This is a genomic window from Streptomyces sp. NPDC048291 (assembly GCF_043201715.1).
Lineage (GTDB): Bacteria > Actinomycetota > Actinomycetes > Streptomycetales > Streptomycetaceae > Streptomyces.
Genome location: NZ_JBICZC010000001.1, coordinates 738698 through 796368 on the forward strand (window position 1 = coordinate 738698; position 57671 = coordinate 796368).

The following is a 57671-nucleotide window of genomic DNA, read 5'->3' on the forward strand; positions in this document are numbered from 1 at the left end:
GGCTCCAGCTTGGCCAGCGCCTCGTTCCGGGGCACGTTCGCCATCGCGGTCAGCCCGAACGAACCGAACAGGTACAGCCCGCTGCCCAGCAGCAGCTCCACCTTCCCCTCGTCCGGCCACACCACGAACGTCACCACCGCGATCATCGCGCACACCACCGCCGACCCCGCGAACACCAGCATGAACGCCGGGGTCAGGGCCGCCCGGTTGATCGCCTTCATCGCGGCGACCCCCTGCGCCGACGGCAACGAGGCCAGCCCGCGCATCACGAAGGTCGAGAACCCGCAGAACACCCCCGCCGCCAGTCCGGCCCCCAGCACCCCCAGCAGGACCAGCACGTAATACGGCCCGTCGATCACGACCACCACACCCACTCTCGCCCCTGGACGCCTCGGCCTCTCAGATCCATGCCCACGGCCCACCCCTCCCCATGACTGTGAAGTCCGTCCACATACACATCCGGCCAGAATCAGCCCCGCCGTCACCCGGTCAGGCGGATCTCCACCCCGGCCTCCCACTCCCGCAGCACCGCCTCCACCGTCCGCGCGATCCGCCGCCGCGCCTCGTACCGCGGCACCCCGCTCATCAGCAGCTGGTCGTACGGCGTGTCGACGTGCCGTACCCCCGCCACCACCGCCGAGACCACCGCCCCCGCCGTCAGCGCCCGCCCGGCCGCGGTCCGCCCGACCCGCCCGCTGTCCCGCACCGACGCGTGCGCCGCGATCGCCGTTGCCCGCCCCACCGGGCAGCCCGGGAACAGGCGCAGGATCTCCGCCGCGAACGCCTCCGTGAACCGCACGTCCTCGGCCGCCCGCCGCTTCGCGTCCCGCGCCCGGCGCCGCCGCCGCGCCTCGGCGTCGGCCAGACACCGCACCTCGGCCCGGGCCAGCGCGGCCTCCTCGACCAGGACGCCCTGCCGCTCGTACCGGCTCTTGCGCCGGTTGAACCGGACCACCACCGCCGACAGCGTGCTCTCCTCGCGCGACCGCCGGGTCAGCGCCGTGTCGCCACGGGGCAGGAACACCAGATGCCCGAGATCGGCGCACGTGAGGCACCGCGGCACCCCGTCCTCCACCACCAGCAGCGACAACGGCCCCCGCAGGCATGCCGCACACCGCTTGTGCCGCAGCGGCTGCACGACCAGAAGCCCACCGTGGTGAGGGGGAGTTGCGAGGCGTGTCATATGCGGTACTTCCCCTCCCCGGAGACTGATCTCACGTCGTTCGCACCCTCCCTGCCGGCCGGGCGACGGCGTCCTCCCACCCGGCTCGCGGCCTGTCCCGTCGGCCGCCCCCGGTGCCCGGCCCCGGAACCACCCCCGGCGTGCCCGAACGGCCGACCCGGCATCATGATCCTGTGCGACTCGAAGCGATCACCTGGGACCGGCTCGCCGAGCGTCTCGCCGAGCGGCTGGCCGAACTGAAGCCCGCCGATGGGAGCGCCTGGCCACGCGTCGCCTTCGACGGCGCCCCGGCCGCCCGGCCCGGCGACCTCGCGGAGCGCGTCGGCGAGGCGCTGCGGGTGAGAGGCCGGCCGTCGCTCGTCGTGGGCACCGAGGGCTTCCTGCGCCCCGCCTCGCTGCGGCTGGAGCACGGCCGGCGAGACGCGGAGTCGTACTACGGCGGCTGGTTCGACACCAACGCCCTGTGGCGGGAGGTCTTCGGCCCCCTCGATCCCGGCGGGACCGGCCGCGTCCTGCCCGACCTGTGGGACCCGGCCACCGACCGCGCCACCCGCAGCCCCTATGTCCGACTCCCGCCCGGCGGACTCCTGTTGCTGCACGGACCGCTCCTGCTGCGGCACTGGTTCCCGTTCGACCTGACCGTCCACCTCCTCCTTACTCCCGGAGCCCTGCGCCGCCGTACCCCCGAGGCCGACCACTGGACCCTCCCCGCCTTCGAGCGCTACACCGCCGAGACCGACCCCGCCGGCACGGCCGACGTCCTGATCCGCGCCGACGACCCGCGGCATCCGGCGTGGAGCGGCTGAGCGCCCGCGGCCGGGCGGCTCAGAGCCAGCCGTTGCGCCGGAAGCCGCGGTACAGCACCAGGCACGCCACGGATATGACGCCGATGACGAGCGGATAGCCGAACCGCCAGTGCAGCTCCGGCATGTGATCGAAGTTCATGCCGTACACACCGCACACCATCGTCGGCACGGCGATCACCGCTGCCCAGGCCGTGATCTTCCGCATGTCCTCGTTCTGCGCGACCGTCACCTGCGCCAGATGAGCCTGGAGGATGGAGTTGAGCAACTCGTCGAAGGCCGCGATCTGTTCCTTCGCCCGCATCAGGTGGTCGAACACATCCCTGAAGTAGGCCTGTATCTCCGGTGAGATCACCCGGATCGGCCGGGTGGTCAGCTCCTCCATCGGCCGGCCGAGCGGCACCACCGCGCGCTTCAGCTCCAGGAGTTCACGCTTCATCTGGTAGATCCGTTCCGGGTCGGCGCGCGCGCCGTTCTCCGCGAAGACGGCCGCCTCGACCTGGTCGATGTCGCCCTGCACGGCGTCCGTGACGCTCAGATAGTCGTCGACCACATGGTCCGCGATGGCGTGCAGCACCGCCGCCGGCCCCTTGGCGAGCTGGCTCGGCGCGGCCTCCAACTCCTCCCGCAGCGGCCCCAGCGAGCCGTGCCGGCCGTGCCGTACCGTGATCACGAAGTCCTCGCCGACGAACACCATGATCTCGCCGGTGTCGACCACCTCACTGGTCGCCGTCAGCTTCTCGTGCTCGACGTAGCAGACCGTCTTGAACACCGCGAACAGCGTCTCGCCGTACCGCTCCACCTTCGGGCGCTGATGGGCCTCGACCGCGTCCTCCACGGCCAGCGGGTGCAGGTCGAACAACTCGGCGATGCCCGCGAACTCGCTGTCCGTCGGCTCGTGCAGCCCCAGCCAGACGAACCCGTCCCCCCTCTTGCGCACCCGTTCCACCGCGGAGAACAGATCGCTGCACTCCGGAACCCGCGCCCCGTCCTCGTACGTCACGCAGTTGACCACCGAGGAACCCAGCGGGGACCGTGCGTGATGGTTCAGGTCGACACGGGGCCGCCGCCGGGCCAGCCGCGCCACCCTGCGCAGGCCGCCGGCCCTGCCCAGCCCTGTGACCTTCCGCAGATTCCCTGCCATCGTCATTCCGGATCTCCTTGCATGGATCCACTCGCGCAACGCTTCCCGCCCTGCCCGGCAAGTCTGCCAGCCCGGTGTGAGACACGGGTAAGCCTGTGGGAACGGCGAGTTCCGGTTGGTTCCCGCCTGTGGACAACCGGACTCCCGATCCCTGTTCCCGACCCGGGTGCCCCGCGCCCGCCGACAGCACGCTCGCCGCGGCGGACACACCGGGCGACTGAAATCATCGCCGCATGACACAGGACGACGGATATCTCCTCGACAACCGCCAGAGCGAGGCCGGACAGCGTTTCGACGCCTTCGCCGACCTCTTCGACCCGACCACCTTCCGTCACCTCGAGGCATGCGGTCTCGGACCGGGCGGGCGCTGCTGGGAGGTCGGGGCCGGCGGCACCTCCGTGGTGTCCTGGCTGGCCGGGAAGGTCGGGCCGACCGGCCGCGTCGTCGCCACCGACATCGACACCTCGCTGCTCGCCGCGGCCGCCCACGGGCCCGTCGAGGTCCGCACCCACGACGTCGGCGCCGAGGAGCCGCCGGGGGAGGGCTTCGACCTGGTGCACGCCCGGCTCGTCCTGGTCCATGTGCCGGACCGGGAACGGGCGTTGCGTTCCATGATCAAGGCCCTGCGCCCCGGTGGACGCCTGCTGATCGAGGACGCCGACCCCGCCCTCCAGCCCCTCACCTGCCCCTACGAGTACGGCCCCGAGCAGCAGCTCGCCAACCGCCTGCGGCAGGGCTTCCGCAAGCTCCTCGCCGAACGCGGCGCCGACCTGTCGTACGGCCGCAAGCTTCCGCGACTGCTCCGCGAGGCCGGGCTGCAAGACGTGGAGGCCGACGCCTGCTTCCCCGTCGCCTCCCCCGCCTGCACCGCCCTGGAGATCGCCACCGTCCGGCAGATCCGGGGCCGGCTCGTCGGGGCAGGCCTCGCCACCGACGAGGACATCGACCAGCACCTGGCCAACGTCGCGACGGGCGGCATGGACCTGGCCACGGCCCCGATGATCTCGGCGTGGGGCCGCAAGGCGTAGACCGGTCGCCCCGGGGCGGGGCGGCGTGCCCGGGTCAGCCGTGGGCAGGCGGTCTCGCACCCACGCGCTCCACCGCCCGCGCGCCCGCCCGGCAGCCCAGGACCGCCGCCTCCCGGGCATCCGCGCCGGCGACCAGCGCGGCGAGGAACGCCCCGGTGAAGGCGTCACCGGCGCCGGTGGTGTCCCGGGGCGTCGCCGGTGCGGCCGGGACGCGGGCGAGGACGCCGCCCGACCGGGCCACCAGCGCGCCGTCCGCCCCCGCCTTGGCCACCACCAGCGGCACCTGGCGGCTCAGCTTGGCCGCGGCGTCCGCCGGATCGGGCAGCCCCGTCAGCAGACAGGCCTCGTCCCGGCTCGGCAGCAGGACGTCCACCCCCTCGACGAGCGTCAGGAAGCGGTCCACGCCCAGCGCCACCAGGAACCCGGCCGACGCCGGGTCCAGGCTCACCGGTACGCCACGCGCGCGTGCCGCCGCCAGGGCCGTCGCCACCAGCGCCCGGCTCGGTTCGGAGAACAGCAGGTAGCCGGAGAGATGCAGCCGGGCCACCCCGTCGAGCAGCGCGTCCGACCAGTCGGCGGGCTCCAGCCGCAGGGACGCCCCGCTGTCCGTGAGGAAGGTCCGCTCGGCCGAGGCACCGTTGTCGACCAGGCAGATCACCGTCCCCGTCGCGGCCTCGGGGTCCACCACGAGCCGGGGCCGCACCCCGGCGGCGACCAGCTCCCGCTCGTGCCACCGGGCCGCGTCCGCGCCCACCCGCCCGAGCAGCCGTACGTCCGCACAGCCCGTGTGCGCCGCCCAGCACGCCACGTTGGCGCCCGCCCCGCCGGGCAGGGTCCGGATCACGGCGCCCGTGTCGGTGCCGGCCGCCAGCGGCCCCCGGTACCGCGCGACGACGTCGGTGACGACGTCCCCGACGACCAGCAGCGCCCCGCCCTCGCCGGGCGCCCCGCTCCCGCCCGGCGCCGCCGCCCGCTCGGTCGTCACCCCCTGGCCCACGCCGAGGCGATCCGCGCCGCCAGCCCGACATTGCCGCGCACGGCCGCCAGATTGGCCTCCAGCGAGGCGCCGTCCGTGTGCCGGACCAGATAGTCGAGCAGGAACGGCGTCACCGCCTGACCGGCGATCCCTTCCGCCTCGCACGCGTGCAGCGCGTCGGCGAGCACGCGCGCGTGCAGCGCGGGGTCGAGCTGCTCCGCCTCCGGGACGGGGTTGGCGACGATCAGCGCCGAGTCCGCCGCGTCCAGCGCGTCCTGCGCCCGCATGACCTCCGCGACCTGGTCCGGGCTTTCCAGCGTCCAGTCGACCGGATGCCCCGAGTCGGACAGGTAGAAGCCGGGGAAGCGGTCCGTGCCGTAACCGGCGACGGCCACGCCCAGGGTCTCCAGGCGCTGCAGGGTCGCCGGCACGTCCAGGATCGACTTCACGCCCGCGCACACCACCGTGATCCGGGTGCGTGCCAGCAGCCCCAGGTCGGCGGACTCGTCCTGGGTCGCCGTCCACTCCCGGTGCACCCCGCCGAGCCCGCCCGTCGCGAACACCCGGAGGCCGGCCAGCGCAGCCAGCTGCGCCGTCGCCGACACGGTGGTCGCCCCGCTCGCCCCCGCCGCCACGGCGAGCGGCAGGTCGCGGTGGCCCAGCTTGCGGATCCCGTCCTCGTTGGCGATCCGCTCCAACTGGTCCTTGCCCAGCCCGACATGGGGCCGCCCGTCCAGCACGGCGATGGTCGCGGGCACCGCTCCCGCGCGCCGTACCGTGTCCTCCAGCTCCAGTGCCACCTGGAGGTTGCGCGGGCGTGGCAGCCCGTGCGCGATGATCGTGGACTCCAGGGCGACCACCGCGCGACCCGCGCCGAGCGCCTCCCCGACCTCTTCCGACACCACCAGCACCACGACTGTCTCCTGTCCGTCGGTCTTCCCTCATCTCTGGCGGGGGCCGTACCCGGATAAACGCTTGCGGCCTGTGGGGGACGCCACCAGCCTGGGCGGCATGACGAATCACCCGGTACGTCTGGACCACGTCGTCCTCTGGGTCGCCGACCCGGCCGCCGCGGCCGGCTTCTACGAGCGGATGCTCGGCCTGGAGCCGCTGCGGATCGCCGAGTTCACCGCGGGAGAGGTGCCCTTCCCCTCCGTACGCGTCAACGAGGAGACCATCATCGACCTCGCGCCCTTCACCCTCGCCGAGCGCATGCCCGCGCTTCCCGGCGCCGCCGACAGCGCGGGCCACCCCGTGAACCACGTCTGTCTGTCCCTGCCGTCCGACGCCTTCGACGCCCTGCGCGCCCGCCTCGCCGAGCACGCCGTCCCCATGACCGACATCGGCCACGACTCCTTCGGCGCCCGCGGCAAGGCCCCGCGCAACTTCTACTTCAGGGACCCCGACGGCAACGTCGTCGAGGCACGGCACTACGGCTGACCGCACCGGCGGGGCGTACCGGACCGGCGGGGCGTACCGGACCGGCGGGGCGCCGCGCGGCCAGGGTTCGGGGAGTGCGGCTCAGAACAGCGGCTCGGGCAGCACGCCCTCCAGGGCGAGCAGCTTCCGCTTGGTCTCCAGACCGCCCCCGAACCCGCCGATCCCGCCGTCGCGCTCCACCACCCGGTGACAGGGCACGACGACCGGCAGCGGATTGGCGCCCATCGCCGCGCCCACCGCCTGTGCCCCGCCGGGCTGCCCGACCCGCCCCGCCAGGTCGCCGTACCCGACCACCGTGCCGTACGGGACACCGGCGGCCAGTTCGCGCAGCACCTGCCGGTTGAAGCCGGAGATCAGCGACCAGTCCAGCGGCAGGTCGAAGTCCTGCCGCCGGCCCGCGAAGTACGCCCGCAGCTGGGATATCGCCTCGGCCAGCACCGGCTCCGTCGGATCCTCGACGGGCTCGGTGCCGAGCCGGGCCGCCAGCCGCTCCACCGCCCGCTCCCGCACCGCGTCGGTGGCGTGGAACACCACGTTGACCAGGCCGCTGCCGGTCGCCGCGAGCAGCAGCGGACCGATGTCGGTGGCCACGACGGCCCACACCACCCGCTGCCCGTACTGCCCTTCACCGTCCATGTGCCCCACCGTACGGCCCGCCACTGACAATGCCCGCCGCGGTCCGGGTCAGCCCGCGCACAGCGCGGCCCGCACCACGTCCGGCTTGTTGGTGATGATCCCGTCCACGCCGTAGCCGACCGCTTTCCAGGTGGTGACGGCGTCGTTCACCGTCCAGGTGAAGACGCGCAGCGATCCGCCGTGCGGCCCCTCGACCGAGTGCACCTTCCGTACATAGCCGGCGGAGATCGAGTCCACCGAGGGGTTGATCAGGTCCACGAAGCCCGCGTACTGCTGCAGGGACCCCGTGGACGGCGTGCCGAGATAGCCGGTCGTCAGGGCGGGCCGGAGACCGTGCACGATGCGCAGGCTGTCCGCGCTGAAGCTCTGCACGACGAGCCGGTCCAGGTGCGGGCGGTCCAGCCAGCCCTCGTCACCGAGCAGTTCGAGGGTCTGCCGCTCGATGCCGGGGTACAGCTCAGGGTTCTTGATCTCCAGGAGCAGCTTCTCGTGGTTGTGCCCGATCCGGCGCATGTACTGCGCCAGCGTCGGTACACGCGTGCCCCGGTACGACGGCGAGAACCAGCCGCCGGCGTCCAGCCGTGCGATCTCGGCCGCGGTGAAGTCCTTCACCTTCCACGGGGCCCGGCCGGGAAAGACCTGTTCGACGTCGGTGGTGCGCGCAAGGCTGTCGTCATGGATGACGACGAGCCGGCCGTCCTTGGTGCGCTGGACGTCGTTCTCGACCCAGGTGAAGCCCAGCGAGGCCGCCTTGTCGATGGCGGCCAGGGTGTTCTCGGGGGCGTAGGCGGAGGCACCCCGGTGCGCGAGCACCGTGGGCTCGGCGGTGTCACCGGCCCGGGCGGCGGGGACGGGGCTCAGCAGGGCGGCCGTTCCCAGCAGCGCGGTGGCCGTGGCGGCGACTGCGCGCGCGTGCATGCGCACTCCTCACGTCGAGAGAATACGGACAGCACAAGAGTGACAGCAGGGAGTGAACAGCGGCTCGGGGTGGGACGGCCACAGATTGAATGGATTGACCCAAGCCCGCTCACCGTTGCCGCACAACTGAGGCAAGGGCGTGTTTCTTTGCCGGAAAATCGTTCGACCATTCCGGTGCGGGTCATACTCTCTGCGTCAACCCTGACCGCTCGGGCGGTCCTGGGACGGGGGCGCATTGCACATATTCCGGGACGCAAAGGGTGAAGGGCAGCCGCGCATGCAGGGCACGGTCGACGGATTCAGCTACGGGGTCGTCACCCCGCTGGTGGCCTATCTGATGGCCTGCCTCGGTGGCGCCCTCGGGCTGCGCTGCACGACCCGGGCGATGCTGGTGGCCCACTCCTGGCGGCCCGCCTGGCTCGCCCTGGGCTCGGCTGCGATCGGCTCCGGCATATGGACCATGCACTTCGTCGCCATGATGGGGTTCAGCGTCAAGGAGACGCCGATCCACTACGACAAGCCCCTCACCTACGCGAGCCTCGGCCTCGCCATCGTCATGGTGGGCGTCGGGATCTTCATAGTCGGCTACCGGGGCGCCACCGGAACCGCGCTCTTCACGGGCGGCACGATCACCGGCCTCGGCATCGCCTCGATGCACTACCTGGGCATGGCCGGGCTGCGCCTCAACGGGACTCTGGAGTACAACACGCTCACGGTGGCCGCGTCGGTCGTGATAGGGGTCGTCGCCGCCACCTCGGCCCTGTGGGCGGCCGGCCAGGTCCGCGGTTTCCTGTGGAGCGTCGGCGCGAGCCTCGTCATGGGGCTCGCCGTGAGCGGCATGCACTACACCGGCATGGCCGCCCTCACCGTCCACCTGCACAGCGCCGGCGTCACCTCGCCGGGCGACTCGCCCGCCTCCCTGCTCGCCCCCATGCTGATCGGCCCGCTGGCCTTCCTCTGCCTGGCCGCCGTCGTCGTGATCTTCGACCCGCTGATGGTCACGGGCAAGCCCGACCGGCTCCGCGTGGAGCACAAGCCGGGTGTCCCGGCCGACGAGGTCACCCACCATCCGGGCCGCCGCCTGCAGGTCCGCGTCGGCCGCCAGCAGAGCCACCACAGCGCGCGCACACCGCAGAACCGCTGATCAGAACCGGTTGTCAGTGCGGGGTCGTACGGTGGATCCCATGCGGCCCGTTTCCCACATCGAACGCACGGTGGCGCCCTTCGAGGTCGTCAGCCCGTACCAGCCCAGCGGCGACCAGCCGGCGGCCATCGCCGACCTGGCCAGGCGCATCGAGGCCGGCGAGAAGGACGTCGTCCTCCTCGGCGCGACCGGCACCGGCAAGTCCGCCACCACCGCGTGGATGATCGAGAAGCTCCAGCGCCCCACCCTGGTGATGGCGCCGAACAAGACGCTGGCCGCCCAGCTGGCCAACGAGTTCCGCGAGCTTCTTCCGAACAACGCGGTCGAATACTTCGTCTCGTACTACGACTACTACCAGCCCGAGGCGTACGTCCCGCAGTCGGACACCTACATCGAGAAGGACTCCTCGATCAACGAGGAGGTCGAGCGGCTGCGCCACTCCGCCACCAACTCGCTGCTCACCCGCCGCGACGTGATCGTGGTCGCCTCGGTCTCCTGCATCTACGGCCTCGGTACCCCGCAGGAGTACGTCGACCGCATGGTCCCGCTGCGGGTCGGCGACGAGATCGACCGCGACGACCTGCTGCGCCGCTTCGTGGACATCCAGTACACGCGCAACGACCTCGCGTTCACCCGCGGCACCTTCCGCGTCCGCGGCGACACCATCGAGATCTTCCCGGTCTACGAGGAGCTCGCCGTCCGCATCGAGATGTTCGGCGACGAGATCGAGGCGCTGTCCACCCTGCACCCGCTCACCGGCGAGATCATCAGCGACGACCGGCAGCTGTACGTCTTCCCGGCCTCCCACTACGTCGCGGGCCCCGAGCGCATGGAGCGGGCCGTCAACGACATCGAGAAGGAGCTGGGCGGGCGCCTGGCCGAGCTGGAGAAGCAGGGCAAGCTCCTGGAGGCCCAGCGGCTGCGGATGCGCACCACGTACGACATCGAGATGCTCCGCCAGATCGGCTCCTGCTCCGGCGTGGAGAACTACTCGATGCACTTCGACGGCCGCCTGCCCGGCTCCCCGCCGAACACCCTGCTCGACTACTTCCCGGACGACTTCCTCCTCGTCATCGACGAGTCGCATGTCACCGTGCCGCAGATCGGCGCCATGTACGAGGGCGACGCCTCCCGCAAGCGCACCCTCGTGGACCACGGCTTCCGCCTGCCCTCCGCCCTGGACAACCGCCCCCTGAAGTGGGAGGAGTTCCAGGAGCGGATCGGCCAGGCCGTGTACCTGTCGGCGACCCCCGGAGCCTACGAGCTCTCCCGCGGGGACGGCGTCGTCGAGCAGATCATCCGCCCCACCGGCCTCGTCGACCCCGAGGTCGTCGTCAAGCCCACCGAGGGCCAGATCGACGACCTGGTGCACGAGATCCGCAAGCGCACCGAGAAGGACGAGCGGGTCCTGGTCACCACCCTCACCAAGAAGATGGCCGAGGACCTCACCGACTACTTCCTGGAGCTCGGCATCCAGGTGCGCTACCTGCACAGCGACGTCGACACCCTGCGCCGCGTCGAGCTGCTGCGCGAGCTGCGCTCCGGCGAGTACGACGTCCTGGTCGGCATCAACCTCCTCAGGGAGGGCCTCGACCTGCCCGAGGTGTCCCTGGTGGCGATCCTCGACGCCGACAAGGAGGGCTTCCTGCGCTCGGGCACCTCGCTGATCCAGACCATCGGCCGTGCGGCGCGCAATGTCTCCGGCGAGGTCCACATGTACGCCGACAAGATCACCCCGGCGATGGAGAAGGCCATCGACGAGACCAACCGGCGCCGGGAGAAGCAGGTCGCCTACAACAAGGCCAACGGCATCGACCCGCAGCCGCTCCGGAAGAAGATCAACGACATCGTCGCGCAGATCGCCCGCGAAGAGGTCGACACCGAACAGCTGCTCGGCTCGGGTTATCGCAAGCTGAAGGAAGGCAAGGGGGCCAAGGCTCCCGTGCCCTCCCTGGGCGACAAGGCGGCCAAGGGCGCGAAGGCCGGCAAGGCCGCGAAGGGCAAGGCCGGGGAGACGGTGCCCACCGACCGCCCGGCCGCCGAACTCGCCGAGCAGATCGAGGAGATGACGGAGCGCATGCGTGCCGCCGCCGCGGATCTGCAGTTCGAGATCGCGGCCCGGCTGCGCGACGAGGTCTCCGAGATGAAGAAGGAACTGCGCCAGATGAGGGAGGCGGGCCTGGCCTGACCCCTGGGCCGCGGCCGAATCCCGGCAACGGCGCGAAGTGTTGCAAGACCGACACAAAGCGCGGGCCGGGGTTCGGCACTGTCAGTGGCGCTGCATAGGGTTTCGGGCAACCGCGCACTTCGCGGCCACCGGCGACATCGACGAGGGGAAGCAGCCGTGACCGTCAACATGACCAAGGGTCAGGCCATCAGCCTGGAGAAGAAGGACGGCGGCTCCCTGAGTGCGGTCCGTATGGGTCTTGGTTGGAAGGCGGCGCCGCGGCGCGGGCTGTTCGGCTCGCGCACCCGTGAGATCGACCTGGACGCCTCGGCGGTGCTGTTCGCCGACAAGCAGCCCGTCGACGTCGTGTTCTTCCGGCACCTGGTCAGCGACGACGGCTCGGTCCGCCACACGGGCGACAACCTCGTCGGCGGCGCGGGTCAGGGCGGCGACGACGAGTCCATCCTCGTCGACCTCGCGCGCGTGCCGGTCCACGTCGACCAGATCATCTTCACCGTCAACTCCTTCACCGGCCAGACCTTCCAGGAAGTGCAGAACGCCTTCTGCCGGCTGGTCGACGAGAGCACCGGTCAGGAGCTCGCCCGCTACACGCTCGACGGCGGCGGCGAGTACACCGCCCAGATCATGGCGAAGGTGCACCGGTCGGGATCCGGCTGGACGATGACGGCCCTGGGCGTCCCTGCCAAGGGCCGGACCTTCCAGGACCTGGTGCCGGCGATCCTGCCGATCCTCTAGGCGGCCGGCCGCCGCGGCGCCGCGGACTCCGGACGACAGCCCGGACGACCGGATGCGGCACTTCCGGCGGAGCGTTCCGCGACGGCACACGAGGACACGACATACAGGGGGACGTGGGCAATGGCGGCCGAGCTGGTGCGCGGGCAGAACCATCCGCTCTCACGGAACCGGATCGAGATCCGGATCTCGGCCGACGCACCGGTCGTGGCCGGGGCCACCCTCGCCGACGAGAGCGGCAGGGTCCGGGGCACCGACGCGGTGGCCCATCCCGGCGCGCCCACGCTGCCCGGGATCGAGGTCTCCCGGCAGGCGGCCGCCGAACACCGGCTCGCCGTCGACCTCGATGCCATGCCCGAGACCGTGCACCGCATCAGCGTCCTGATCGCGCTGCCCGCCGCGCCCGGCGGCCCGCCCCGCTTCGGCGCCCTCGCCGCACCGCGCGCCGCGGTCACCGGACTCGACGGCACCGAGGTCGCCGGCTACACCCTCACCGGCCTGGACGCCGAGTCGGCGGTCGTCGCCCTGGAGCTCTACCGCCGCCAGGGCGCCTGGAAGATCCGCGCGGTGGGCCAGGGCTACGCGGAGGGCCTGACGGGGCTTCTCACCGATCAGGGCCTGCCCCGGGCCGCCGAACTCGCCCGCGGGATCGAGGAAGCGGTGGCGCGCGGCCTGGCCCGCTCGGTCCCGGTCCGCACCAGGGACACCGACCGCTCCCGGCGTACGGCCGCCCCCGTCACCGGCCCCGACCTGCCGGGCACCACCCCGGCGGCCGGGTCTCCGTACGACGTCCAGGCGCCGGGCGACGGTGACAGCACCGTCCGGCCCGCCCTCTCCGACGGACCCGGCGAGACGGCGCCGACGCCCGGTGGCGGTGCCGGGCCCTCGGCTTCCGGCGGGCCGGGCGTCCCGGCGGACGCGACGTCCACCGGCGGCCCCGTCGACTACACGCATCCGAAGCGCCGCCAGGCGTCCCGGCCGCCGGCCCCCGGGGCCGCGGCGGCTGCCGCGGCCCCGCCGGACGGACCCGTGCCGCCCGTGGCGGGTGACGCCGCTGGCTGGTCCATGGACGAGCGGCTCTACAACCAGGTCTGGGGCATGTTCGAGGACCTGGCCCGCTCCGCCGCCGCCTGTCGCAGCGCTGTCGACTTCGCTGAGTCGCGCATGGAGAAGGAGCTCGACCAGGTCCTCTCCGACCCGCGCAGCCGCCTCGGCTCGGTGGGAGACGCCGCACGCGAGGCGGCCCAGGCCCGGCAGGCCCAACTGGTCGACCAGGCGCGAGCGGCGCTCGACCGGGACCTCGCCCAGCTCACCGCCGAGTCCGAGGTCGTCGAGCCCGCGCTGCCACCCGCGTACGCCCGCTGGGACAACCCGGTCTGGCACGGCTACCGGGTGCCCACGGAGTCGCCGATGGCCATCCGGCTGGGCGACCTCCACCTCCCGGAGAGCGCCCCGCTGCGCATCCCGATGCTGGTCCGGCTGCCCCTTGAGCGGGGCCTGTGGATCGACAGCGGCGTGCCCGACGCGTCCCCGTTCGAGGAGACGGGCGAGCTGCGGCACCTCGCCCTGCAGACGGCGGTGGCGCTCGCCGCCCGGTTGCTCGCCGTCCATCCGGCGGGGGAGTTCGGCGTGCAGGTCGTCGATCCGGCGGGGGCCGGCGCGTCCGCGTTCGCACCGCTGACGGGGGCCGGCGTGCTGGACGCGCCGCCCGCGACCGGTGCCGCCGGTGTGGCGGGTGTGCTGGGGCGGCTCACGGAGCGCGTCGACCTGGTACAGATGGCGGTACGCGGCGGTGCGCCCGACGCGCTGCCGCCCGGCCTGGACACCTCGCGGCAGCTGCTGATCGTGAACGACTTCCCGCACGGCTTCGACGACCGGGCCGTCACCCAGCTGCGCTATCTCGCGGACGAGGGCCCTGACGTCGGCGTTCATCTCCTGCTGGTCGCCGATCGCGAGGACGCCGCCGCCTACGGCCCGTTGCTCGATCCGCTCTGGCGTTCACTGATGCGACTCACGCCGGTACCGGACGATCACCTGGCCGATCCGTGGGTGGGGCACGCCTGGACGTACGAGCCCTGCCTCGTGCCGCCCGGCAGCCAGGTGCTCCAGCAGGTGCTCACCCAGGTCGCGACGGCTCGCACCAAGCGTATGTAAAGTGCCCCTGACCAGCTAACTTGGTCTTTCTTTTGCCAAACACTTTACCTTTCCTTGGTGATTGGGGTAGTGTTTTCCGTACGGAGGGGAGTACTCCCTGTCTGCTGCGGCGTACCCGTCAATACGGATCCGGTCGGATCCCGGGGCGTCGGCCCGTCCCGGGTGGAAGAGACCTCCGGTAGCGCAACGCCGAATCTTTGCCGTTCACTAACCGGAGGCAACAGTGGATGTATCCGCGACCCTATGGGTCCTCACCATCCTGGGGCTGGCCGCCCTGATCGGGGTCGACTTCTTCATCGGCCGCAAACCGCACGACGTGTCCGTCAAGGAAGCCGGAATCTGGACCGTCGTCTGGATCGCCCTGGCCGGACTCTTCGGCCTCGGCCTGCTCGTCTTCGGCGGCGGCCAGCCCGCCGGCGAGTTCTTCGCGGGCTTCATCACCGAGAAGTCGCTGAGCGTCGACAACCTCTTCGTCTTCGTCCTGATCATGGCGAAGTTCGCGGTGCCCTCGCAGTACCAGCAGCGGGTGCTGCTCGTCGGTGTCCTCATAGCCCTGGTGCTGCGGGCCGTCTTCATCGCCGCGGGCGCCGCGATCCTCGCCAACTTCTCGTGGGTCTTCTACCTCTTCGGCGCCTTCCTGATCTGGACCGCCTGGAAGCTGATCCAGGAGGCCCGGGCCGACCAGGAGGAAGAGGAGTTCGAGGAGAACAAGCTGCTCAAGGCCGCCGAGCGCAGGTTCGGCGTGGCCGACCGCTACCACGGCACCAAGCTGTGGATCCAGCAGAACGGCAAGCGGGTCATGACCCCGATGCTGGTCGTGATGCTCGCGATCGGCACGACCGACGTCCTGTTCGCGCTGGACTCCATCCCCGCGATCTTCGGTCTGACGCAGGACCCGTACATCGTCTTCACGGCCAACGCCTTCGCGCTGATGGGTCTGCGGCAGCTGTACTTCCTCATCGGCGGACTGCTGAAGAAGCTGGTCCACCTCTCCTACGGTCTGTCGATCATCCTCGGCTTCATCGGCGTCAAGCTGGTGCTGCACGCGCTGCACGAGTCCGGCGTCCATGTCCCGGAGATCAGCATCCCGGTCTCCCTCGGCGTGATCTGCGCGGTCCTGATCGTCACCACGATCACCAGCCTGCGGGCCTCCAGGAAGCAGGCGGCGGCCGAGGCGGCGCAGAGTCCGAGCGAAGGCGCTCCGAAGGACAGCATCGACGTCTGACCACGTCGGACGTAGGAACAACCACCCCGCGCAGCGGTGCGAAGCGCATTGCCGACCCACCGCTCCGGATGCTTCGTTGGGTGGCGGAACGTCCCCGGTCCGGGGACGCCGCCGCCCGGTGGAGGCAACCGTGACATTCGTCCAGATCATCGACTTCGAGACCGACCGCATCGACGAGCTGAAGGCCCTCGCCGACGAGATGGGCAGCCGGCCCGCCGGCCGAGAGAACAGCCCCACGCGCCGCCTGATCCTCAGGGACCGCAGCCGGCCCGGCCACTACCTCGGCGTGATCGAGTTCAACTCCTATGAGGAGGCCATGCAGAACAGCAGCGACCCGGAGACAGGCAAGTTCGCCGAGCAGATGGCCGCCCTGTGCACCCGGCCGCCGTCCTTCACCGACTGTGACGTCGTGGACCAGACCGACTTCACGTAATCGCTCCACCAGCCGCACCCGTACACCCCGGGGGCCGTGCCGCTCCGGCGGCAGGCCCCCGGAGCCCGAAAGGACCGGAATGCGAAGCCCGTACGCCTCTGCCACCATCGCTGCATGATCACTCGGCTCAGGTCGCTCACCATCCAGTGGACGTTCCTCGTGCCGGTGCTCGCGGTCGTCCTGCTCGTCTTCACCTGGGGTCGCAGTCTGCCCGGCGCCGTCGTCGCCTTGGTGACCGTGGTCCTCGCCGGATCGGTCCTCGCCGCGGTCCATCACGCCGAGGTCGTGGCCCACCGGGTCGGCGAACCCTTCGGCTCCCTCGTCCTCGCCATCGCCGTCACGATCATCGAGGTCGCCCTGATCGTCACCCTCATGGTCGACGGCGGCGACAAGAGCGCCACCCTGGCCCGGGACACCGTCTTCGCGGCCGTGATGATCACCTGCAACGGCATCGTCGGCGTCTGCCTCCTCGTCGCCTCACTGCGCCACGGCACCGCGGTCTTCAACCCCGAGGGCACCGGCGCCGCGCTGGCGACCGTGGCCACCCTGGCCACGCTCAGCCTCGTACTGCCGACCTTCACCACCAGCAGACCGGGCCCGGAGTTCTCCGGCGTCCAGCTGACCTTCGCGGCCCTGTCGTCACTGATCCTGTACGGCCTCTTCGTGGCCACCCAGACCGTGCGGCACCGCGACTACTTCCTGCCGATCACCCGGCAGGGCGAGGTGATCACCGCCGACGACCACGCCGCGGCCCCGTCCGCGCGTGCCGCCTGGATCAGCCTCGGCCTGCTCGGCCTCGCGCTCGTCGGGGTCGTCGGACTGGCCAAGGGCGTGTCGCCGACGATCGAGTCGGGCGTGGCGGCGGCCGGCCTGCACCAGGCCGTGGTCGGCGTGGTCATCGCCCTGCTGGTCCTGCTTCCCGAGACCATCGCCGCCCTGCGCTCGGCCCGTCGCGACCGCGTCCAGACCAGTCTCAACCTGGCCCTCGGTTCGGCCATGGCCAGCATCGGCCTGACCATCCCCGCCGTGGCCCTCGCCTCCGTCTGGCTCTCCGGGCCTCTGGTCCTCGGCCTCGGCGCCACCCACATGCTGCTGCTCGCGCTGACCGTGGTGGTCAGCTCCCTGACCGTGGTGCCGGGCCGGGCCACACCGCTGCAGGGCGGCGTCCACCTGGTGCTGTTCGCCGCCTACCTGGAGCTGGCGATCAACCCGTAGCGGGTCCGGCGCGGCCTCACCCGGCGACCGGCTCGACCTCCGCCACCGGCATCGGCACCGGACGCGTCTCCGGCAGCAGCGCGAAGCACCCCAGGCTCAGCAGCGCGATCGCCGTGAGATACGCCCCCACGGCCCACGGCACGCGCCCGCTGTGCTCCGCCAGCGCCGTCGCCACGATCGGCGTCAGCGCGCCCCCGAGGACCCCGCCCAGGTTGTAGCCCACAGCGGCGCCGGTGCAGCGCAGGCGGGGCTCGTACAGCTCCGGCAGATAGGCGGCGACCACGGCGAACATGGTGATGAACGCGATCAGGGAACCGGTGAACCCGAGGAACATCAGCAGCGGTTGTCCGGTCGCGAGCAGCGCGACCATCGGGAACATCCACAGCGCCGAGGCCGTGCACCCCACCAGGCACAGCGCCCGCCGCCCGTAGCGGTCGCCCAGCAGGGCCATCACCGGAGTGAGCGCCCCCTTCACCACGACGGCGGCCATGACGCACGTCAGCATGACGGTACGGCTCACCCCGAGCCGCTCCGTCCCGTACGCCAGCGACCAGGTCGTCACCGCGTAGAACACCGCGTACCCGACCGCGAGCGCCCCCGCCGTCAGCAGCACCAGCCGCCAGTGCTGCCGTACGACCTCCGCGAACGGCATGCGCGCCGGCTCCTCGATCTCCAGGAACTGCGGACTCTCGGGGAGCGACGAACGCAGCCACAGCCCGCCCAGCGCCAGCGCCCCGGCCGCCCAGAACGGCACCCGCCAACCCCACTGCGCGAACTGGGCGTCCGTGAGGGACGCCGACAGGGCCAGGATCACGCCGTTGGCGAGGAGGAAGCCGATGGCCGGACCGATCTGCGGAAAGCTCGACCACAGGGCGCGCCGTCCCGCGGGCGCGTGCTCCGCGGTCAGCAGCACCGCCCCGCCCCATTCCCCGCCGAGCCCCAGCCCCTGCAGAAAGCGCAGCACCAGCAGCAGTACGGGAGCGGCCATGCCGATGCTGTCGTACGACGGCACGAACCCGACCGAGACCGTCGACGCGCCCGTCAACAGCAGCGACGCGACCAGCACCGGACGCCGGCCGCGCCGGTCCCCGATGTGCCCGAACAGCACCGAGCCCAGCGGCCGGGCCACGAACCCCACGCCGAACGTCCCGAACGCCGCCAGCGTCCCCGCGAGCGGTGAGAACGTCGGGAAGAACAGCGGCCCCAGGACGAGCGCCGCGGCCGTCCCGTAGACGAAGAAGTCGTAGAACTCGATCGCGGTCCCGGTGAGCGAGGCGGCCGCCAGCCGCAGCATCGAGGGGGCCCTTACGGTGCGTGCATCATGCATGCTCCGTCAACTACCCAGGGTGATCGCGGGTTACGGGGGCGCGCGGTGGTGAGATACCCCGCGCAGGAGCCGCCGCGCACCGTGATAGACCGGACCGGGCAGCGGCCGTTCCCGGGCCGTTCGCCTTTCGCGGATCTCCGCGGATCTCCCACGGACCGGAGGAATCGTGCCCCGCACCCTGGCCAACGCCCCGATCATGATCCTCAACGGGCCCAACCTGAACCTGCTCGGCCAGCGCCAGCCCGAGATCTACGGCTCCGACACGCTCGCCGACGTCGAGGCCCTGTGCGCCAAGGCGGCGGCCGCGCACGGCGGCACCGTGGACTTCCGGCAGTCCAACCACGAGGGCGAACTGGTCGACTGGATCCACGAGGCCCGCCTCGGCCACTGCGGGATCGTCATCAATCCGGGCGCCTACTCGCACACCTCGGTCGCCATCCTGGACGCCCTCAACACCTGCGACGGCATGCCGGTGCTGGAGGTCCACATCTCCAACATCCACAAGCGCGAGTCGTTCCGGCACCACTCCTACGTCTCCCTGCGCGCCGACGGAGTGATCGCCGGATGCGGTGTGCAGGGCTATGTGTTCGGCGTGGAGCGGGTGGCGGCGCTGGTCGGCGCCGCGACCGCGGACGCGTAGCGCCTCAGAGCCGACCGGCCTCCACGATCCGCCGCAGGAACCGCTGAGTGCGCTCCTGCTGCGGATCGCCGAACACCTGCTCGGCGGTGCCGCGTTCGAGTACGACGCCGCCGTCGAGGAAGCAGACCTGGTCGGCGACGTCCCGGGCGAAGCCCATCTCGTGCGTCGCCAGCACCATCGTCATGCCCTCGCCCTTCAGGTCACGGACCACGGCGAGCACCTCGCCCACCAGCTCCGGATCGAGGGCCGCGGTGATCTCGTCGAGCAGCAGCAGCCGGGGCCGCACGGCCAGGGCGCGCACGATCGCCACCCGCTGTTGCTGGCCGCCGCTCAGCCGGTCGGGGTAGGCGCCCGCCTTGCCGCCCAGTCCGAGGCGCTCAAGGAGCTCCCCGGCCCGCTCCTCGGCCTCCGCGCGGGAGACGCCGTGCACCCGCCGCGGCGCCAGGGTGACGTTGTCCAGCACGGTCATGTGCGGAAAGAGGTTGTACGCCTGGAAGACGACGCCGATCCGGCGGCGCACCGCGTCCTGGTCGGCGCGCGGGTCGGTGATCTCCTCGTCGTCCAGCCAGATCGCGCCGTCGTCGATCTCCTCCAGGAGGTTGGCGCAGCGCAGCAGCGTCGACTTGCCGGAACCGGAGGCGCCGATCAGCGCCGTCACCGTGTGCGGGGCGACCTCCAGGTCCACGTCCCGCAGCACGACCGCATCCCCGAACGTCTTGCGAACCGACTCCATGCGCAGGACAGGCGCGTCGCTCATATGGATCCTCCCTGGGCCCGCTGCCGGTCCATCCGGGCCGTCACCCAGTCCGTGAAGCGGGTCATTGGGATGGTCAGGGCCACGAAGACCAGCCCGGCGACGATGTACGGCGTGTAGTTGAGGCTGCGCTGGGCGATGATGTCGGCCGCCCGCACGGCGTCGATGGCGCCGCCGATCGAGACGAGTCCGGTGTCCTTCTGCAGCGACACCAGGTCGTTCAGCAGTGGCGGCACCTGGCGGCGCACGGCCTGGGGGAGCACCACGTACCGCAGCGCCTGCCGGTTGGTCAGCCCCAGCGAGCGGGCCGCGGCACGCTGCGAGGGGTGCACGGACTCGATGCCCGCACGGAACACCTCGGCGACGTACGCCGAGTACGTCAGCGTCAGCGCCGTACCGCCCAGCAGCACGGGATCGACGGTCACGCCCTGGAGGCGCAGCGCGGGAACCCCGAAGACCACGATCATCAGGTTGATGAGCAGCGGCAGACCGCGGAAGAAGTCCGTGTACGCCGCCGCCAGCGCCCGCAGCGGGAAGAAGACGGGCCCCGGCAGCGTGCGGGCGATGGCGATCAGCATGCCCAGGACGAGCACCAGCACACCGCAGATCAGCAGCAGCCGGACGTTGAGCCACAGGCCTTCGAGGACCTTGGGGAACGCCTCGCGCGCGTACTGGCCGTCGAAGAAGGTCTCCTTGGTGCGCTCCCAGCCCGGCGCGCTGACCACGACCAGGTACAGGACGAGGGCCGTGACCAGGGTCGACAGCGCGGCGATCGCGGTCGCGCGGCGGGCACGGGTGCGCCGGTAGCGCTCCCGCTCCAGCCGCCGCTCGGAGGGGGTGTACCCGTCGGCGCCCGCGGGGGCACCGGTCGACATGTCGCCCTTGTCGTCCGCACCCTCCCGGCCGGACTCGTCCTTGGTGACCGTCACTTGAGCACCGGGGCGTCGACGGCGTCCGACAGCCACTGCTTCTCCAGCTTGGCCAGGGTGCCGTCCTTGCGCAGGGCGTCCACGGCCGACGACACGCAGGACGTGAGGCCGCTGCCCTTGTCCAGGACGAGGCCGAACTGCTCGGGCGTGTCGCCCTGGTTCTCGAACTGGCCGACGATCTCGGCGTTCGTCACCTGGGCGGCGGTGATGTAGAAGGCGGTCGGCAGGTCGACGACGATCGCGTCCACCTGGCCGTTCTTGAGCGCCGACACGGCCTGGTCGTTCTTGGAGAACACGGCCGCCTCCTGCGACGGCTTCACCACGTCGCTGATGTAGTTGAGGCTGGTCGTGCCGACCTGGGCGCCCAGCTTGAGCCCCTTGAGACCTGCGATGCCCGTCGCCTTCGCGGCCTTGCCGCCCTTGAGCGCGACGACCGCCTGGCGCACGTCGTAGTAGCCCGACGAGAAGTCCACGGCCTTCTTGCGCTCGGCGCTGATGGACACCTGGTTGATGTCGAAGTCGAAGGTCTTCACACCGGGGGCGAACGCCTTGTTGAACGGAACGCTCTGCCAGACGACCGCGTTCTTGTCGTACCCCAGCTGCTTCGCCACGGCGTACGCGACCGCCGACTCGAAGCCCTCGCCGTTGGCCGGCTTGTCGTCCTTGAACCACGGCTCGTAGGCCGGTTCGTCCGTCGCGATGGTCAGGCTGCCGGAGGTCTGGGTGGCCAACTTGCCCTTGGCGCAGGTGGTTCCGGCCGACGAGGAGGACCCACCGGACGCCTTGTCGTCCGGTTGCGGAGCGCAGCCGACGGCAGTGGCGAGCAGGGCTATGGTGGCGGCGGCGACAGCGCTGCGCAGTGCGCGCGGGGCAGGGTGCATGGCGGGAGAGTGACAGTGAACTCCGCGTTTGTCCACGTCAAGCGGGTATTTGTCCGCATACTGGGAACGGGTGTTGCGGTCTTGTGAACGCCGCGCGTGGGGGAGTGGATGCGCCGGGGCCGCCGGCCGAGGGCGGGGAATGCTGACCGGCGGCCCGTACCGCGCAGGAGCCGTCATCCTGTGCGGGGCTGCCACCAGTTGACTGCGCCAGAGCGCACGCGGGGAGCGTGCGCCGGGCGCCGACGCGTGCGAACTGTTCACACGGGGCGCGCGATGAGCCTGCGCGCCCCGCTCTCACCACCGGCGCGCCCTACTCCAGCCTCGGGCGCCCCCGGCACTCACCACCCGCGCGCGTGCCACTCCGGCAGGTGCGGGCGTTCCGTGCCCAGCGTGGTGTCGTTGCCGTGCCCCGGGTACACCCAGGTCTCGTCCGGCAGCACGTCGAAGATCTTCGTCTCGACGTCGTGGATCAGGCTCGCGAAGGCCTTCGGGTCCTTGCGCGTGTTGCCGACGCCGCCGGGGAAGAGGCAGTCCCCGGTGAAGACGTGCGGATGGCCGTGCGGGTCGTCGTAGACCAGGGCGATGGAGCCCGGGGTGTGGCCGACCAGGTGGCGGGCGGTCAGCTCGACGCGGCCGACCCGGATCACGTCGCCGTCGCCGACGAGGACGTCGGTGGTGACCGGGATGCCGGACGCGTCCTCGCGGCCCGCGTACGTCCGCGCGCCGGTCGCGGCGACGACCTCGGCCAGTGCCTGCCAGTGGTCGCCGTGCTGGTGCGTGGTGACGACGGACGCGATGCCGTCGTCACCGATCGTGCCGAGGAGCGTCTCCGCGTCGTTGGCCGCGTCGATCAGCAGCTGCTCGTCGGTGGCGCGGCAGCGCAGCAGATAGGCGTTGTTGTCCATCGGCCCGACCGCGATCTTGGTGATCATCAGGTCCTTGAGCTCGTGCACGTCCGCCGGTCCGCCGACCGTCACCGCTCCGCTGTACGTCATGGCGGTCAGCCTATAGCGGCGGCAGCGCGGGCAGGGTGCCGCCCTTCACCAGCAGGGCCGAGCCGTCGCGGCGGCCGGCGAGCCAGCCCAGCAGATCGGCGGTGGATCCCTCGACGGCGATCGGGCCTCCGGGCGCGCCGCCGCCCGTCGTCCAGACCTGGCCGCCGTCGCCGCGCAGACCGGTCGGCGGGACCTCCCCGTGCCCGCTGAAGCGGTCCGCCAGGAACTCGATCTCCCGTTCGCTGAACTCCGCCGGGAGGTCCTCCAGCTCGTAGCCGATCCCGAGATCGACATGGTGCAGCTCGACCTCGGCCCAGCGGCGGAAAGGCACCCGGGAGGCGATGTCGGTGACCCCGTTGCGCAGCTCCACCGAGCGCGTCCAGTCCGCGGGCTCGGCCGCCCGGGCCCGGAATCCGGCATGGCTCGCGCGCAGGTCGTCGAGCTGGGCGTCGAGCGCACGCGGGGCGTCCCGCTCGATGTCGGCGTCCCGGGCCTCGGCGGAGACGTACATGGGACGTCCGTCCAGGACGTTGGCGAGCGCGTCCGCGTTGCGGGCGAGGTGGGCCAGAACGTGGCCGACCGTCCAGCCGGGCAGCCGTGACGGTCGCGCGCCGGCCGCGTTGTCCAGTGCGGCGGCAGCGGTGAGGAGCCGGTCGGTCGCTTCCTGTACAGACGCCAGGTCATGAGCGTGATCAATCATGGGGCTGACAGTAGCCCCGCCACACCTTCGGGTGAAGGTTTCGCACGGGCTCCGTAAATCGAATGCGCGTGCTATATCGTCGGTGGCGGCGTCGGGCATGCTGGATGGTCCGGGATTGTTCACCCATCCAGGAATCCGACCGGCGTTGTCAGTGGCTCCCCCTAGTCTGAAGAAGCACGGGGCCCTGCCCCTGTCACTTCTCTCAAGAAAGGTGCGGACCGGCTGTGGCCGACCGTCTCATCGTCCGTGGCGCGCGCGAGCACAACCTGAAGAACGTCTCGCTCGACCTGCCTCGTGACTCGCTCATCGTCTTCACGGGTCTGTCCGGTTCGGGCAAGTCCTCCCTGGCCTTCGACACGATCTTCGCCGAGGGCCAGCGCCGCTACGTGGAGTCGCTCTCCTCGTACGCCCGCCAGTTCCTCGGCCAGATGGACAAGCCGGACGTGGACTTCATCGAGGGCCTGTCCCCGGCGGTGTCCATCGACCAGAAGTCGACCTCGCGCAACCCGCGCTCGACGGTCGGCACCATCACCGAGGTCTACGACTACCTGCGCCTGCTCTTCGCGCGCATCGGCAAGCCGCACTGCCCCGAGTGCGGCCGCCCGATCTCCCGCCAGTCGCCGCAGGCCATCGTGGACAAGGTCCTGGAGCTCCCGGAGGGCAGCCGCTTCCAGGTGCTCTCACCGCTGGTGCGCGAGCGCAAGGGCGAGTTCGTCGACCTCTTCGCCGACCTCCAGACCAAGGGCTACTCCCGCGCGCGCGTGGACGGCGAGACGATCCAGCTCTCCGAGCCGCCGACCCTGAAGAAGCAGGAGAAGCACACCATCGAGGTGGTCGTCGACCGCCTCACGGTGAAGGACACCGCCAAGCGCCGTCTCACCGACTCCGTGGAGACCGCGCTCGGCCTGTCCGGCGGCATGGTCGTGCTCGACTTCGTCGACCTCCCCGAGGACGACCCGGAGCGCGAGCGCATGTTCTCGGAGCACCTGTACTGCCCGTACGACGACCTGTCCTTCGAGGAGCTGGAGCCCCGCTCCTTCTCCTTCAACTCGCCCTTCGGCGCCTGCCCCGAGTGCACCGGCATCGGCACCCGCATGGAGGTCGACCCGGAGCTGATCGTCCCGGACGAGGACAAGTCGCTCGACGAGGGTGCCATCCACCCCTGGTCGCACGGCCACACCAAGGACTACTTCGGCCGCCTGATCGGCGCCCTCGCGGACGCGCTGGGATTCCGTACGGACATCCCCTTCGCCGGCCTGCCGCAGCGCGCCAGGAAGGCCCTGCTCTACGGCCACAAGACGCAGATCGAGGTCCGCTACCGCAACCGGTACGGCCGCGAGCGCGTGTACACCACGCCCTTCGAGGGCGCCGTGCCGTTCGTGAAGCGCCGGCACAGCGAGGCAGAGAGCGACGCCAGCCGCGAGCGCTTCGAGGGCTACATGCGCGAGGTGCCCTGCCCGACCTGCCAGGGCACGCGTCTGAAGCCGATCGTCCTCGCGGTCACGATCATGGACAAGTCGATCGCCGAGGTCTCGGCGATGTCCATCAGCGACTGCGCCGACTTCCTGGGCGAGCTCAAGCTCAACGCGCGCGACAAGAAGATCGCCGAGCGCGTGCTCAAGGAGGTCAACGAGCGGCTGAAGTTCCTGGTCGACGTCGGCCTGGACTACCTCTCGCTCAACCGCGCGGCCGGCACCCTCTCCGGCGGCGAGGCCCAGCGCATCCGGCTGGCCACCCAGATCGGCTCCGGCCTCGTCGGCGTCCTCTACGTCCTCGACGAGCCGTCGATCGGCCTCCACCAGCGCGACAACCACCGGCTGATCGAGACCCTGGTCCGGCTCCGCGACATGGGCAACACGCTCATCGTCGTCGAGCACGACGAGGACACCATCAAGGTCGCCGACTGGGTCGTCGACATCGGCCCCGGCGCCGGCGAGCACGGCGGCAAGGTCGTGCACAGCGGCTCCCTGAAGGAACTGCTCGTCAACGAGGAGTCGCAGACCGGCCAGTACCTGTCGGGCAGGAAGGCGATCCCGCTGCCCGACATCCGCCGCCCGCAGGACCCGTCCCGCCGGCTCACCGTGCACGGCGCCCGCGAGAACAACCTCCAGGACATCGACGTGTCCTTCCCGCTGGGCGTCTTCACGGCCGTCACGGGTGTGTCGGGCTCCGGCAAGTCGACGCTGGTCAACGACATCCTGTACACGCACCTGGCCCGCGAGCTGAACGGCGCGCGGAACGTCCCCGGCCGGCACACGCGCGTGGACGGCGACGACCTCGTCGACAAGGTCGTGCACGTCGACCAGTCGCCCATCGGCCGCACCCCGCGGTCGAACCCGGCCACCTACACCGGCGTCTTCGACCACATCCGCAAGCTGTTCGCCGAGACCACCGAGGCGAAGGTCCGCGGCTACCTGCCGGGCCGCTTCTCCTTCAACGTCAAGGGCGGCCGCTGCGAGAACTGCGCGGGCGACGGCACCATCAAGATCGAGATGAACTTCCTGCCGGACGTCTACGTCCCGTGCGAGGTCTGCCACGGTGCCCGGTACAACCGGGAGACCCTGGAGGTCCACTACAAGGGCAAGTCCATCTCCGAGGTCCTGAACATGCCGATCGAGGAGGCCACGGGGTTCTTCGAGGCCGTCCCGTCGATCGCCCGGCACCTCAACACGCTGAAGGACGTCGGCCTCGGCTACGTCCGCCTCGGCCAGTCCGCGACCACCCTGTCCGGCGGCGAGGCGCAGCGCGTGAAGCTCGCCAGCGAACTGCAGAAGCGCTCCACCGGGCGCACGGTCTACGTCCTGGACGAGCCGACCACCGGTCTGCACTTCGAGGACATCAGCAAGCTGCTGAAGGTCCTCGGGGGCCTCGTCGACAAGGGCAACACGGTCATCGTCATCGAGCACAACCTCGACGTGATCAAGACCGCAGACTGGGTGGTCGACATGGGTCCGGAGGGCGGCGCCGGCGGCGGACTCGTCGTCGCGGAGGGCACGCCCGAGGAGGTCGCCGGAGTCCCTGCCAGCCACACCGGCAAGTTCCTTCGCGAGATCCTCGGCGCCGACCGCATCAGCGACGCCAGTTCGGTGAAGGCGCCGCGCCGGACGGCGGCGAAGAAGACGGTCGCGGCGAAGAAGACCGTCGCGGCCAAGTCGACGGCGAGGAAGACGGCGACCGCCACGGCCTCCGACGGCACGACCGCCGACAACACGGCCGTGAAGAAGGCGGCCGGGGCCACGAAGAAGGCGGCGCCCGCGAAGAAGACGACGCGGGCCCGCAAGGCCTGAGGCTTCCGGGCGGCGGGTTCGGACAAATCCAGAAAAGTGCGGTGCCCCGCGGGAACTTCCCGCGGGGCACCGCTCGTTCCACGATCAGCCGCCCGATTTCCGCGGCCACGACGGACCTTGACCCCTCAACAGCGAGTCAGAGCGAGAAGCCTTCGAGTTCGGAGGCGTACGGCGGTTCCGCACCCGCCCGGGAGCATGTGATCGCGGCCGCCCGCGCCGCGAATCGCAGCAGTCTCGTCCAGCCGTCGGCGCCCAGTCCCAGGAGCGCCTCGGCGGACAGTGCGTCCTGTTCTGCCAGACCGTGCAGCAGGGCCGCGTTCACCGTGTCACCGGCGCCGATCGTGTCCACGACGGCGACCTCCTCGCCGGGGACGGCGTACACGGTGCCGTCGCGGGTGAAGGCACTGAGACCGTCACCGCCGTGGGTGATCACCACGGCCGAGGGACCCGCCGCCAGCCATTCGTGCGGGGTGCCGCCCAGCCACAGGGCATCCTCCTCCGAGAGCTTGAGGAGCGTCACCGAGGGCAGCCAGCTCTTGAAACGAGCCCGGTAGGCGTCCGGATCCGCGATCAGACCCGCCCGGATGTTCGGGTCGAGTGCGGTGAACAGACCCCGCCCGGCCGCGTCGTGCATCAGCTCCTCATAGGCGCTCGCCCCCGGTTCCAGGACGAGCGAGAGCGTGCCGAAGGAGACGGCCCGGGTCGTGGCGGGGAGGTGGGCGGGGGCGGTGAACAGGCGGTCGGCCGTGCCCTCGACGTAGAAGGAGTAGGAGGCGGAGCCTCGCGGGTCGATCGTGGCGGCCGCGAGGGTGGTCGGTTCCGGGCCGCGCTCCACCAGGGACACGTCCACCCCCGCCCGACGCAGTCCGTCCAGCAGGGCCTCGCCGAAGGCGTCACGGGAGGCCCGGGAACAGAACACGGTGGGGGAGCCCAGGCGGCCGAGGGCCACGGCCGTGTTGTACGGGCCGCCGCCGAGCGCCGGCTGCAGGGCCGCGAGGGCGCCCGTGCCCTGCGGTACCAGGTCGATCAGTGCCTCACCGGCGACGACGATCACGAGAGGGTTCCTTTCCCGGGGTGCTGGGGGTTAGGGATGCGAAAGGGTGGTGCCGGGGGTGCCCGCGGCGCTGTCCTCCTCCCGGCACCCGCACGACGTCCGGTGCACGAAGGCGCAGGGGAGCCGTACGGTCCGGGCGGGCCGGTCGGGTGAGGCCAGCCGTTCCAGGAGCACCCGGACCGCCTCGGCGCCGAGTTCCCTGCTGGGCTGGGCGATGGCGGTGAGCCGGGGCGAGAAGAGATCGGCCCAGGCGAAGTCGTCGAAGCAGCACAGGACGATGTCGTCCGGTACGGAGAGGCCCCGCGCGCGCAGAACGCGCAGGGCGCCGATGGTCATCGCGTTGTTGGCGGTGACGAGTGCCGTGGGCGGGGCGGCGAGGGACAGCAGGGCGGCGGTGGCCCGCTCGGCGCCCGCGGATTCCGAGTTGCCGGGGACGATCAGGTCGTCCTCGAAGGGCAGCCCGGCCGTGGCCAGCCCCTGCCAGTAGCCGGCGACCCGCTCGCCGGTGGTGCTCAGCCCGGGCAGCCCCGCGACCAGGCCGATCCGGCGGTGCCCGAGACCGGTGAGGTGGGTGACGAGCCGGGCCGTCGGCTCGGTGTTCTCGGCGCAGACCTGGTCGAAGGGCGAAGCGATGTCCGTGCGGCCGTCGATGACCCGGTCGAGGAGCACGGTCGGTACGGCATGACGGCCGAGGTAGGCGAGGAGTGCGCGCGGGTCGGCGGAGGGGGCGACGATCAGGCCGTCGACGCGGCGTTCGTGGAGGAGCTGGACGACCTTGCGTTCGTGCTCGGGGTCGTCGTGCGGGTCGGCGATGAGCAGGCTGTAGCCGTGCTCCAGGGCAGCCGCCTCGACGCCCTGGAGGATCTCCGTGAAGTAGGGGTTGCTGATCGCCGACACCGCGAGCCCGATGGAACGGGTGCGGGACGTGACCAGGGAGCGGGCGAGGGTGTTGGGCGTGTAGCCCAGCTCCTCGATGGCGTCGAGCACGGCCTGACGGGTGTGGGGCAGCACCGGGCGGGTCTCGTTCAGCACATGGGAGACGGTCGCCACGGAGACACCGGCGCTCCGGGCGACGTCGGCCATGGTGGGCATGAGACTCCCCTCGCCACCTCCCGCCTGGGGCGAGGGCGCTGTGGTTCCGGCTCGGGCTGCCAGGGCAGGCCGGTACGTCGGTTCCCGCTCGGGCGCCCGCGGGACGTCCGCGGGGCCCTCGGCCGGAAGCTACCCCATCGGAGACGGCCGCGTAAACGCTTGCGTAAGCGTTTACGCGCTCTCGGGCGAGCCTCTCGCCCGCACTAGGCCCCCACCCCGAAGCGGGACGATCCGCCCAGGTAGTGTCGTCTCGCACGGTCCCGGGCGGCTGTCTCCCGGAGTCCCGCACCGCCCGATCCACCTGGAGCCCATCGTGCCCGCCCGCCCCTTCGCGAGTCGCCGTACCGTCCTGCGCGGAGCGGCCGTCACCTCGGTCGCCGGACTGGGGGCGACCGCCTGCAAGGCGCCCGGCGGTGCGGACACGGCGGCGGCCACGCCGACCGCGCCGGTCGACCTCGGCGCCGAGAGCGAGGTCGCCGAGGGCGGCGCCCGGCTCTACCGCGAGCACAACGTCGTCGTCAGCCGGTCCGCCGACGGCGCGCTGAAGGCGTACAGCGCGATCTGCACGCACGCGGGGTGCCCGATCAACAAGCTCCAGGGCACGACCCTGGTCTGCCCCTGTCACGGCAGTGAGTTCGACGCCGTGACCGGGAAGGTGGTGCGGTCGCCGGCCACCGAGCCGCTGAACGAGCTGCCGGTCAAGGCGGCGAACGGCCGGATCGTGGCGGGCCCCGGCGCCTGACCCGGGGCTGGGGCTCAGCGCCGGTTCACTCCCAGTCCCAGCCGATCCCCAGCAGACCCGGCCGCACCCGGGGCTCGACCAGATGGACGGAGCGGTGCAGTCCGCTCAGCGGCAGGGTCTGCCGCCCGCTGCGGGGGGCCGCCGCCGAGTGCTGGGCGAAGCGGTGGCAGCGGGTCGGCAGTGCGTCGGGGGCGAAACCCACCTGAAGGGTGTACTGACCGCCCGGAAAGCCGAAACCCCTGACGTACTCGCGTGAGACACCGGCCGTGCCGTCCTCGACGGCGTAGCGGAAGAGGAAGGTGTCGCCGGAGCGCAGACGCGTGCCGAAGAGGAGTTCGGCGACGAGGAGGCCGGTCTCCGGGTCCGAACGGACGCGTCCCGCACGGCAGTTCTCCAGCGCGCGCACGGTCATGTGCTGCGGGGCGCAGCCGGGGTCGCCGTGGTGGACGGCCACGAAGCGGTCGACGCCGTCCCGGTGGGCGCGGACGATGTGCTGCGACTCGCGGGCGGCCAGTTCACGGTGGGCGCCGATCCGCACCCGCTCGTGGTGTCCCAGGGTGTGCAGGCCGCCGTCGAGGGACCAGCCGAGCTCGGCCTGCATCCGGTCGAGGACGTCGCAGGCCTCGAGCAGGGAGCGGTAGGAGCGGGCGGCGGGGCGGCGCACGGCAGGCTCCTGGTCGCTGGTCTCGGCGAGCAGCCGGATCAGGGACTCGTCCGGTAGCTGGAGTATCTCCTCCAGTGCGCGGACGGCCCGCAGCGACTCCGGGCGCTGGGGCCGGCGGGCGCCCTGCTGCCAGTAACTCAGGCTGGTGACGCCCACTTTGACGCCGTAGCGGGACAGGTGGTGCTGCACGCGCTGGAGCGGCAGTCCCCGGGCGGCGATCGCGGCGCGCAGGGCCACGTGGAAGGGGCCTCCGCGCAGGGCCGAGTCCAGTTCCGCGGTCGCGACGTCCGCGTGCTGTGTGCCGTGCCGCATGCAGGGGGCCTTTCTGTCGGGGGGATCAACGGCTGGTCAGGCCGTTGGCGCGACTCGGGGCCACCCCGTCGGCGCCCGGGGCGGCCGCACCTGGGCATGCCGCGTCCGCAGGCCGTCGCTCACGGCCCCGAGTTCCACCGCATTGAAGCGTGTTGACCAATCCCCGACAACACCTGCGGCCGGTCGGGGGCGCCCACCTGGCCGGGGTACGACCCCGTCACCGGCCCGACCGCGCGGGCGCGGCCGGGCCGCTTCGGGCCGGCAGGCCGGAGATCGTGCGTGGGCGGGGGGTCGATTTGCGGAGGAAGCAGAGCGAGATCCGCCACGATCCGCGAAAGCCGCGCCGAGCCGAGTCGAACCGGCCGCGGACCGGGCCCGCGCCCGCACCATCCCGGAAGGGCTCGCGATCTCGCGGAGGTGTCCGGTTTCGCGATCCGCTCTCCAGGCGGGCAGGGGCAGGAGCGGCAGGCGCCGGTCACCGGCTTCGACTCCCCGGAGCCCACACGGCGCAGCGCCCCGAACACCCTCGCAACCCTGACGCCCCAGCCACCGAGCCCCGCCGCTCCCTCCCCGCCGGCCTGCCGGTCCTTCCCGCCGGCCTGCCGCCCCCGCTGTCCCGCCGGCTCTGCCCCGCGGCGCCCCCTGGCCCCCCCGCCGTCCCGCTTGCCCCGCCCTCCCCGCCCGCGGTTGTCCACAGGCTCGTCGCGGTGTCGGTGCTCGCCAGTAGGGTGTGAGACATGGCCGACCCCTCCAGCTACCGCCCCAAGCCGGGACAGATCCCGGACAGCCCCGGGGTGTACAGGTTCCGTGACGAGCACCGCCGGGTGATCTACGTCGGAAAGGCGAAGAGCCTGCGCCAGCGCCTGGCGAACTACTTCCAGGACCTGGCGAGCCTGCACCCCCGCACCCGGACGATGGTCACCACCGCCGCGTCCGTGGAGTGGACCGTGGTGTCCACGGAGGTCGAGGCGCTCCAGCTGGAGTACTCCTGGATCAAGGAGTACGACCCCCGCTTCAACGTGAAGTACCGCGACGACAAGAGCTACCCGTACCTCGCGGTGACCATGAACGAGGAGTTCCCGCGGGTCCAGGTGATGCGCGGTCACAAGAAGAAGGGCGTGCGCTACTTCGGGCCGTACGGCCACGCGTGGGCGATCCGGGACACCGTCGACCTGCTGCTCCGCGTCTTCCCGGTGCGCACCTGCTCCGCCGGCGTGTTCAAGAACGCCGCCCGCACCGGTCGCCCCTGCCTGCTCGGCTACATCGGCAAGTGCTCGGCCCCCTGCGTCGGCCGGGTCGAGCCGGACGAGCACCGCGAACTGGCCGAGGAGTTCTGCGACTTCATGGCCGGCCGCACCGGCACCTACCTCCGCCGTCTGGAGCAGCGGATGACGGAGGCCGCCGAGGAGATGGAGTACGAGCGGGCCGCCCGGCTGCGCGACGACATCGAGGCCCTGAAGAAGGCCATGGAGAAGAACGCGGTCGTGCTCGCGGACGCGACCGACGCCGACCTCATCGCCGTCGCGGAGGACGAGCTGGAGGCGGCCGTCCAGATCTTCCACGTGCGCGGCGGACGCGTGCGCGGCCAGCGCGGCTGGGTGACGGACAAGGTGGAGGACGTCACCACCGGGGCTCTCGTCGAGCACGCTCTCCAGCAGCTCTACGGCGAGGAGACCGGGGACGCCGTCCCCAAGGAGGTGCTGGTCCCGGCGCTGCCCGAGCCGGTCGAGCCGGTCCAGGAGTGGCTCACCGGCCGCCGCGGGTCGAACGTCTCGCTGCGCATCCCGCAGCGCGGCGACAAGAAGGCCCTGATGGAGACCGTGGAGCGCAACGCCCAGCAGGCGCTCGCCCTGCACAAGACCAAGCGTGCCTCCGACCTCACCACCCGTTCGCGCGCGCTGGAGGAGATCGCCGACGCCCTGGACCTGGACAGCGCCCCGCTGCGCATCGAGTGCTACGACATCTCCCACCTCCAGGGCGACGACGTGGTGGCCTCCATGGTCGTCTTCGAGGACGGCCTGCAGCGCAAGAGCGAGTACCGGCGCTTCCAGATCAAGGGCTTCGCCGGCCAGGACGACGTGCGCTCGATGCACGAGGTGATCACCCGCCGCTTCCGCCGCTACCTCGCCGAGAAGGAGCGGACCGGCGAGTGGGCGGAGGACGGCGCCGAGAACGCCAGCACGGAGTCCGGCCCCACCGCGCAATCCGACCCCACCGCGCAATCCGACCTCACCACGGGGAACGGCAGCCCCTCACCCGCCGTCGACGCCGACCCCGCCCCCGACGCCGCGCCCGTCAACGGTTTCAAGGACGAGGACGGCCGTCCCAAGAAGTTCGCCTACCCGCCCCAGCTGGTGGTCGTCGACGGCGGGCAGCCGCAGGTCGCCGCCGCCCGGCGGGCGCTCGACGAGCTCGGTATCGACGACATCGCCGTCTGCGGCCTCGCCAAGCGCCTCGAAGAGGTGTGGCTGCCCGAGGACGACGACCCGGTGGTCCTCCCGCGCACCAGCGAGGGCCTCTACCTGCTCCAGCGCATCCGGGACGAGGCGCACCGCTTCGCCATCACCTACCAGCGCACCAAACGGGCCAAACGCTTCCGCTCCAGCCCCCTGGACGACGTACCGGGGCTGGGCGAGACCCGCAAACAGGCGTTGATCAAGCATTTCGGCTCGGTGAAGAAGCTGCGATCCGCCACAATCGAGCAGATCCAGGAAGTGCCCGGGATAGGCCGCAAGACGGCCGAGACCATCGCCGTGGCCCTCGCCCAGGCGGCCCCGGCCGCACCCGCCGTGAACACGGCGACCGGAGAGATCATGGATGACAGGGAAGACGAGGCGCCCGAGACGACGGCGGACGCCTCGGGGGAGCCCGTACCCGCGGGCGCCCCGGACGATCGACGGGGCCAGGAGAGATGACCGAGCGCGACGCACAACCCACAGCACAGCGAGATCCGGCGTTCAGTGAAACGCAGGGCGAGCCCAAGGAAACGCACAACGAGGCGCGCCAGGATCAGCCGCAGGAGGCGCAAGCCGAAGCGGTCCAGGAAAACGGAGCAGAAGTGAGCACGGACGCCACCGCTGCCGGGGTGCCCGAGGCGGCCATCCCCGAGCTGGTGATCATCTCCGGCATGTCGGGAGCCGGCCGTTCCACGGCGGCGAAGTGTCTGGAGGACCTCGGCTGGTTCGTCGTGGACAACCTCCCGCCGGCCCTCATCCCCACCATGGTCGAGCTGGGCGCCCGCTCCCAGGGCAACGTGGCGCGGATCGCGGTCGTCGTCGACGTGCGCGGCCGGCGCTTCTTCGACAACCTGCGGGAGTCCCTCGCCGACCTCGACAGCCGGGGCGTCACCCGCAGGATCGTCTTCCTGGAGTCGTCCGACGACGCTCTGGTCCGCCGCTTCGAGTCGGTGCGCCGCCCGCACCCCCTCCAGGGCGACGGCCGGATCGTGGACGGGATCGCCGCCGAGCGGGAGCTGCTGCGCGAGCTGCGCGGCGACGCCGACCTGGTGATCGACACCTCCAGCCTCAACGTGCACGAGCTGCGCGCCAAGATGGACGCCCAGTTCGCCGGCGAGGAGGAGCCCGAGCTGCGGGCGACGGTGATGTCGTTCGGCTTCAAGTACGGCCTGCCGGTCGACGCCGACCTGGTCGCGGACATGCGGTTCCTGCCGAACCCGCACTGGGTGCCGGAGCTGCGCCCGTACACCGGCCTCAACGAGGAGGTGTCGGCGTACGTCTTCAACCAGCCGGGCGCCAAGGAGTTCCTCGACCGGTACGCCGAGCTGCTGCGGCTGATCGCGACCGGGTACCGGCGTGAGGGCAAGCGTTACGTGACGATCGCCATCGGCTGCACGGGCGGCAAGCACCGCTCGGTCGCCGTGTCCGAGAAGCTCGCCGCTCGCCTGGCCGCCGAGGGAGTGGAGACCGTAGTCGTGCACCGGGACATGGGGCGCGAGTGACCGAGCGCAGTCCACGGCTGAGCAGGCTGCGCCGGATGGTGCCCGAGTCCCGCACGGGCCGTCCCGTCGAGGCCCGCGGCGCCCGGCCGCGCCGCCGCGGTGCCCAGCCCAAGGTGGTAGCCCTGGGCGGTGGCATGGGCCTGTCCGCCTCGCTCGCCGCCCTGCGGCGGATCACCGGCGACCTCACCGCCGTCGTCACCGTGGCCGACGACGGCGGCTCCAGCGGGCGCCTCCGCGACGAGCTGGGTGTCCTCCCGCCGGGTGATCTTCGCAAGGCCCTCGCCGCCCTGTGCGGTGACGACGACTGGGGGCAGACCTGGGCCCGGGTCATCCAGCACCGCTTCCAGTCCAAGGGCGACCTGCACGAGCACGCGGTCGGCAATCTGCTGATCGTCGCCCTGTGGGAGCAGCTCGGCGACCACGTCCAGGCCCTGGACCTGGTCGGCAGGCTGCTCGGCGCGCACGGACGCGTGCTGCCGATGTCCGCCGTGCCGCTGGAGCTGCAGGCCCTGGTCAAGGGGCACGACCCGGAGCGGCCCGAGGAGGTGGACCTGGTCCGGGGGCAGGCCACCGTGGCGCTCACGCCCGGTGAGGTGCAGTCGGTGCATCTGGTGCCGCACGATCCGCCGGCCGTGCCGGAGGCGGTGGCGGCCGTCCTGGACGCGGACTGGGTGGTGCTCGGCCCGGGCTCCTGGTTCTCGTCGGTGATCCCGCACCTGCTCGTCCCCGATCTGCTGGACGCGCTCACCGAGACCAGGGCCCGTAAGGTCCTCTCCCTGAACCTGGCACCGCAGCCGGGAGAAACCGAAGGCTTCTCACCGCAGCGTCATTTGGAGGTTTTGGGGCGACACGCCCCTAAACTCGCCCTGGACGTGGTGCTGGCCGACGAGGCCGCCGTGCCCGACCGCGACTCGCTCACCGAGGCCGCCAAGCGGCTGGGAGCCGCGGTCGAGCTGAGCCCCGTGGCCCGGACCGACGGTTCACCCCGGCACGACCCGGAGCTGTTGGCCGCCGCGTACGACCGTATTTTTCGGATGCATGGAAGGATCGGCCCATGGCGATGACGGCAGCGGTGAAGGACGAGATCTCCCGGCTACCCGTCACCCGGACCTGCTGCCGGAAGGCGGAGGTCTCCGCCATTCTGCGGTTCGCGGGCGGCCTCCACCTGGTGAGCGGGCGCATCGTGATCGAGGCGGAGCTGGACACCGCGATGGCGGCCCGTCGCCTCAAGCGGGACATCCTGGAGATCTTCGGCCACAGCTCCGAGCTGATCGTGATGGCGCCCGGCGGGCTGCGCCGCGGCTCCCGGTACGTCGTGCGGGTGGTGGCGGGCGGCGACCAGCTGGCCCGTCAGACCGGTCTGGTGGACGGCCGGGGCCGGCCGATCCGGGGCCTGCCCCCGCAGGTCGTCTCCGGGGCCACCTGTGACGCCGAGGCGGCCTGGCGGGGCGCCTTCCTGGCGCACGGCTCGCTGACCGAGCCCGGCCGCTCCTCCTCCCTGGAGGTGACCTGCCCGGGCCCGGAGGCCGCGCTTGCGCTGGTCGGCGCCGCCCGCCGGCTGTCCATCGCCGCGAAGGCCCGCGAGGTGCGCGGGGTGGACCGGGTGGTCGTCCGTGACGGTGACGCGATCGGCGCGCTGCTGACCCGGCTCGGCGCGCACGAGTCGGTGCTGGCCTGGGAGGAGCGCCGGATGCGGCGCGAGGTCCGCGCCACCGCGAACCGCCTCGCCAACTTCGACGACGCCAACCTGCGCCGCTCCGCCCGCGCCGCCGTCGCGGCCGGGGCCAGGGTCCAGCGTGCCCTGGAGATCCTCGGCGACGAGGTGCCCGAGCACCTCGCGGCGGCCGGCCGGCTGCGCATGGAGCACAAGCAGGCCTCCCTGGAGGAGCTGGGCGCGCTCGCCGACCCGCCGCTCACCAAGGACGCCGTCGCGGGCCGGATCCGCCGGCTGCTCGCGATGGCCGACAAGCGTGCGTCCGATCTGGGGATCCCGGGCACCGAGGCCAACCTCTCCGAGGAGCTGGCCGACAACCTGGTCGGCTGACCCCACGTCAGTTCTGGGGTGCGGGCGGCGCGTTGGGCCGTCCGCACCTGATCTTTACACGTGGGTGCATTTCCCATGGGTCGGCCGTGAGTCGCCCTTGACTGGATCATCAAGTGTCATGAGCCTGGCATGGTTCGCCGCGGTGGCGGACCACTGCTAGGGGGGTTCATGAGACACAGAGCGAGATCGATCCTCGCTGTCGGCGCGCTCCTGATCGGCGGAGCCGCACTCGCACCCATGGCTCAGGCGCAGACCGGTAGTCCGGGGAGGCCCGACCCCGACCAGGTCAAGGTCTTCCGCGCCGACGTCACCAAGAAGCAGATTCCGCTCCTGCTCGAAGCCGGGCAGGACGGCCATGAACTCGGCGACCAGGTCACCGGATCCGGCAAGACGGAAGTCGAGCTGTACCTCACCGACCAGCAGGCGAAGAAGCTGGAGAAGCAGGGCGTCGACCTCACCGAGCACACGGTGTCGGCCAAGGCCGAGGCGCGCGTCCAGGACGCCTCCCAGGGCGTGTTCCGCCCGTACAGCGGCACCGGCGGGCTCGAACAGGAGATCCTCGCGACCGCGCAGGCCAACCCCGGCCTCACCAAGGTCGAGTCCATCGGCAGGACGGTGAACGGGCAGGACATCCTCGCGCTCAAACTGACCAAGGGCGCGAAGAGCTCGAAGGACGGCTCCAAGCCCTCCGTGCTGTACGTGTCCAACCAGCACGCGCGCGAGTGGATCACGCCGGAGATGACCCGCCGGCTGATGCACTACTACCTGGACAACTACAGCACCGACAAGCGCGTCAAGAAGATCGTCGACTCGACCGAGCTGTGGTTCGTGCTGTCCGCCAACCCCGACGGCTACGACTACACCTTCCAGAACTCCGACACCCGCCTGTGGCGCAAGAACCTGCGGGACGTCAACGGGGACGGGGTCATCAGCACGGGTGACGGCGTAGACCTCAACCGCAACTTCGGCTACAAGTGGGGCTACGACGACGAGGGTTCGTCACCCAACCCCACCAGTGAGACCTACCGCGGCGCGAGCCCCGAGTCCGAGCCCGAGACCAGGGCGCTGGACGACTTCGAGAAGCGGATCGGGTTCACGTACGGCATCAACTACCACTCCGCCGCCGAGCTCCTCCTCTACGGCGTCGGCTGGCAGGTGGCCACCCCGACCCCGGACGACGTCCTCTACAAGGCGCTCGCCGGCACCCCGGACAACCCGGCGATCCCCGGCTACCACTCGCAGGTCTCCTCGGAGCTGTACACCACCAACGGCGAGGCGGACGGCCACGCGTCGAACGTCAACGGCATGGCGATGTTCACCCCGGAGATGTCGACCTGCCAGACGGCCTCGGACATCGACCCGAACGACGCCTGGAAGGCCGCCGACTGCCAGTCGGTCTTCAACTACCCGGACGACGAGAAGCTGATCCAGGACGAGTTCGCGAAGAACGTCCCCTTCGCGCTCTCCGTCGCCGAGACCGCCGCCCACCCGGACCAGCCGGTCTCCTCGGTCGGCCTGAGCGCGGCCGACTTCACCCCGGCGGCCTTCTCCACGTCGTACTCGCGCGGCGCCGACCAGCAGGTCTCCGTCGTCGTCCGCAAGGCGGTCCGCGACAAGGAGCTCAAGTACCGCGTCAACGGCGGCCGTACCCGCGACCGGGCGCTGAAGCCCTGGAAGGGCGGCGAGACCTACGGCGGCGGCGACAACCTCTACTTCGACGAGTACCGGGCCAAGGTGAAGGACGGCGACCCGGGCGACAGGGTCGAGGTGTGGTTCACCGGCGAGACGAAGAGCGGCAAGAAGGTCTCCAGCGCGCACTTCACGTACACCGTCGCCGAGCGGCCCAAGGCGGACACCCTGGTGGTCGCCGAGGAGGGCGCGAAGGCCACCCAGGCGCAGACCTACGTCGACGCGCTGAAGGCCGCAGGGCACAAGGCGGTCGTCTGGGACGTCGCCACCCAGGGCGCGCCCGACGCGCTCGGCGTGCTCGGGCACTTCAGGACCGTCGTGCACTACTCGGGCACGAGCGGTCCGGGCAACGACACCCAGATCCAGCTGCGCGCCTACCTCAACGAGGGCGGCAGGCTGGTCGAGGCCGGCGAGCTGGCCGGCGGCAGCGTGAACCTCGCCGACGGCACCCCGTCGAACGACTTCAGCCAGTACTACCTGGGCGCCTACTCCCGTACCTCGACGCCCGGAGCCACCGGCTTCACCGGCTCCGGCGCCCTGGACGGCTTCACCGGGCCCCTGAGCGGCACGTCCGCCAACCCGCTCGACAAGGCCGGGACCTACGCCGTCACCTCCGACGAGCTCTCGCCCGACACCTACCCCCAGTTCGCGAGCGCGGGCGCGGGCCAGTTCGCCGGGACCCTCAACCCGTACGGGCCGTACTCCGGGTCGTACATGGCCGCGGCCGTGCACACCGACGACGCCTACAAGCGCCTCACCCGCACCGTCGACCTCACCGGTGTCACCGCCTCCCAGCAGCCGACCCTCGGTGCCAGGATGCTGTGGGACACCGAGCCCGGCTACGACCACGCGGTCGTCGAGGCGCACGTCGTCGGCAGCGACGACTGGACGACCCTGCCCGACAGGAACGGGGGCACCAGCAGCGCCGTACCGAGCGAGTGCGGGGCGGGCTTCCTGATCGCCGAGCACCCGTGGCTCAAGCACTACCTGACCATCGGGGACAACCAGTGCACCGCGGGCGGCAGCAGCGGCTCGTGGAACAGCTTCACCGGCAGCTCGGCGGGCTGGCAGCCGGTGAGCTTCGACCTGAGCGCCTACGCCGGGAAGACCGTCGAGATCTCCATCGGCTACATCACCGATCCGAGCACCGGCGGACACGGCGTCCTCGTCGACGACACCTCGCTCGGTCTCGGCGGCACGGCCACCGAGACCGAGGGCTTCGAGACCTCCCTCGGTCCGTGGAGCGTGACCGGCCCGCCCGCGGGCAGCCCGGCCGTCCTCAAGGACTGGGAGCGCACCGGCGCCCTGTTCAAGACGTACGGAGCGGTCACCACCGACCGCACCGTGCTGCTCGGTTTCGGCCTGGAACAGGTCACTTCCGCGGCCGATCGTGCCGCTCTGGTGAAGAAGGCGTTGACATCACTCGACAACTGACGCCGACGGCACTCGACAAGTGAGCCGACCCGCTCACGAACGAGTGAAAGCGCGGTAAAAACTGGTCGACATTCCCCTTCAAACCAGGGCAATACGACCACCGATCCGAGGCGGTCCGTACCCCTACTGGCGGGTACGGACCGCCTCGCCGTGTATGGGGCATCTGGATGTCACCAGGGAAGCCTCAGGGAGGTAGGGTCATGGGTGGTCGGGGACATCCCAAACACAGCTCGCCGGCACCGCATGGCCGGCGTACCAACGAGGAGATCGGTTCGTGACGATCCGCGTAGGCATCAACGGCTTCGGTCGTATCGGTCGCAACTACTTCCGCGCGCTGCTGGAGCAGGGCGCTGACATCGAGATCGTGGCTGTCAACGACCTGGGTGACACCGCGACCACCGCGCACCTGCTGAAGTACGACACGATCCTGGGCCGCCTCAAGGCCGAGGTGTCGCACACCGCCGACACGATCACCGTCGACGGCCACACCATCAAGGTGCTGTCCGAGCGCAACCCCGCCGACATCCCGTGGGGCGACCTGGGCGTCGACATCGTCATCGAGTCGACCGGCATCTTCACCAACAAGGAGGACGCCGCCAAGCACATCGCGGGCGGCGCCAAGAAGGTCCTCATCTCGGCTCCGGCCAAGAACGAGGACATCACCATCGTGATGGGCGTCAACCAGGACAAGTACGACGCGGCCAACCACCACGTCATCTCCAACGCCTCCTGCACCACCAACTGCGTGGCGCCGATGGCCAAGGTCCTCGACGAGAACTTCGGCATCGTCAAGGGTCTGATGACGACGGTGCACGCGTACACCAACGACCAGCGCATCCTGGACTTCCCGCACAAGGACCTGCGTCGCGCGCGGGCCGCCGCGGAGAACATCATCCCGACCACCACCGGTGCCGCCAAGGCCACCGCGCTGGTGCTCCCGCAGCTCAAGGGCAAGCTGGACGGCATCGCCATGCGCGTCCCGGTCCCGACCGGCTCCGCCACCGACCTGGTCGTGACGCTGCAGCGCGAAGTCACCAAGGACGAGGTCAACGCCGCGTTCAAGAAGGCCTCCGAGGACGGCGACCTGAAGGGCTACCTGGCGTACACCGAGGACGAGATCGTCTCCTCGGACATCGTCGGCGACCCGGCCTCCTGCACCTTCGACTCCTCCCTGACCATGGTCCAGGAGGGCAACACGGTGAAGATCCTCGGCTGGTACGACAACGAGTGGGGCTACTCCAACCGCCTCGTCGACCTCACGGTCTTCGTCGGCGACCAGCTCTGATCGGCCGAACAGGCACCACGATGCGGTAGCAGGGCTCGGGCAGCGCACGGTTGCGCCGCCCGGGCCCTGACGCACGTAAGGATCGACCCGACGACATACGGTTCGATCAGTCCTCGTACGATCAAGAGCCCTCCTGTAGGAGTCCCCAACCATGAAGACGATCGACGAACTCCTCGCCGAAGGGGTCGACGGCAAGCGGGTCTTCGTCCGTGCCGACCTCAACGTGCCGATGGCCGACGGTCTCATCACCGACGACGGCCGCATCCGTGCCGTCCTGCCCACCGTCAAGGCCCTCGCCGACGCGGGCGCCAAGGTGGTCGTCGCCTCCCACCTGGGCCGTCCCAAGGGCGCCCCGGACCTGAAGTTCTCCCTGCTCCAGGCCGCCGAGCGGCTCGCCGAACTGCTCGGCGCCCCGGTCGCGTTCGCCCAGGACACCGTCGGCCCCGCCGCCCACGACGCGGTCAACGGCCTGGAGCCCGGCCAGGTCGCGGTCATCGAGAACCTGCGCTTCAACGCCGGCGAGACCTCCAAGGACGACACCGAGCGCGGCGAGTTCGCCGACCAGCTCGCCGCCCTCGCGGACGTCTACGTCGGCGACGGCTTCGGCGCTGTGCACCGCAAGCACGCCTCCGTCTACGACCTCCCGGCCCGGCTGCCGCACTACGCCGGCTACCTCATCGCCACCGAGGTCGGCGTCCTGAAGAAGCTCACCGAGGACGTCCAGCGGCCGTACGTCGTCGTGCTCGGCGGCGCCAAGGTCTCCGACAAGCTCGCCGTGATCGACCAGCTGCTCGGCAAGGCCGACCGCATCCTCGTCGGCGGCGGCATGGTCTATACCTTCCTGAAGGCCAAGGGGTACGAGGTCGGTAGCTCCCTCCTCCAGGAGGACCAGCTCGCGACCGTCACCGAGTACCTGGAGCGCGCCGAGAAGACCGGCGTCGAGATCGTGCTGCCCGTCGACACCCTGGTCGCCGCCGGCTTCCCGGACCTGTCGGCCAAGGCCGCCACCGACCCCAGCACGGTCCCCGCGGACGCCATGCCGGCCGGCCAGATGGGCCTGGACATCGGCCCGGAGACCGGCAAGCTGTACGCCTCGAAGCTCGCCGACGCCGCCACCGTCTTCTGGAACGGCCCCATGGGCGTCTTCGAGCACCCCGACTACGCCGCGGGCACCCGGGCGGTCGCCCAGGCCCTCGTCGAGTCCAAGGGCTTCACCGTCGTCGGCGGCGGGGACTCCGCAGCCGCCGTGCGCATCCTCGGCTTCGACGAGAACGCGTTCGGACACATCTCGACCGGTGGCGGCGCCTCCCTCGAATACCTCGAGGGCAAGACGCTCCCCGGCCTCGCCGCACTGGAGGACTGACCCAATGAGCACGCGCACGCCGATCATGGCGGGCAACTGGAAGATGAACCTCAACCACCTCGAGGCCATCGCGCACGTCCAGAAGCTCGCCTTCGCCCTGGCCGACAAGGACTACGAGGCCGTCGAGGTCGCCGTCCTGCCGCCCTTCACCGACCTGCGTTCCGTGCAGACCCTGGTCGACGGCGACAAGCTCAAGATCAAGTACGGTGCCCAGGACATCTCGGCACACGACTCCGGCGCCTACACCGGCGAGATCTCCGGCCCCATGCTGGCCAAGCTGAAGTGCACGTACGCGGTCATCGGCCACTCCGAGCGCCGCCAGTACCACGCCGAGACCGACGAGATCGTGAACGCCAAGGTCAAGGCCGCCTACAAGCACGGTCTGACCCCGATCCTGTGCGTCGGCGAGGAGCTGGACGTCCGCGAGGCCGGCAACCACGTCTCCCACACCCTCGCCCAGGTCGAGGGCGGTCTCAAGGACCTCCCGGCCGAGCAGGCCGAGACCGTCGTGATCGCCTACGAGCCCGTGTGGGCCATCGGCACCGGCAAGGTCTGCGGCGCCGCGGACGCCCAGGAGGTCTGCGCCGCGATCCGCGCCAAGCTCGCCGAGCTGTACAGCCAGGAGCTGGCCGACCAGGTCCGCATCCAGTACGGCGGCTCCGTCAAGGCCGGCAACGTGGCCGAGATCATGGCGCAGGCCGACATCGACGGTGCCCTCGTCGGCGGTGCCTCGCTGGACGCGGACGAATTCGTCAAGATCGTGCGCTTCCGCGATCAGTGACCGGGCCGAGCGAGTAGGCCCCGGGGGCGATCCGTCGTACTCTTGCGGGGACAAGGCGGTCAGCTGCCTTGTCCCCGTCGTTCATCCGAATCCGAGAGAGTTGGTCCAGCCGTGGTTTTGGGGTTCTCGATCGCCCTGATCGTCTTCAGCCTGCTGCTGATGCTGCTGGTGCTGATGCACAAGGGCAAGGGCGGCGGCCTCTCCGACATGTTCGGTGGCGGTATGCAGTCCTCCGTCGGCGGCTCCTCGGTCGCCGAACGGAATCTGGACCGGATCACCCTGGTGATCGGTCTGCTGTGGCTCGCGTGCATCATCGTCCTCGGCATCGTGATGAAGACGAACAGCTGATCCGCGACGCGCCACACACGCACAATCTGTACGTAACGCCCCATGTTCGGTACGCGCACCTGAGCGCGGCCTATCATGGGGCTTGCGTCTAGGTGCTGGGGCGGTAACTCCCACCACTGGACGCGCGTTGGGCCTTACGTAGACTGAGGCGCTCGCAACGAAGCGACACGCCGACTCGCTTCGCGGCACCATCACGCAGGGAGTTACGACCGTGGCAAGTGGCAACGCGATCCGAGGTAGCCGGGTCGGGGCGGGGCCGATGGGCGAGGCCGAGCGCGGCGAGTCCGCGCCGCGTCTGCGCATCTCCTTCTGGTGCTCCAACGGGCACGAGACGCAGCCCAGCTTCGCCAGCGACGCGCAGGTGCCCGAGACCTGGGACTGCCCGCGCTGCGGCTTCCCGGCCGGTCAGGACCGGGACAACCCGCCGGACCCGCCGCGCACCGAACCGTACAAGACGCACCTCGCGTACGTACGGGAGCGGCGCAGCGACGCGGACGGCGAGGCGATCCTCGCCGAGGCGCTCGCCAAACTGCGGGGCGAGATCTAGAAGTTGGGACCGGCCGGGAGCCTGCGGGCGCCTGGCCGGAGCTGTCTCCGCGGCCGGCCCAGGCCCGTTGTCAGTGGTGCCCTCTACGGTTTGTGCATCGGCGAATCGTGAGGGGGCGGCGGTGACGGTGAGCGAGGCGGCACCCGCGTGGCGCGGGGGATTCGGGCGGCTGTGGACGGCCGCCGTGGTCTCCCGGTTCGGAGACGCGTTACGGACGTCCGCGCTGCCCCTGCTGGCCGCCCGGCTGACCGACGACCCGCTCGCCATCGCCTCGGTGACCGCCTGCGGCTATGTGCCGTGGCTGCTGTTCGGCCTGCTCGGCGGTGCCGTCGCGGACCGGGTGGACCAGCGGCGCGCCATGTGGGCGGCGGACACGGTACGAGGGCTGCTCGTCGCCGCCTTCGCACTCGCCGTGGCGCTCGGTCACGCCTCGATCCCGTTGCTGCTCCTGCTCGCCTTCGCGCTCACCACCCTGCAGACACTCTTCGACAACGCGTCCACGGCCCTGCTGCCCTCCCTGGTCGACCGGCACGCCCTCGGCGGGGCCAACGCCCGGCTGATGACCGGCCAGCAGATCGCCGGCGGCCTGCTCGGCGCCCCGCTCGTGCCGCTGCTCCTGACGGCCGGCGCGGCCATGCCCTTCGCGGCCGACGCGAGCACCTACCTGGCCGCCGCCGCCCTGGTCGCCTCCCTCCGGACCAGGCCGCCGGAGCGGGCGCCACGCCCGGCCGGCAGCACCCTGCGCACGGAGATCGGCGAGGGCCTGCGCGCCCTGTGGCAGGACCGCGCCCTGCGGGCCATCTGCGTGGCCACCCTGCTCTGCAACATCGGCATGGGCGCGCTGATCGCCACCCTCGTGCTGCACGTCACGCGCTGGCTGGACGCGGGCACCGCCGGATACGCCGCGGCCATGACCGCGTACTCGGCCGGCAGCATCACCGGCGGCTTCCTCGCCCAGCGCATCGCCCGCCGCATGGGCCGGGTGCGCGCCCTGCTGGTCGCCGGCACCGTCCAGACGTCGTCCCTGCTGCTCATAGGCACCGTCCGGCACCTCGGCGCGCTCGTCGCCGGCATGCTGCTGCTCGGCGCCATGAACATGGTGTGGAACGTCAACCAGGTCACGCTGATGCAGCAACGCGCCCCCGAGTCGATGACCGGCCGGATCGCCGCCGCCTTCCGCACCTCCTCCACCTCCGGCGCGCCGCTCGGCGCCCTCCTCGGCGGAGCCGTCGCGGGAACCTACGGGCTGAACGGGCCCGCGCTGCTGGCCGCCGTCCTCTTCGGCCTGGCCGTCACCTCGTTGATACCGGTGCGCCGGCCGGACGTACCTGTTGTTGCGCCGCGGGACAGCGCGACGGCAGGCCGTGCCCCGAGCTGATCAACTAGGTTGGAACGGCGGCGGCACAGGCACGCAACAGGACAGGTGCAAGGAAGAAGGCTGAAGTCGGAATGAACGCAGACGGCCGTACCAGGCTCAACCAGACGCCCGAGTGGACCGCGCTCGCCAAGCACCGGGAGGAGCTCGCCGAGACCCATCTGCGGGACCTGTTCGCGGCCGACCCGGGACGCGGCACGGGCTACACCCTCCAGGTCGGCGACCTCCACATCGACTACTCGAAGCACCTGGTCAACGACGAGACGCTGCGGCTGCTGCGCGAGCTGGCCGCCGCCACCGACGTCTTCGGCCTGCGGGACGCCATGTTCCGCGGCGAGAAGATCAACGTCACAGAGAACCGCGCGGTGCTGCACACCGCGCTGCGCGCCCCGCGCGACGCGGTGGTCGAGGTCGACGGCGAGAACGTGGTGCCGCAGGTGCACGCGGTCCTGGACAAGATGAGCGACTTCGCCGACCGGGTCCGCTCCGGCGCCTGGACCGGCCACACCGGCAGGCGGATCAGGAACGTCGTCAACATCGGTATCGGCGGCTCCGACCTCGGTCCGGCGATGGCCTACGAGGTGCTGCGCAGCTTCACCGACCGCGACCTCACGGTCCGCTTCGTCTCCAACGTCGACGGCGCCGACCTGCACGAGGCCACCCGCGACCTGGACCCGGCGGAGACCCTCTTCATCATCGCCTCCAAGACGTTCACCACGATCGAGACGATCACCAACGCCACCTCCGCCCGCAACTGGCTCCTCACCGAGCTGAAGGCCGGTCAGGAAGCGGTCGCCAAGCACTTCGTGGCCCTCTCCACGAACGCCGAGAAGGTGTCGGACTTCGGCATCGACACGGCCAACATGTTCGAGTTCTGGGACTGGGTCGGCGGCCGGTACTCCTACGACTCCGCCATCGGCCTCTCCCTGATGATCGCCATCGGCCCGGACCGCTTCCGCGAGATGCTGGACGGCTTCCACCTGGTCGACGAGCACTTCCGCACCGCCCCCGCCGAGTCCAACGTCCCCCTCCTGCTCGGCCAGCTGGGCGTCTGGTACGGCAACTTCCACGACGCCCAGTCGCACGCGGTCCTGCCGTACAGCCACTACCTCTCCAAGTTCACCGCGTACCTGCAGCAGCTGGACATGGAGTCCAACGGCAAGTCGGTGGACCGGGAGGGCCGGCCGGTGCAGTGGCAGACCGGCCCGGTGGTGTGGGGCACGCCGGGCACCAACGGCCAGCACGCGTACTACCAGTTGATCCACCAGGGCACCAGGCTGATCCCGGCGGACTTCATCGGCTTCGCCGAGCCGGTCGCCGAGCTGAGCGGTGAACTCAAGGCCCAGCACGACCTGCTGATGGCGAACTTCTTCGCCCAGACCCAGGCGCTGGCCTTCGGCAAGACCGCCGAGGAGGTCCGCGCGGAGGGCGTGGCCGAGGAGCAGGTGGCCCACCGCACCTTCAAGGGCAACCACCCCACCACGACCATCCTCGCCAGGGAACTGACCCCGTCCGTCCTCGGCCAGCTCGTCGCCCTCTACGAGCACAAGGTCTTCGTGCAGGGCGCGATCTGGAACATCGACTCCTTCGACCAGTGGGGCGTGGAGCTGGGCAAGGTGCTCGCCAAGCGCATCGAGCCCGCGCTGACCGAGGGCACCGAGGTACCCGGCCTGGACGCGTCGACGACGGCACTGGTGGCCAAGTACCGGGAGCTGCGCGGGCGTTAGGCCCGGGCGGGCCTTGGTCATGAGAGAACCCGTACGGCCGCGGTGGCCGTACGGGTTCTCTTTCAGTGCTTCGTCACGCCGAAGCCGGCGGATACAGCGACCGCGGCAGCTGGGAGGCCGCCGTCGAGTCCAGGAGCCACAGGGTGCGTTGGCGGCCCTGGGCGCCTGCTGCCGGGGCCTGGATCTCGCCCGCGCCGGAGAGGGCGATGGCGACGGCCTCGGCCTTGTCCTCGCCCGCCGCCAGCAGCCAGACCTCGCGGGCCGAGCGGATGGCGGGGAGGGTGAGGGAGACGCGGGTCGGAGGCGGCTTGGGGGCGCCGTGGACGCCGACCACCGTGCGTTCCGTCTCGCGGACCGCGGGGAGCTCCGGGAAGAGCGAGGCCACGTGGGTGTCCGGGCCGACGCCCAGCATCAGGACGTCGAAGGTGGGCACCGGACCGTGGTTCTCGGGGTCGGCCGCGGCGGCCAGCTCCGCCGCGTAGGACTCGGCCGCCGCGTCCACGTCCGTGCCCCAGGGGCCGTCCGACGCGGGCATGGCGTGCACGCGCTTCGGGTCCACCGGGACCTGGTCGAGCAGGGCGTCGCGGGCCTGGGTGACGTTGCGCTCCGGGTCGCCCTCGGGCAGGAACCGCTCGTCGCCCCACCAGAGGTCGAGCCGGCCCCAGTCGATGGCGTCCCGGGCCGGGGCCGCCGCCAGGGCGGCCAGCAGGCCGTTGCCGTTGCGACCGCCCGTGAGGACCACGGACGCCTCGCCCCGGGAGGCCTGGGCGTCCACGATCTTCGTGATCAGACGGGCCGCGGCGGCCTGCGCCATCAGTTCCTTGTCGCGGTGCACGACCAGCTGGGGAGTGCTCATGTCGTCTTCGCCCTCTTCTTCAGCGGCGGCGGTTCCTGCGGTGCCGCTTCTGTCGTGGGAGCCTCGGCAGCGGCTGCGGGGGCTGCTGCTGCGTAGGTGACCGGTTCTCCTTTGGGCAACGGGTCCGGCGTCGAGGCGGTGTCCTGGGCCGCCGGAGCCGACGACGCGTTCAGGCGCTCCACGCCGAACCGCAGCGCGGACGCGTAGGTGTCGTCCGGGTCGAGCCGGCGCAGCTCCTCCGCGATCAGCTCGGCCGTGTCGCGCCGCTTCAGCGCCACCGCGCGGTCCGGCTGACCGTCGATGGACAGGGTTGCGAGGGAACCGTCCGCGCGGTCCAGCGCGATCGCGCCCTCGCTGGTGGCGAGGCGGACCGCGGTCAGGCCGGGGCCGGCCGACAGGGAGCGCTTGACGGGGACGTCCAGCCGGTCCGCGAGCCACATCGCCAGCAGCTCGCAGCTCGGGTTGAACTCCTCGCCCTCCACCTCGACCGCCTTGACCTCGCAGACCACCTGGTCCAGGGCGGCCGCCAGCATCGAGCGCCAGGGCGTGATCCGGGTCCAGGACAGGTCCGTGTCGCCGGGGGTGTAGGCGTCCGCGCGGGCGGACAGCTCCCGTACCGGCTGCTCGGAGGAGTAGGTGTCGGTGACCCGGCGCTGGGCGAGGGCGCCCAGCGGGTCCTGCGCCGGGTCGAGCGGGGCGTTCACCGGCCACCAGACGACGACCGGCGCGTCCGGCAGCAGCAGCGGCAGTACGACCGAGTCGGCGTGGTCGGCGACCTCGCCGTACAGCCGCAGGATCACCGTCTCGCCGGAGCCCGCGTCCGCGCCCACCCGGACCTCGGCGTCCAGACGGGACGCCGTACGGTCGCGGGGGGAGCGGGAGACGCGCTTGATGACGACCAGGGTGCGCGAGGGGTGCTCGTGCGAGGCGTCACCGGCGGCCTTCAGGGCGTCGTACGCGTTCTCCTCGTCGGTGACGATGACGAGGGTGAGCACCATGCCCACGGCGGGCGTGCCGATGGCCCGGCGGCCCTGCACCAGCGCCTTGTTGACCTTGCCGGCCGTGGTGTCCGTGAGGTCTATCTTCATGGGCGGCGCCAGCTCCGTCCGTCTCGTGCGAGCATCTCGTCGGCCTCGGCGGGGCCCCAGGTGCCGGACTTGTACTGGGCGGGCCTGCCGTGCGTGTCCCAGTGCTCCTCGATCGGGTCGAGGATCTTCCAGGACAGCTCGACCTCCTCCGTGCGCGGGAAGAGGTTGGAGTCGCCCAGCAGGACGTCCAGGATCAGCCGCTCGTACGCCTCGGGCGAGGACTCGGTGAACGACTCGCCGTAGGCGAAGTCCATCGAGACGTCCCGGATCTCCATCGAGGTGCCGGGCACCTTGGAGCCGAAGCGGACCGTGATGCCCTCGTCGGGCTGGACGCGGATGACGATCGCGTTCTGGCCCAGTTCCTCCGTCGCCGTGTGGTCGAAGGGGGAGTGCGGGGCCCGCTGGAAGACCACCGCGATCTCGGTGACCCGGCGGCCGAGCCGCTTGCCGGTGCGCAGGTAGAAGGGGACGCCCGCCCAGCGGCGGTTGTCGATCTCCAGCTTCACCGCGGCGTAGGTGTCGGTCTTCGACCTGGAGTCGATGCCGTCCTCTTCGAGGTAGCCGATGACCTTCTCGCCGCCCTGCCAGCCGGCCGCGTACTGGCCGCGCACGGTCGAGGCGCCCAGGTCCTTCGGCAGCCGTACCGCGCCGAGCACCTTCTCCTTCTCGGCGGCCAGTGCGTCCGCGTCGAAGGAGGCCGGCTCCTCCATGGCGGTCAGGGCCATGAGCTGGAGCAGGTGGTTCTGGATGACGTCACGGGCCGAGCCGATGCCGTCGTAGTAGCCGGCCCGGCCGCCGATACCGATGTCCTCGGCCATGGTGATCTGCACGTGGTCCACGAAGGACCGGTTCCAGATCGGCTCGTACATGGTGTTGGCGAAGCGCAGCGCCAGGATGTTCTGGACGGTCTCCTTGCCGAGGTAGTGGTCGATCCGGAACACCTGGTCCGGTTCGAACACCTCGTGCACGACCTTGTTGAGCTCCTCGGCCGACTTCAGGTCGTGGCCGAAGGGCTTCTCGATGACCGCGCGCCGCCAGGAGCCGCCGGACTGGTCGGCCAGCCCGTGCTTCTTGAGCTGCTGGATGACCACCGGGAAGGAGCGCGGCGGCACGGACAGGTAGAAGGCGAAGTTGCCGCCCGTGCCCTGTGCCTTGTCCAGCTCCTCGATGGTGGAGCGCAGCCGCTCGAACGCGTCGTCGTCGTCGAAGGTGCCCTGGACGAAGCGCATCCCCTGGATGAGCTGCTGCCAGACCTCCTCGCGGAACGGGGTGCGCGCGTGGTCCTTGACGGCGTCGTGGACCTCGGCGGCGAAGTCCTCGTGGGCCCACTCACGGCGGGCGAAGCCGACCAGGGAGAAGCCCGGCGGCAGCAGACCCCGGTTGGCGAGGTCGTAGACGGCGGGCATGAGCTTCTTGCGGGAGAGGTCGCCCGTGACGCCGAAGATGACCAGACCCGACGGCCCCGCGATACGCGGGAGCCGTCGGTCGGCGGGGTCACGAAGCGGGTTCGCTCCGGAACCGGAAAAGGGGGACAAGATGTCAGCCCTCCGAGGGGGCCAGGCGCTCCAGCTCCGCCTGGGTCGACTTGAGCAGGTCGTTCCAGGACGCCTCGAACTTCTCGACGCCCTCGTCCTCCAGTACCTGGACCACGTCGTCGTACGAGATCCCGAGCGCCTCGACGGCGTCCAGGTCGGCGCGGGCCTGCTCGTACGTGCCGGTGATCGTGTCGCCGGTGATGCCGCCGTGGTCCTCGACCGCGAGGAGGGTGGCCTCCGGCATGGTGTTGACCGTGTTCGGCGCGACCAGGTCGTCGACGTACAGGGTGTCCTTGTACGCCGGGTCCTTCACGCCGGTGGAGGCCCACAGCGGGCGCTGCTTGCGGGCGCCCGCGTTGTCCAGCACCTGCCAGCGGTCCGAGGAGAAGACCTCCTCGTACGCCTGGTAGGCGAGCCGGGCGTTGGCGACGGCGGACTTGCCGCGCAGCGCCTTGGCGTCGTCGGTGCCCAGGTCGTTCAGGCGCTTGTCGATCTCGGTGTCCACGCGGGACACGAAGAACGACGCCACCGAACGGATGAGCGACAGGTCGAGGCCGCGCTCCTTGGCCTTCTCCAGACCGGCCAGGTAGGCGTCCATGACCGCGCGGTAGCGCTCCAGCGAGAAGATCAGCGTGACGTTGACGCTGATGCCGAGGCCGATGACCTCGGTGATCGCCGGCAGGCCCGCCTCGGTGGCCGGGATCTTGATGAGCGTGTTGGGGCGGTCGACCAGCCAGGCCAGCTGCTTGGCCTCGGCGATCGTCGCCTTCGTGTTGTGCGCGAGGCGCGGGTCGACCTCGATCGACACGCGGCCGTCCTGGCCGTCGGTCGCGTCGAACACCGGGCGCAGGATGTCGGCGGCGTCGCGGACGTCCGCCGTGGTGATCATGCGGATGGCCTCTTCGACGGTGACCTTGCGGGCGGCGAGGTCGGAGACCTGCTGCTGGTAGCCGTCGCCCGAAGAGATCGCCTTCTGGAAGATCGTCGGGTTGGTGGTGACGCCCACGACGTGCTGCTGGTCGATCAGCTCGGCGAGGTTGCCGGACGTGATCCGCTTGCGCGACAGGTCGTCCAGCCAGATCGCGACGCCTTCGTCGGAGAGGCGCTTGAGTGCGTCTGTCATGGAATTACATCTCCTACGTGTCGTATACAGCGTCAGCGCTGGGCGGCGGCGATGGATTCCCGGGCCTTGGCGATCGACTTCTTCGCCTCATCGGCTACGTGCTCGGCATTGAAGCCGAACTCCTGGAAGAGCACCTTGCCGTCGGCGGAAGCACCGAAGTGCTCCAGGGAAACGATGCGGCCGGCGTCCCCGACGTACTTGTGCCAGGTGAGACCGATGCCGGCCTCGACCGAGACACGCGCCTTCACGGACGGCGGCAGGACGCTGTCCCGGTACCCCTGGTCCTGCTCCTCGAACCACTCCACGCACGGCATGGACACGACGCGCGTGGGCACGCCGTCGGCCTCGAGACGCTCGCGCGCCTCGACGGCGACGTGCACCTCCGAGCCGGTCGCCATGAGGATGACCTCGGGGGTCCCGCCGGACGCCTCGAACAGGACGTAGCCGCCCTTGACCGTGTCCTCGTTCGACTCGTACACCGGCACGCCCTGACGGGTCAGCGCCAGGCCGTGCGGGGCGCCCTTGCCGAACACCTTCGTGTAGCGGCGGAGGATCTCGCGCCAGGCGATCGCGGTCTCGTTGGCGTCGGCCGGCCGGACCACGTTCAGGCCCGGGATGGCACGCAGCGAGGCGAGGTGCTCGACCGGCTGGTGGGTGGGGCCGTCCTCGCCGAGACCGATGGAGTCGTGGGTCCACACGTACGTCACCGGCAGGTGCATCAGCGCCGACAGCCGCACCGAGTTGCGCATGTAGTCGGAGAAGACGAGGAACGTACCGCCGTAGACACGGGTGTTGCCGTGCAGGGTGATGCCGTTCATCTCCGCGGCCATGGAGTGCTCGCGGATACCGAAGTGGATGGTCCGGCCGTAGGGGTTCGCGCCCGGCAGCGGGTTGTCCGCCGGCAGGAACGAGCTGTTCTTGTCGATGGTCGTGTTGTTCGACCCGGCCAGGTCGGCCGAACCGCCCCACAGCTCGGGGATGACCGCGCCGAGCGCCTGGAGGACCTTGCCCGAGGCGGCACGGGTCGCGACGCCCTTGCCGGGCTCGAAGACCGGGATCTTCTCCTCCCAGCCCTTGGGCAGCTCGCCCGCGGAGATCCGGTCGAAGTCGGCGGCCCGCTCGGCGTTGTTGTCCCGCCACAGCTGGAACGACTTCTCCCACTCGGCCTTCGCCGCCCCGCCGCGCTCCCCGGCCTGCCGGGTGTGGGCGATGACCTCCTCGGCGACGTCGAAGCTCTTCTCCGGGTCGAAGCCGAGGACGCGCTTGGTGGCCGCGACCTCGTCCGCGCCCAGCGCCGAGCCGTGCGCGGCCTCGGTGTTCTGCGCGTTCGGGGCGGGCCAGGCGATGATCGAGCGCATCGCGATGAAGGACGGCTTGTCCGTCACCTTCTTCGCGGCCTCGATCGCGTTGTAGAGGGCGTGCGGGTCCAGGTCGCCGTCCGGCTTCGGGGCGATCCGCTGCACGTGCCAGCCGTACGCCTCGAACCGCTTGACGGTGTCCTCGGAGACGGCCGTCTCGGTGTCGCCCTCGATCGAGATGTGGTTGTCGTCCCACAGCAGGACCAGGTTGCCGAGCTTCTGGTGGCCGGCCATCGAGGACGCCTCGGCGGAGATGCCCTCCTGGAGGCAGCCGTCACCGGCGATGCAGTAGACGAAGTGGTCGAAGGGGGACTCGCCCTGCGACGCGTCCGGGTCGAACAGACCGCGCTCGTAGCGGGCGGCCATGGCCATGCCCACCGCGTTGGCGACACCCTGGCCCAGCGGACCCGTGGTGGTCTCCACGCCCTTGGTGTGGCCGTACTCCGGGTGGCCCGGCGTCTTCGAGCCCCAGGTCCGGAAGGCTTCGAGGTCTTCCAGCTCCAGGCCGAAACCGGCCAGGTACAGCTGTGTGTAGAGGGTCAGCGACGAGTGACCGGCGGACAGCACGAAGCGGTCGCGGCCCACCCAGTCGGGGTCGGACGGGTCGTGCCGCATCACCTTCTGGAAGAGGGTGTACGCGGCCGGCGCCAGGCTCATCGCCGTACCCGGATGGCCGTTGCCGACCTTCTGTACGGCATCGGCGGCCAGGACGCGGGCGGTGTCTACGGCCCGCTGGTCCAACTCGGTCCAGTCGAGGTCTGTGGTGGTCGGCTTGGTGCTCACCCTGGGTCAGGGCTCCTCTCCACATGTTCGGTTACCGGTCCCCGGGCACACGCCCGCACCGGCTGCCGGTGCACTGGGTGCCCACCGGCCGTTGTCGAGCCTACCCCCGTAAGGACGTGCATTTTTTCGAGTGTTTCCAGACTGCCGGGACTCTCGGGGATCCGCCTCCCGACTGGCCGAGAAGGCATGTCGGCACACGAATGCAGTTGAATACGCAGCCGCTCATCTGACTGCTCAATCGAGCCACCCCACCCCTCTCCCGAGACGCCTCCCAACACGACCCCACCCCCGCGAAGGTCGGGGTATGGGCAACGTCTAAAGTGGCGTGGTACGCGCGAGCCTTTACCGTGAGTTCACACGGCGGGCTCGCTGGGAGTCTCTGTCAGGGGTGTGCGTGACGGCCGTCGAATCCCGTCCAGCGGGGGTGCTCGGTGCGAGCGAGAGCCCGAGCCACCGGCCGTTCGGGGCCCGTGTCAAAGCTTTCGTGGCGCTGACCAAGCCGCGGATCATCGAGCTGCTGCTCATCACCACGGTTCCGGTGATGTTCCTGGCGCAGCAGGGTGTGCCCGACCTGACGCTGGTGCTGCTCACCTGCGTCGGCGGCTACCTCTCGGCGGGCGGCGCGAACGCGCTGAACATGTACATCGACCGGGACATCGACGCGCTGATGGACCGCACCTCGCAGCGTCCGCTGGTGACCGGCATGGTCAGCCCGCGCGAGTGCCTCGCCTTCGGCATCTCCCTGGCGGTCGTCTCCACCCTGCTGTTCGGTCTCACCGTCAACTGGCTGAGCGCCTGGCTGTCACTCGGAGCGCTGCTTTTCTACGTCGTCGTCTACACGATGATCCTCAAGCGCCGTACCTCGCAGAACATCGTGTGGGGCGGCATCGCCGGCTGTCTGCCGGTGCTGATCGGCTGGTCGGCCGTCACGGACTCCATGTCGTGGGCCCCGGTCGTCCTCTTCCTCGTCATGTTCTTCTGGACGCCGCCGCACTACTGGCCGCTCTCCATGAAGGTGAAGGACGACTACGCGCGCGTGGGCGTGCCGATGCTGCCGGTCGTCGCCTCCAACAAGGTGGTCGCCAAGCAGATCGTCATCTACAGCTGGGTGATGGTCGGCGTCTCCCTGCTCCTCACCCCCCTCGGCTACACCGGCTGGTTCTACACGCTGGTCGCCCTGGTGGCGGGCGGCTGGTGGCTGTGGGAGGCGCACGGGTTGCAGAACCGCGCGAAGGCCGAGGTGACGGGCGGCAAGCTCAAGGAGATGCGGCTGTTCCACTGGTCCATCACCTACGTCTCCCTGCTCTTCGTGGCCGTGGCGGTCGACCCCTTCCTCCGCTGACCCACGTCACACCGCCCTGCCCTCGCCAGCCGATCTACCGATGAGTAGCATCCTGCTCATGGCAGACACGCAGCAGGTTGAGGTGGACCAGAAGACCGAGCGCAAGGTGGCGCGCCTCGTCAGGCAGATCGGCACCTTCGCCAAGGCCCACGGCGGCGCCGAGGGCCAGGTGGCCTACATCGGCGAACGCGGCGCCCGCATCGTCCTGGTCGGCGAGGACGGCGGCTGGGGCGACCTGGTGGCCCCGACGTACGAGATCGCCGAGCAGGCGGTCGCCAAGTCCGGCATCACGGTCCACGAGTCCTTCGACGGCGAGTTCGCGGCCAAGGTGACGACGGGCCCGTACGAGTGGAAGCGGATGGCCGGCATTCAGGTCGGCGGCTGAACAGTCTGCTTTTTCGGGGCGCGGGGCTGTATCGATTTGCGGCTCCGCCGCGTGGGCGCGACCAGCCCCCACCGGCCCGCAGCCGCCGTGCCACCTGTACCACCCGCCCCCGACCGCGACCTCAATCCCGGTTCACCCGTTAAGACGGTCAAGTAGCCGTCCACACGGGAGCCCGGATGATCGAGACGCCGAACCTGGTGGACCAGTACTGCCACGGAGTGCTGCGTACGGAGCTCGGCCTCGGCACCTTCGAGGCCCAGCTCGCCCGCACCGAAGGCCCCCCGGCCGCCGGTACCACCCTCTTCGACACCCAGACCGGCTTCGCCGTACGGCGCTGGTGCCCCCCGCTCCTCGGCCTGGAACCCCACTGCGCCCCGGCCCGCTACCTGGCCCGGCGCCGCGAACTCGGCGTCCTGGAGGCCGGCCGTCGCCTCCTGCGCGGCAGCGGCATCACCACCTACCTCGTCGACACCGGCCTGCCGGGCGACCTCACCGGCCCCGCCGAGATGGCATCGACCGGCGCCGCGGCGGCCCGCGAGATCGTCCGCCTGGAACTCCTCGCCGAACAGGTCGCCGACACCTCCGGCACCGTCGAGGCGTTCCTCGCCAACCTCGCCGAGTCGGTGCACGGCGCGGCGGCCAACGCGGTCGCCTTCACCTCCGTCGCCGGTCTCCGGCACGGCCTGGCACTGGCACCCGAACCCCCCGGCCCCGGTGAGGTCAGGGGCGCGGCCGGCCGCTGGCTGGCGGGCCGCCGGGTGGGCGGCGAGCTGACCGACCCGGTCCTGCTGCGCCACCTGCTCTGGATCGCCGTGGCCTCCGGTCTCCCGCTCCAGCTGCACGCGGGCCTCGGCGAGCCCGGCGCCCGGATCGACCGCACCGACCCGGCTCTGCTCACCGACTTCGTCCGCGCCACCGCCGGCCTCGGCACCGACCTGGTCCTCCTGCACGGCTACCCCTACCACCGCCACGCCGCCCACCTCGCCGGCGTCTTCCCGCACGTGTACGCCGACTCGGGCGCGGCCCTGGTCCGCACCGGCGCCCGGGCCGCGACGATCCTCGCCGAGATCCTGGAACTGGCCCCCTTCGGCAAGATCCTCTACTCCAGCGGCGCCCACGGCCTGCCCGAGCTGCACGTGGTCGGCGCCCACCTCTTCCGCGAGTCCCTCGCCCGGGTGCTGGGCACCTGGGTCGCCGAGGACGCGTGGTCGCTCGGCGACGCCCGGCGCGTGGCCAGGCTGATCGCGGCGGGAAACGCGAAACGGGTGTACGGGCTGGAGTGAGCTGTCCAGACTGGGCAGGTGGACACCGAGACGTTACTGGCCCGCTTCGTCCGTGAACTGTCGGCACTGGACCCCGTGGCCGTCTGGGCGCACGGCTCGCTCGCCGCGGGCGACGACTACCAGGAGGGCCGCAGCGACCTGGACCTGATCGCGGTGCTGCCGGGCCCGGTGACCCCGCCCGTCGTATGGAAGATCGCCGTGGCGCACGCCCGGCTGCGCGCGCTGCCGCTCGCTCCCGTCCTGCACTGCACCTACCTGACCCCGTCGACCGCGGCCGACCCGGCCCGGAGCCATCTGACCTTCGCGTACGGGCAGCTGTTCAAACGGCCGGTCAGTCCGGTGACCCGGCGTGAGCTGCACGCCTTCGGCCGGGTGCTGCACGGCCGGGCCCCCGCCGGGCTGCTGCCAGCAGTGGGCGACCGGGAACTCGGCGACTACGTCGTCCGCGACCAGCGGGACTACTGGCGGCGCGCCGTCGACAAGGCCCCGCTGTGGACCCGGGACGTCTGGGTGGACCTGGGGATGATCACCTTCGCCCGCGCCGGTGTCACCGCACGCGAGGGCCGCCTGATCTCCAAACGCGAGGCCCTGGACCTGCTGCCGGCCCTCGGCGCGCCCGTCGAGGTGGTCGACGACATCCGCAGCCGCCGCTACGGCGACCCGGCCCCGCCCACCGAGGAGTGGACGGCGCGCCGGGCCCGGCTGACCCGGGACTACTTGGGCCCGGCGATCGACGCGCTCACGGCGTCGTACGTCTGAACGGGCACGTCG

Annotated in this window: 51 protein-coding genes (2 of these 51 running past the window's edge); 29 read left to right on the forward strand and 22 right to left on the reverse strand. The window is 71.0% G+C overall.

The window, feature by feature from the left end; genetic code table 11:
• Together ACGF5O_RS03220 and ACGF5O_RS03225 are read right to left on the reverse strand one after the other, a co-directional pair.
• Positions 1 to 359, reverse strand: the 5' portion of a protein-coding gene (locus tag ACGF5O_RS03220; protein ID WP_393808411.1) for a DUF1772 domain-containing protein. Its footprint begins 121 nt before the window's first position; the window shows 359 of its 480 coding nt (coding positions 1-359); it begins with the start codon at positions 357 to 359; the stop codon falls past the left edge of the window.
• A gap of 122 nt (positions 360 to 481) precedes the next feature.
• Positions 482 to 1183 carry a DUF2293 domain-containing protein gene (locus tag ACGF5O_RS03225; protein WP_393808186.1) on the reverse strand — a complete coding sequence of 234 codons (702 nt, stop codon included), beginning with the start codon at positions 1181 to 1183 and terminating at the stop codon, positions 482 to 484.
• 173 nt (positions 1184 to 1356) lie between these two features.
• Here ACGF5O_RS03225 and ACGF5O_RS03230 point away from each other — a divergent pair, with 173 nt between their 5' ends.
• The gene (locus tag ACGF5O_RS03230) at positions 1357 to 1989 is read left to right on the forward strand and encodes a uridine kinase (RefSeq protein WP_393808187.1); all 633 of its coding nucleotides are present in this window, start codon (positions 1357 to 1359) and stop codon (positions 1987 to 1989) included.
• A gap of 19 nt (positions 1990 to 2008) precedes the next feature.
• On the opposite strand, the gene ACGF5O_RS03235 is transcribed toward ACGF5O_RS03230, so the two are convergent.
• The gene (locus tag ACGF5O_RS03235; RefSeq protein ID WP_393808188.1) at positions 2009 to 3136 is read right to left on the reverse strand and encodes a magnesium and cobalt transport protein CorA; all 1128 of its coding nucleotides are present in this window, start codon (positions 3134 to 3136) and stop codon (positions 2009 to 2011) included.
• Between the two features lie 227 nt (positions 3137 to 3363).
• Here ACGF5O_RS03235 and ACGF5O_RS03240 point away from each other — a divergent pair, with 227 nt between their 5' ends.
• Positions 3364 to 4158, forward strand: coding sequence for a methyltransferase domain-containing protein (locus ACGF5O_RS03240; protein ID WP_393808189.1), 795 nt, complete (start codon positions 3364 to 3366; stop codon positions 4156 to 4158).
• 34 nt (positions 4159 to 4192) lie between these two features.
• On the opposite strand, the gene ACGF5O_RS03245 is transcribed toward ACGF5O_RS03240, so the two are convergent.
• Positions 4193 to 5155, reverse strand: coding sequence for a carbohydrate kinase family protein (locus ACGF5O_RS03245; RefSeq protein WP_393808190.1), 963 nt, complete (start codon positions 5153 to 5155; stop codon positions 4193 to 4195).
• Positions 5140 to 6048, reverse strand: a complete 909-nt coding sequence (locus ACGF5O_RS03250) for a pseudouridine-5'-phosphate glycosidase (RefSeq protein ID WP_393808191.1) — start codon at positions 6046 to 6048, stop codon at positions 5140 to 5142. The genes ACGF5O_RS03245 and ACGF5O_RS03250 overlap by 16 nt, the downstream gene beginning before the upstream one ends.
• Before the next feature lie 97 nt (positions 6049 to 6145).
• Between ACGF5O_RS03250 and ACGF5O_RS03255 the strand changes: the two genes are divergently transcribed.
• A complete protein-coding gene (locus ACGF5O_RS03255; protein WP_393808192.1) occupies positions 6146 to 6574 on the forward strand; it encodes a VOC family protein in 429 nt (142 codons plus the stop codon).
• A gap of 81 nt (positions 6575 to 6655) precedes the next feature.
• On the opposite strand, the gene ACGF5O_RS03260 is transcribed toward ACGF5O_RS03255, so the two are convergent.
• The gene (locus ACGF5O_RS03260) at positions 6656 to 7210 is read right to left on the reverse strand and encodes a methylated-DNA--[protein]-cysteine S-methyltransferase (RefSeq protein ID WP_393808193.1); all 555 of its coding nucleotides are present in this window, start codon (positions 7208 to 7210) and stop codon (positions 6656 to 6658) included.
• A gap of 48 nt (positions 7211 to 7258) precedes the next feature.
• Complete coding sequence (locus ACGF5O_RS03265; RefSeq protein ID WP_393808194.1) at positions 7259 to 8128, reverse strand: glycerophosphodiester phosphodiesterase; 870 nt, start codon at positions 8126 to 8128, stop codon at positions 7259 to 7261.
• Positions 8129 to 8405: 277 nt separating this feature from the next.
• On the opposite strand from ACGF5O_RS03265, the gene ACGF5O_RS03270 reads away from it, so the two are divergent.
• The 7 genes from ACGF5O_RS03270 to ACGF5O_RS03300 all read left to right on the forward strand — a co-directional run bounded on the left by ACGF5O_RS03270 (position 8406) and on the right by ACGF5O_RS03300 (position 17219).
• Positions 8406 to 9272: an MHYT domain-containing protein gene (locus ACGF5O_RS03270; RefSeq protein WP_393808195.1), complete on the forward strand. Its 867-nt coding sequence runs from the start codon at positions 8406 to 8408 to the stop codon at positions 9270 to 9272.
• 40 nt (positions 9273 to 9312) lie between these two features.
• The gene (uvrB, locus tag ACGF5O_RS03275; RefSeq protein WP_393808196.1) at positions 9313 to 11460 is read left to right on the forward strand and encodes an excinuclease ABC subunit UvrB; all 2148 of its coding nucleotides are present in this window, start codon (positions 9313 to 9315) and stop codon (positions 11458 to 11460) included.
• A 156-nt stretch (positions 11461 to 11616) separates the two neighbouring features.
• Entirely contained in the window at positions 11617 to 12195 is a 579-nt protein-coding gene (locus ACGF5O_RS03280; protein ID WP_393808197.1) for a TerD family protein, read from the forward strand.
• Between the two features lie 120 nt (positions 12196 to 12315).
• Positions 12316 to 14346, forward strand: a complete 2031-nt coding sequence (locus ACGF5O_RS03285; RefSeq protein ID WP_393808198.1) for a TerD family protein — start codon at positions 12316 to 12318, stop codon at positions 14344 to 14346.
• Between the two features lie 223 nt (positions 14347 to 14569).
• Positions 14570 to 15571, forward strand: a complete 1002-nt coding sequence (locus tag ACGF5O_RS03290) for a TerC family protein (protein ID WP_393808199.1) — start codon at positions 14570 to 14572, stop codon at positions 15569 to 15571.
• Positions 15572 to 15701: 130 nt separating this feature from the next.
• Positions 15702 to 16004, forward strand: coding sequence for a hypothetical protein (locus ACGF5O_RS03295; RefSeq protein ID WP_393808200.1), 303 nt, complete (start codon positions 15702 to 15704; stop codon positions 16002 to 16004).
• 114 nt (positions 16005 to 16118) lie between these two features.
• Positions 16119 to 17219 carry a calcium:proton antiporter gene (locus tag ACGF5O_RS03300; protein ID WP_393808201.1) on the forward strand — a complete coding sequence of 367 codons (1101 nt, stop codon included), beginning with the start codon at positions 16119 to 16121 and terminating at the stop codon, positions 17217 to 17219.
• A 16-nt stretch (positions 17220 to 17235) separates the two neighbouring features.
• Here the strand turns inward: ACGF5O_RS03300 and ACGF5O_RS03305 are convergent, their stop codons facing one another.
• On the reverse strand, positions 17236 to 18546 hold the full coding sequence (locus tag ACGF5O_RS03305; protein WP_393808202.1) for an MFS transporter: 1311 nt from the start codon (positions 18544 to 18546) through the stop codon (positions 17236 to 17238).
• 166 nt (positions 18547 to 18712) lie between these two features.
• Here ACGF5O_RS03305 and aroQ point away from each other — a divergent pair, with 166 nt between their 5' ends.
• Positions 18713 to 19186, forward strand: coding sequence for a type II 3-dehydroquinate dehydratase (gene aroQ, locus ACGF5O_RS03310; RefSeq protein WP_393808203.1), 474 nt, complete (start codon positions 18713 to 18715; stop codon positions 19184 to 19186).
• 4 nt (positions 19187 to 19190) lie between these two features.
• On the opposite strand, the gene ACGF5O_RS03315 is transcribed toward aroQ, so the two are convergent.
• The 5 genes from ACGF5O_RS03315 to ACGF5O_RS03335 all read right to left on the reverse strand — a co-directional run bounded on the left by ACGF5O_RS03315 (position 19191) and on the right by ACGF5O_RS03335 (position 23445).
• On the reverse strand, positions 19191 to 19943 hold the full coding sequence (locus ACGF5O_RS03315) for an amino acid ABC transporter ATP-binding protein (protein ID WP_393808204.1): 753 nt from the start codon (positions 19941 to 19943) through the stop codon (positions 19191 to 19193).
• The gene (locus ACGF5O_RS03320; protein ID WP_393808205.1) at positions 19940 to 20869 is read right to left on the reverse strand and encodes an amino acid ABC transporter permease; all 930 of its coding nucleotides are present in this window, start codon (positions 20867 to 20869) and stop codon (positions 19940 to 19942) included. Before ACGF5O_RS03320 ends, ACGF5O_RS03315 begins: the two co-directional genes overlap by 4 nt.
• Positions 20866 to 21750, reverse strand: a complete 885-nt coding sequence (locus tag ACGF5O_RS03325; RefSeq protein ID WP_393808206.1) for an ABC transporter substrate-binding protein — start codon at positions 21748 to 21750, stop codon at positions 20866 to 20868. Before ACGF5O_RS03325 ends, ACGF5O_RS03320 begins: the two co-directional genes overlap by 4 nt.
• A gap of 338 nt (positions 21751 to 22088) precedes the next feature.
• On the reverse strand, positions 22089 to 22745 hold the full coding sequence (locus ACGF5O_RS03330; RefSeq protein WP_393808207.1) for an MBL fold metallo-hydrolase: 657 nt from the start codon (positions 22743 to 22745) through the stop codon (positions 22089 to 22091).
• Between the two features lie 10 nt (positions 22746 to 22755).
• Entirely contained in the window at positions 22756 to 23445 is a 690-nt protein-coding gene (locus ACGF5O_RS03335) for a maleylpyruvate isomerase family mycothiol-dependent enzyme (protein ID WP_393808208.1), read from the reverse strand.
• Between the two features lie 224 nt (positions 23446 to 23669).
• Between ACGF5O_RS03335 and uvrA the strand changes: the two genes are divergently transcribed.
• Positions 23670 to 26732 (forward strand): excinuclease ABC subunit UvrA, encoded by a 3063-nt coding sequence (gene uvrA / locus ACGF5O_RS03340; RefSeq protein ID WP_393808209.1) that lies wholly within the window; start codon positions 23670 to 23672, stop codon positions 26730 to 26732.
• 136 nt (positions 26733 to 26868) lie between these two features.
• Here uvrA and ACGF5O_RS03345 read toward each other — a convergent pair whose 3' ends face one another.
• Both ACGF5O_RS03345 and ACGF5O_RS03350 read right to left on the reverse strand, forming a co-directional pair.
• On the reverse strand, positions 26869 to 27786 hold the full coding sequence (locus ACGF5O_RS03345; RefSeq protein ID WP_393808210.1) for a carbohydrate kinase: 918 nt from the start codon (positions 27784 to 27786) through the stop codon (positions 26869 to 26871).
• Between the two features lie 30 nt (positions 27787 to 27816).
• Complete coding sequence (locus tag ACGF5O_RS03350) at positions 27817 to 28878, reverse strand: LacI family DNA-binding transcriptional regulator (protein ID WP_393808211.1); 1062 nt, start codon at positions 28876 to 28878, stop codon at positions 27817 to 27819.
• A gap of 313 nt (positions 28879 to 29191) precedes the next feature.
• Here ACGF5O_RS03350 and ACGF5O_RS03355 point away from each other — a divergent pair, with 313 nt between their 5' ends.
• Entirely contained in the window at positions 29192 to 29620 is a 429-nt protein-coding gene (locus ACGF5O_RS03355; protein WP_393808212.1) for a Rieske (2Fe-2S) protein, read from the forward strand.
• 25 nt (positions 29621 to 29645) lie between these two features.
• On the opposite strand, the gene ACGF5O_RS03360 is transcribed toward ACGF5O_RS03355, so the two are convergent.
• Complete coding sequence (locus ACGF5O_RS03360; RefSeq protein ID WP_393808213.1) at positions 29646 to 30596, reverse strand: hypothetical protein; 951 nt, start codon at positions 30594 to 30596, stop codon at positions 29646 to 29648.
• Positions 30597 to 31333: 737 nt separating this feature from the next.
• Between ACGF5O_RS03360 and uvrC the strand changes: the two genes are divergently transcribed.
• The 12 genes from uvrC to pgi all read left to right on the forward strand — a co-directional run bounded on the left by uvrC (position 31334) and on the right by pgi (position 47147).
• A complete protein-coding gene (uvrC, locus tag ACGF5O_RS03365; protein WP_393808214.1) occupies positions 31334 to 33511 on the forward strand; it encodes an excinuclease ABC subunit UvrC in 2178 nt (725 codons plus the stop codon).
• On the forward strand, positions 33508 to 34554 hold the full coding sequence (rapZ, locus tag ACGF5O_RS03370) for an RNase adapter RapZ (protein ID WP_362581374.1): 1047 nt from the start codon (positions 33508 to 33510) through the stop codon (positions 34552 to 34554). The genes uvrC and rapZ overlap by 4 nt, the downstream gene beginning before the upstream one ends.
• The gene (gene yvcK / locus ACGF5O_RS03375) at positions 34551 to 35618 is read left to right on the forward strand and encodes a uridine diphosphate-N-acetylglucosamine-binding protein YvcK (RefSeq protein ID WP_393808215.1); all 1068 of its coding nucleotides are present in this window, start codon (positions 34551 to 34553) and stop codon (positions 35616 to 35618) included. Before rapZ ends, yvcK begins: the two co-directional genes overlap by 4 nt.
• Entirely contained in the window at positions 35609 to 36598 is a 990-nt protein-coding gene (whiA, locus tag ACGF5O_RS03380) for a DNA-binding protein WhiA (RefSeq protein ID WP_030347991.1), read from the forward strand. Before yvcK ends, whiA begins: the two co-directional genes overlap by 10 nt.
• A 168-nt stretch (positions 36599 to 36766) precedes the next feature.
• Positions 36767 to 39721, forward strand: coding sequence for a M14 family zinc carboxypeptidase (locus ACGF5O_RS03385; protein ID WP_393808216.1), 2955 nt, complete (start codon positions 36767 to 36769; stop codon positions 39719 to 39721).
• A 274-nt stretch (positions 39722 to 39995) separates the two neighbouring features.
• Positions 39996 to 41006 carry a type I glyceraldehyde-3-phosphate dehydrogenase gene (gene gap, locus ACGF5O_RS03390; protein ID WP_089100930.1) on the forward strand — a complete coding sequence of 337 codons (1011 nt, stop codon included), beginning with the start codon at positions 39996 to 39998 and terminating at the stop codon, positions 41004 to 41006.
• Between the two features lie 151 nt (positions 41007 to 41157).
• The gene (locus ACGF5O_RS03395) at positions 41158 to 42369 is read left to right on the forward strand and encodes a phosphoglycerate kinase (RefSeq protein ID WP_393808217.1); all 1212 of its coding nucleotides are present in this window, start codon (positions 41158 to 41160) and stop codon (positions 42367 to 42369) included.
• Between the two features lie 4 nt (positions 42370 to 42373).
• The gene (gene tpiA / locus ACGF5O_RS03400) at positions 42374 to 43150 is read left to right on the forward strand and encodes a triose-phosphate isomerase (protein WP_362581365.1); all 777 of its coding nucleotides are present in this window, start codon (positions 42374 to 42376) and stop codon (positions 43148 to 43150) included.
• 111 nt (positions 43151 to 43261) lie between these two features.
• Positions 43262 to 43498, forward strand: a complete 237-nt coding sequence (secG, locus tag ACGF5O_RS03405; RefSeq protein WP_393808218.1) for a preprotein translocase subunit SecG — start codon at positions 43262 to 43264, stop codon at positions 43496 to 43498.
• A 211-nt stretch (positions 43499 to 43709) separates the two neighbouring features.
• Positions 43710 to 44045, forward strand: a complete 336-nt coding sequence (locus ACGF5O_RS03410; RefSeq protein ID WP_003976875.1) for an RNA polymerase-binding protein RbpA — start codon at positions 43710 to 43712, stop codon at positions 44043 to 44045.
• A gap of 127 nt (positions 44046 to 44172) precedes the next feature.
• The gene (locus ACGF5O_RS03415) at positions 44173 to 45423 is read left to right on the forward strand and encodes an MFS transporter (RefSeq protein ID WP_393808412.1); all 1251 of its coding nucleotides are present in this window, start codon (positions 44173 to 44175) and stop codon (positions 45421 to 45423) included.
• Between the two features lie 71 nt (positions 45424 to 45494).
• Positions 45495 to 47147, forward strand: a complete 1653-nt coding sequence (gene pgi, locus ACGF5O_RS03420; RefSeq protein WP_393808219.1) for a glucose-6-phosphate isomerase — start codon at positions 45495 to 45497, stop codon at positions 47145 to 47147.
• Between the two features lie 73 nt (positions 47148 to 47220).
• On the opposite strand, the gene pgl is transcribed toward pgi, so the two are convergent.
• The 5 genes from pgl to tkt are packed head-to-tail and all read right to left on the reverse strand — an operon-like array spanning position 47221 to position 53890.
• Positions 47221 to 48003, reverse strand: coding sequence for a 6-phosphogluconolactonase (gene pgl / locus ACGF5O_RS03425; protein ID WP_362581361.1), 783 nt, complete (start codon positions 48001 to 48003; stop codon positions 47221 to 47223).
• A complete protein-coding gene (gene opcA / locus ACGF5O_RS03430; protein ID WP_393808220.1) occupies positions 48000 to 49091 on the reverse strand; it encodes a glucose-6-phosphate dehydrogenase assembly protein OpcA in 1092 nt (363 codons plus the stop codon). Before opcA ends, pgl begins: the two co-directional genes overlap by 4 nt.
• Entirely contained in the window at positions 49088 to 50626 is a 1539-nt protein-coding gene (gene zwf / locus ACGF5O_RS03435; protein ID WP_393808221.1) for a glucose-6-phosphate dehydrogenase, read from the reverse strand. The genes opcA and zwf overlap by 4 nt, the downstream gene beginning before the upstream one ends.
• 4 nt (positions 50627 to 50630) lie before the next feature.
• The gene (gene tal, locus ACGF5O_RS03440) at positions 50631 to 51749 is read right to left on the reverse strand and encodes a transaldolase (protein ID WP_393808222.1); all 1119 of its coding nucleotides are present in this window, start codon (positions 51747 to 51749) and stop codon (positions 50631 to 50633) included.
• 32 nt (positions 51750 to 51781) lie between these two features.
• Positions 51782 to 53890: a transketolase gene (gene tkt, locus ACGF5O_RS03445; protein ID WP_393808223.1), complete on the reverse strand. Its 2109-nt coding sequence runs from the start codon at positions 53888 to 53890 to the stop codon at positions 51782 to 51784.
• Positions 53891 to 54278: 388 nt separating this feature from the next.
• On the opposite strand from tkt, the gene ACGF5O_RS03450 reads away from it, so the two are divergent.
• The 4 genes from ACGF5O_RS03450 (at position 54279) to ACGF5O_RS03465 (ending at position 57659) form a co-directional block, all read left to right on the forward strand.
• Complete coding sequence (locus ACGF5O_RS03450) at positions 54279 to 55232, forward strand: heme o synthase (RefSeq protein ID WP_393808224.1); 954 nt, start codon at positions 54279 to 54281, stop codon at positions 55230 to 55232.
• A 58-nt stretch (positions 55233 to 55290) separates the two neighbouring features.
• Entirely contained in the window at positions 55291 to 55617 is a 327-nt protein-coding gene (locus tag ACGF5O_RS03455) for a hypothetical protein (RefSeq protein WP_393808225.1), read from the forward strand.
• A 176-nt stretch (positions 55618 to 55793) separates the two neighbouring features.
• The gene (locus ACGF5O_RS03460; protein ID WP_393808226.1) at positions 55794 to 56900 is read left to right on the forward strand and encodes an amidohydrolase family protein; all 1107 of its coding nucleotides are present in this window, start codon (positions 55794 to 55796) and stop codon (positions 56898 to 56900) included.
• An 18-nt stretch (positions 56901 to 56918) separates the two neighbouring features.
• Positions 56919 to 57659 (forward strand): nucleotidyltransferase, encoded by a 741-nt coding sequence (locus ACGF5O_RS03465; RefSeq protein WP_393808227.1) that lies wholly within the window; start codon positions 56919 to 56921, stop codon positions 57657 to 57659.
• On the opposite strand, the gene ACGF5O_RS03470 is transcribed toward ACGF5O_RS03465, so the two are convergent.
• Positions 57614 to 57671: the final stretch of a heme A synthase gene (locus ACGF5O_RS03470; protein ID WP_393808228.1), read on the reverse strand. 962 nt of this gene lie beyond the right edge of the window; 58 of the gene's 1020 nt are visible here — the last part of the coding sequence; the start codon falls outside the window, past its right edge; the stop codon is at positions 57614 to 57616. The two genes, ACGF5O_RS03465 and ACGF5O_RS03470, sit on opposite strands and share 46 nt — an antisense overlap.

Bases quoted from the DNA above. Each gene is read 5' to 3' on its own strand.
- ACGF5O_RS03300 (WP_393808201.1), top strand. From the start codon at position 16,119: ATGATCACTCGGCTCAGGTCGCTCACCATCCAGTGGACGTTCCTCGTG.
- ACGF5O_RS03330 (WP_393808207.1), bottom strand. From the start codon at position 22,745: ATGACGTACAGCGGAGCGGTGACGGTCGGCGGACCGGCGGACGTGCAC.
- uvrB (WP_393808196.1), top strand. From the start codon at position 9,313: ATGCGGCCCGTTTCCCACATCGAACGCACGGTGGCGCCCTTCGAGGTC.
- ACGF5O_RS03265 (WP_393808194.1), bottom strand. From the start codon at position 8,128: ATGCACGCGCGCGCAGTCGCCGCCACGGCCACCGCGCTGCTGGGAACG.
- opcA (WP_393808220.1), bottom strand. From the start codon at position 49,091: ATGAAGATAGACCTCACGGACACCACGGCCGGCAAGGTCAACAAGGCG.
- tpiA (WP_362581365.1), top strand. From the start codon at position 42,374: ATGAGCACGCGCACGCCGATCATGGCGGGCAACTGGAAGATGAACCTC.
- rapZ (WP_362581374.1), top strand. From the start codon at position 33,508: ATGACCGAGCGCGACGCACAACCCACAGCACAGCGAGATCCGGCGTTC.
- ACGF5O_RS03235 (WP_393808188.1), bottom strand. From the start codon at position 3,136: ATGACGATGGCAGGGAATCTGCGGAAGGTCACAGGGCTGGGCAGGGCC.
- ACGF5O_RS03350 (WP_393808211.1), bottom strand. From the start codon at position 28,878: ATGCCCACCATGGCCGACGTCGCCCGGAGCGCCGGTGTCTCCGTGGCG.
- ACGF5O_RS03325 (WP_393808206.1), bottom strand. From the start codon at position 21,750: ATGCACCCTGCCCCGCGCGCACTGCGCAGCGCTGTCGCCGCCGCCACC.
- ACGF5O_RS03455 (WP_393808225.1), top strand. From the start codon at position 55,291: ATGGCAGACACGCAGCAGGTTGAGGTGGACCAGAAGACCGAGCGCAAG.
- uvrC (WP_393808214.1), top strand. From the start codon at position 31,334: ATGGCCGACCCCTCCAGCTACCGCCCCAAGCCGGGACAGATCCCGGAC.
- ACGF5O_RS03305 (WP_393808202.1), bottom strand. From the start codon at position 18,546: ATGCATGATGCACGCACCGTAAGGGCCCCCTCGATGCTGCGGCTGGCG.
- ACGF5O_RS03315 (WP_393808204.1), bottom strand. From the start codon at position 19,943: ATGAGCGACGCGCCTGTCCTGCGCATGGAGTCGGTTCGCAAGACGTTC.
- pgl (WP_362581361.1), bottom strand. From the start codon at position 48,003: ATGAGCACTCCCCAGCTGGTCGTGCACCGCGACAAGGAACTGATGGCG.
- ACGF5O_RS03360 (WP_393808213.1), bottom strand. From the start codon at position 30,596: ATGCGGCACGGCACACAGCACGCGGACGTCGCGACCGCGGAACTGGAC.
- ACGF5O_RS03460 (WP_393808226.1), top strand. From the start codon at position 55,794: ATGATCGAGACGCCGAACCTGGTGGACCAGTACTGCCACGGAGTGCTG.
- ACGF5O_RS03270 (WP_393808195.1), top strand. From the start codon at position 8,406: ATGCAGGGCACGGTCGACGGATTCAGCTACGGGGTCGTCACCCCGCTG.
- ACGF5O_RS03260 (WP_393808193.1), bottom strand. From the start codon at position 7,210: ATGGACGGTGAAGGGCAGTACGGGCAGCGGGTGGTGTGGGCCGTCGTG.
- tal (WP_393808222.1), bottom strand. From the start codon at position 51,749: ATGACAGACGCACTCAAGCGCCTCTCCGACGAAGGCGTCGCGATCTGG.
- ACGF5O_RS03395 (WP_393808217.1), top strand. From the start codon at position 41,158: ATGAAGACGATCGACGAACTCCTCGCCGAAGGGGTCGACGGCAAGCGG.
- ACGF5O_RS03240 (WP_393808189.1), top strand. From the start codon at position 3,364: ATGACACAGGACGACGGATATCTCCTCGACAACCGCCAGAGCGAGGCC.
- whiA (WP_030347991.1), top strand. From the start codon at position 35,609: ATGGCGATGACGGCAGCGGTGAAGGACGAGATCTCCCGGCTACCCGTC.
- ACGF5O_RS03335 (WP_393808208.1), bottom strand. From the start codon at position 23,445: ATGATTGATCACGCTCATGACCTGGCGTCTGTACAGGAAGCGACCGAC.
- pgi (WP_393808219.1), top strand. From the start codon at position 45,495: ATGAACGCAGACGGCCGTACCAGGCTCAACCAGACGCCCGAGTGGACC.
- ACGF5O_RS03225 (WP_393808186.1), bottom strand. From the start codon at position 1,183: ATGACACGCCTCGCAACTCCCCCTCACCACGGTGGGCTTCTGGTCGTG.
- ACGF5O_RS03285 (WP_393808198.1), top strand. From the start codon at position 12,316: ATGGCGGCCGAGCTGGTGCGCGGGCAGAACCATCCGCTCTCACGGAAC.
- ACGF5O_RS03255 (WP_393808192.1), top strand. From the start codon at position 6,146: ATGACGAATCACCCGGTACGTCTGGACCACGTCGTCCTCTGGGTCGCC.
- ACGF5O_RS03385 (WP_393808216.1), top strand. From the start codon at position 36,767: ATGAGACACAGAGCGAGATCGATCCTCGCTGTCGGCGCGCTCCTGATC.